The following is a 57,671-nucleotide window of genomic DNA, read 5'->3' as shown; positions in this document are numbered from 1 at the left end:
TGAACGATTCATATAAGACGCAATCATCTTAATCGGCATACCTTCGATTAAACCTTGTGAAGGCTCAACTGTTGACGTAACACCAAAATCATCCTGCCCTTGAGCAACTGCTTGCATCGTACTTGTTGAACCATTTCCTTCTAATACATCAACATGTAAGCCATACTTTTCAAAGAAACCTTTTTCCTGCGCCACAAAGAATGGCGAAAATTCTCCTTTAAAGCGCCAATTCAACCGTAAGGTCACGTCTGTTACTTCCGGTTCACCAATTGTCATTCCATCTTCTGATTCCTCTTCATTCGTCCCCTCCCCTACTGTCTTGATTGCTTCCTCGAAATCATCCTGATTATTACCTTCTCCACAAGCTGCTAATATAACCATCATACATAACGACAGTAGTAAGAATTTTGCAAATTTTCTCATTATAAATTTCTCTCCTTTTTTAAGCTTCTGCTAGAATACCTTGAGATTGGAAGATCGAACGAATATCATGAACATGTTGATTAAAATGAACATTGGAACGTGATTCACTACTTCTAGGACGGTGTAGCTCAATCGGTATTTCCTTCAAAATCGTACCTGGTCTTCCTGACATGACAACGACTTTATCTGATAGAAAGACAGCCTCCTCAATACTATGAGTAATAAAGACCGTTGTAAATCCGTATTTATCTGAAAGCTTCAACAAATCATACATCATTTGCTCTCTCGTCAAGGCATCCAGTGCTCCAAATGGTTCATCCATTAATAGAAGCTTAGGGTCTTGAATAAGCGCACGGCAAATCGATACTCGCTGTCTCATCCCGCCTGATAACTCATGTGGATATTTATCTTCAAACCCTTTTAAACCAACAGATTCTAGTAATTCTAACGCTTTTGCTCGATTCGTTTGCTTGCTTGGCCGATCAAACCATGTTATTCCTTTCAATTCAAGAGGAAATAACACATTATCGATAATTGATCTCCATGCTAATAAGACATCCTTTTGAAAGACGACTGCGGCACCTTCAGCAATTTTTCCAAGTGGCTTCTCATTTAGAAGGACATGTCCTGAAGTAGGTCGATCCAACCCAGCAATAATTCTCATAATCGTACTTTTCCCACAGCCACTTGGACCTACAACCGCTAGAAATTCCCCTGACTCAACAGAGAGATAGATGTTTCTTAATGCTTCAACACTTCCTGTTCTCGTTTGAAACACTTTGCCAACATTCGTTAGCTCTAGTTTTGTAGCCATATTACTTCCCCCCTCCTGCTTTGTTATCGTGATACCAAGGCATTAATATCCGTTCAAATAAGTGTACGATACAGAATAACAATATCCCGATAATCGCAAGTGTCATAAGCGTCGCAAACACCAGTGTTGTATCTAACCGAGCATTCGCTGTTAATTGTAAATAGCCAAGACCGTGCTCTGATGCAACAAATTCTCCAACAATCGCCCCAACAACCGCTAACGTAATTCCAACTTTAAAGCCCCCAAATAAATGAGGTAAGGCGTTTGGCAAGCGAAGATAGAAAAAGATTTTCCATTCTGAAATTCCTATCGATTTACCTAAATCATGCATATCCTTATCCAAAGAACGAAATCCTACGACGGAATTGATGACAATTGGGAAAAATGAAATTAAGCAGGCAAGTAATATTTTTGTCGTTAACCCGTAGCCAAACCATATTACAAGTATTGGCGCAATCGATACCATTGGAATACATTGGATACCGATTAAAATCGGATATAACGAATTGGCTAAATAACGAGAGTACACAATCGAGATCGCTAACGGAATACCGATCGCTAAGCTTAACCCAAATCCAAGTAATACTTCTGTCAACGTCGTCAGTGAATGAGAAAACAATACTTGAAAGTCACTAACAAAGCGTGTTCCTATATCGATCGGTGACGGCAAAATATATCTAGGTATATCCAATAAAATCGTTAGTAATTGCCAAATGCTTGCCATACCTAATAAGGTTAGAGCCGCCCACACAAATTGTGGAATGACCAATACTCGCTTACCCTTCTTCTCTTGTTGTCTCATCATCGCCACTCCCGTTTTGGTTTCCATTTTTCATTTCCTCCTTTCATCGAACCATTTTCTCCATTAGCTTAGTAGGCGTAGGAGCCTCTGCTAATAATTCACTTGGCAGTTTCAGCTCATAGGCTGGTTGATAAGACAAGTGCTGTAGCTGTTCGTTCACTCTTGCTATTTCAGGAACAGTTGATAACCATTGAATGATTTTCTCCATTTCAGTTGGCTCATAGAAGCGTAAGATATAGGCTAGTAATTGACCATATTGCAGCATATTTCCACTTCCAAGTGGGTTAAAATAATCACGTAAATTGTCTGAACCAAGTTGAAGCTTCACACCAGCATTTGCTAGATCCTTCACTCTTGTTAATGCCCTTGTCGCAATAGCAGTCGGACAAGTAGTCACGGTCATACCAGAATGAGCGACCGCCTCTATCGTCTCCATCGCTATCTTTTCTTCAACATTTGCCAGAGAGCAGCAATGAATCGCTGTCACCTTTGATCCTAGCTCTTCATCGGTCGTCACTTTTGCTAAATATGGAAGATTAAAATCATCGATCCTACCCGTTTCATCTGTATGGAATTCAATCCAATCTAAATCAGAATTAGTCGCTAGTTTAATAATCTTATCAATATGCTGCTTTCCGTCTTGATCCATACTCGTATGACCACCAATTCCTTGAACTCCGAGATTTAACGCTTCCTTTAACAACACCTCTGTCTCCGGATAACGATCAAAACCTTCCTGATTAAAGGCAATCAAATCAATGACGATTCGATTCTTCCACTCCTCTTGAACTTCCTTCAACGCTTCAATAGCTCGTAATTCAAACAACGGATCAACGTCAACATGAGTGCGCACATAAACCGTTCCATATTGATGCATTTTCGTTAAAGCTTTCACGGCAGCTTCTTTTATTTCATTTTTCGTCATTAATACTTTAGCTTCTCGTGTCCACTCGGCACGAGTAGAAGCTGGAGCATCTTTATAACGAAAAGGTGGTGACAAAAACCCTTTATCAATATGCGCATGGTAATTCATCCAGCCGACAAAACTCATAACGCACCTCCCGTAACACGTACGACCGGAGCAATCAAGTTGGATCCTTGTGGACCTTGATGCTCAGAACCTGCAGAGCATAATATTCTAGTTTCACCAACATAGCTGCCAACAACTGCATTCGCTACTGCCTTCGCTAAAATGCCTGAGTGCATTGCTAATGCATCGGTGTGCATCGTATGTCGCCTTCCTCGTACAGTTGAAAGAGCATCTGCTCCAGCATTGACGAACACTTGAACAATGTTTTCCATTTCATCGTTCGACAATGTCGATCCAGCTTTTATTCCTGCGTTCTCAAACGACTTCCTAAGCCCGACAACATCAAGTGCATCCTCCATCACCCCTGACCCTATATACAGGTCACTAGAAGAAGCGGTCGAATTGCCCATCACAATAACTCGTGCAGATACTTGCTCCTGACCTGCTGATACCGATGTTTTAACTGAATAGAGAGAATGGTCTCGATTCAAGCTTTCTTGTGAAATACTTTCCCGTTCAACTTCCTCTAATGCTACGGCAGAGCCTAATGCCGAAGCTGCCTTCGATAAACTTCCTCCAACTCCCCAAGGACATTTCACCTCTACACATTTCACATCGTCAATGGATTTAATATCGGCCTGTTCCATCGCTTGTTTCACTGCTTCAGTCACATAATCAACTTGCTTTAACGTACCAATTTCATTCTCATCGAGAACCGGTGTTGATGCGACACCAAAGGCAAAACGCTTCTCATTAAATTGATGCACTTTGTCACCTTCTTCTTGAATAAACAATGTATAATGTGGTGTCATTAAACCTCCCGTCTTACCAATCATCATCATCGGAATTTGCTCAAATACCGCCTCATGACTCATCGATAAAAAGGAGGATAATAACCCTTGAAAAGCCAAAGTAGCATATCCCCTTGAATATCCATCTCCTTCTGTTTGTGCAATAATTGCCTTAATTGATTCTGCTTTGATTTTCTCTTCTTTTAATAGTGTCTGTAACGCGGAAACATCTCCTGGATGCTCCATATCACATCGAATTAATTCATAGTTCATCTGCTCCACCTCTGTTTTTGTGAGTTGTTTTTTGTTATGACATCATGTTAGCATTCCGAAACAGTAGAGTAATTGGTGTATCCTCACAGCAACAAATTTATATTTTGTGGATTATCGATAATTTTAAAGTTTTTCGTCAGATTATTTCTACTTTGTTGTTAGTTTATCTACCTGAACAAGTGATATTTGCTCTACATACTCTTAGCTTTAGATATAAAAAAGACTACTAAAATAACTTAGTAGTCTTTTTATATCGTGAAATTTAAATAAGCTTCAACATACTATCCCTTTTCCTCGCCTATAAATCAGTTAAAATACTCGGATACATTTTAGTAATTTAACAGGCTAAATGACTTTTTACTCCTCTTATCATGAGAAACCTTTTTCAAAAACGACCTGAACGAAAGATCGAATATAGCAACCAAACAAACATTAAACTCGCTACAAGAAATCCAATTTCCACTGCGGGTACATTCCATAACAGAGAAGCTTGGCCTCCCAATGCTGATCCAATAATAAGGCCAACCATAATAATACTAAAGGAAAGAAGAACAATACTAAATGAGAGACGATTACTAATTCGATCCATCTTCTTCAAGAACATATCCAACTTCGGCATCGTTACTTCGATCGGAATATGTCCTTTTTTTGTTATTGAAGTAAGCTGCTCGACATTGTGTGGAATGTTCAACATGGCTTTTCTTAAATCCTGCAACTGATCATACACTTGCTCTGCCATTTGCTTTGGATGGTAGCGTTGCTTTAACAACTCGCGACCAAATGGTTCGGCAATCTTTACAATACTTAGTTCAGGATCAAGCTTTTCAATCATTCCTTCTAACGTCAGCAACGCTTTACCGACAAGTGTTAAGTTTGTTGGTATTTGGATTCGGTGAGCATGTGCAATTTGAAAGAGCCTATGAACAGCTTCACCTAGATGAATCTGACTAAATGGAACATCGTAATACTCCTCACGTAATTCCTCAACATCCGCTCGTAATTCATCCATATCAATATCATCAGGAACAATCCCCATTTCATAGATCGCTTTAATGACCCCATCCGTTCGTTGTCTCATCATGCAATAATTAACGTAGCCAAGTGCTGTTTCATCTCCGACGTTAATCTCCCAACCATGCCAAAATCCATAAATGCAACAACCTCATCATGCAACGCATAAATATTACCTGGATGAGGATCACCATGAAAGAATCCTTCTAATAAGATTTGCTGTAAAATGGAACGTGTCACCCGTTCGGCTAATAGCTTTGTATCATAGTCATGCTCACGTAACGACTCTAAGTGATTAAGTTTGACACCTTCGACGAACTCCATCGTTAAAACCTTTTTCGTCGTGTAATCCCAATATACACATGGAATATGTACCGTATCATCATCATCAAACTGGCGTGCAATACGCTCTCCATTTCTCCCTTCACGTCGATAATCTAACTCAGCAATTAACGCTTGAGAAAATTCCTCCACTACCTCTTTTAATCGATATTTCGCCGCCCACTCCAAGCGATGATCAGCAATTTCAACTAGCTCGTGTAAGATTTCCAGATCCGTATGAATCAATTGATTAATATGAGGTCGTTGTACTTTAACGGCCACTCGTTCACCTGTATGTAAAAGCGCTTCGTGAACTTGACCGATTGACGCAGAACCTAACGGCTGAGAATGAAACTCTTTAAATAACTCTGACATCGAACTTCCTAACTCAGATTCAATAATATCAAATACTTCCTCTGATGTGAAAGGAGGCACCTCATCTTGAAGCTTCGTTAACTCGTGAATAATATCAGTTGGAATTAAGTCTGGTCTCGTACTAGCAAGCTGTCCCATCTTCACGAAAGTGGGACCAAGCTCTTCTAAGAATTTTCGAATTCGCTCTCCCGTTGAACGCGTACCTTCCTTTTTGTCCTTCATTGACAATCGCTTTGGCAATGAGACGAGATCATGAAGCCTAAATCTTTCACGATGAAGCCAAACCCATTTTTTGAAAAGGCTGCAACAATTTCTCGATAGCGCTTTAAATGCCTGACTCGTTTCTCAAAAATCGCACCCTCCTCCTTTCATCCATATTTCTATTATAATCAATCTTGTTTACTTAGCTTTGCTTCTAAGTCTCGAATACGCTGTTCAAGCACTTGTACTTCATCCTTTGTCGCCACATTCAAATCTGCCAAAACATGCTTAATCTTTTCCTGTAGCTTCGCATCTAACTCTCCTTTCGTCTCTTCCGCTTTCTTCCAAAGCTCATTCATATATTCCTTTGATTCCTGCTGACTTAATTCCCCTTTCTTCACTAATTCTTCAACCGTTTTTTCGATTTGCTCCTTACTAGCAACAGCCAATCCAATTCCTAGAGCTAACCCTTTCTTTAACCGATCTCTCATAATAGTCCCTCCTACAAAGTTAAGTGAATTTTTTCACAATATAAAAACTATATGTTTAATCCTTTTACCCAGTATCGCCTTCTGTCAAACCTTTTATTTACATTAATTAATTATATGAAGGAAAAGGCTACTAAATAAGTTATTTTCTCATTAGTAGCCTTTTTTCATTATTGTGCTTGAGCTATTTGCTCAAACCACATTTCATATTGTTCATCTTCTAACAGCCCCACTCGTCCTACCTCTTCTCCATTTTCAAAGTGAACAATCGTAGGTGTTGACGAAATGTCATACTCGGACCAGCCAGACTCAAATTCAACAAGGTTGTATAGTTGCATATCAATTCCCATTTCATCAGCCATTGGTACGATAACAGGAGATACCGCCACACATGCCGGACAAGTCGGTTGATAAAAATAAATCGTCATATTCTCCTCTGAATCTAATGACGCCTCAAGCTCTTCAGGAAGAATAATATTTTGATAGTTCGGATCATCCAATTGTTCAATCGTAGCCGGGTTCAAGCTTGATTTCCCAAATGGATTCCCTTCTACTTTTTGACTTGTTGAAAAATGGTTGACAATCGCTAATGCACCGAATAAAACGATGATGATGACAAAGAAAATAATTACTTTTTTCATTTTATTTTGATCTCCTTACTCGAATTAAAATCGTAATACTTATGATAAAAATTAAAATGAACGCAATAAGCGCTAAAAACGGAATCGTGACAAAACCAAACCAATTTATATACTGTGCTGAACAAGGCACTATACCACATGAATCTAACTCATTCATTGAAGGAACTTTTTGCAGCATATACTGATACAACGCCACAAACATCCCTATCCCTGAAAACAAAGCTGAATACAGTGCTTGGTTCAAGTCTCTCTTAATAACAGCTATACCTAAAATAATGACCATAGGATACATCAAGATTCGTTGATACCAGCACAGATCACAAGGGATGTAGCCGACAATTTCAGAGAAATATAAACTACCAGCTGTAGCGATCAGTGAAATCCCCCATGCGCAAAACAGAAGATTCTCACTACTTATCGATATCTTTTTCATCGTTCACCTCTTCTATTTCGTTAATCGTCTGTCTATAGATATTACTATATCAAAATGACATGAAAAAAGAAAAGAAGTTTACTGCCATTCACGAAATAAACATACTTGTGAAAAAATATTTTATCTAAGAACTCTTTTATTGAAACTGATTATCATTATTGATATAATGAGCAATAAGATGGTCACAATCAATGTAGCGAATTAGATTGTAGTAATCAGTCTAACTCATTTAAAACAATCTAGTTCGATCATCCAATAACCGCTGGGGGGCAATACATATGTTTGTACAAGTTCGAAAATTAACGATAGCAGAAGGACACTTTCAAACGATCGTTGAGCAATTTAGTCAACCAGGAATTATTGAACAACAAGAAGGCTTCATTGACCTTAAAGTCATGGTCAAGAAAGTAAGACGCGGCGAGGAAGAAGTGATGGTCCTCGTTCATTGGCAATCGGAAGAAGCATGGAAAAATTGGGAAAAGAGCGATGCTCACATTGCGGGCCATAAAGCAAAAAAAGAGCAATCAAAACCAGATTATATTTTAGATGTTGAAGTCGATAAATATGAAGTAAAAGCTGTAAAGACTGCGATTAGTTAAAATAAAACACTACTAGGCACTGAAACAGATTGGTTTCTTCTTCAGTGCCCTTCTTTTAATCTCTAGTAAACTTCCAATTATAGCTTATATGCTCTTATTAAATAAGTTGGCGTGCAGCTCCATGCATGACAGTAGCTATTAATCAAATGGCTACCATATGGCGAGAATGCTTTATCATTTGGATTATACAGCTCCCAAAACGTATCTGCCCCATCTTCTAACATACCTCCCCAATACGCTTTTAATGTTTTGATCGCTTCTGTTTTCATTCCGACTTTCAGAAGCGCTTCAACGAAATGATGGTACATGTAAGGAGTGTTCATCGAAACAGCTGGTTCTTCGGTGATGACTCGCTCCATTAATGCTTTGCCCTCATCCTGCTTCAATACTCCTGCCAGTACCATCCACACTTGAGCTGCCCATGAGACTTGCTTATCCTTCCCACTAACAAAAAGTTGCTTCGTATCATCCCACAAATGAGCCATTGTCGCTTTTTCGATGTCCACTAACTTATTTTCTAATAAAGTTTGTTCGCTTGCTTCGACTGCTCGAGCTAAGGCAATCCCCTTTCGTAAAGCATAAATTAAAACTGCTTGAGAAGGAGCTTGCTTATTCAACTTATTATTCCAATCGATAAACGACCACCACGTTTCGTCATCCTGAACGATAAAACGATCGTCGAGCCTCGCAAGTCCTAATTCTAGCTGACGATAAGCGGTTGGCCATAGCTCTATTAACGTCTTTTCGTCTTTCGTCGCTTCATAATAATCATACAGTGTTGTCGTAAAGAAAAGCGAATAGTCATACAAATACGTATCATCTGCGATTAATGATGGTTGAATAAAGACATTGGCTGAAACTTGGCCTTTGTCATTTGGAACAGCCGCAAATAAATATAAGCATCTTTTCACGAGATCATTTGTCGCAAATGTCTTGTAATTTGCTAATGCCTGCAAGCGTAGGTCACCTAACCAAAGGCGTCGATCTCTCTTCGGACCATCCTCAAAAATATCCTGCATACAATCCTTTAACGTTTTTATACTAACGTGATCTATATCGGCTAAAAGTTCATCTTGAGTTGTGTAATTTTGAACATCAGCTGATCGTGCAGAGCTTACAGCATCACAATATATATCGTCAATCACTACACGGTACTTTGGTGATGTATCAATGACATTGATTTTTACATATCGAAAGCTATATCGTCTCGATAATGATAGAGTGTGTGGAAGAACATCGACATATATGCTTTCCTCCTGTAACCATGAGCTACTTAACCAGCCATCATAGGATGAAAAGGGCTCTGCCACTTCAACAGGCATTTCACCAAAGGTTAGCTTCACATGAAGAGGAGCATCTGGTGGGCTGCCAACTGATTTCAATTTAAGTGTGACATAACCTACCTCATGATCTCCAAAATCAACGATGACAGAATCTCCTTTTCCAAACTCTATTTCTCCTAAATCCGACTCATCTCCGACTTTATCTGTACGCCAGCCATGGATCACATTTGAATCTTCTACTACCTCGACAAGTTGTTTCGGTCTTCTTCTCTCTTTATAAATAGTAGGTATAAGAGCATCTGCCCTTTTTGTAAAAGCGTCATTAAACGCAATTGTCTGTTTCTCTATCTTTTGGATATTCAATTCATTTACCTCCCTTTTTCCATTCGTTATTAGCCCTTCACCGCTCCACTAGTTAATCCCTTCATAATCTTCTGATTTAAGAACAAATAAATGAACAAAATCGGAATAACCGCAAGTGAAATCGATGCAAATGTCGGTCCCCATTGTCTTGAACCATACTGGCCAGTAAAGGCAAGTAAGCCCGTTTGAATCGTTCTAAGCTCAGAATCATTAATAAACGTCATTGCGAAAATTAAATCATTCCAAACGAAGAAAAATTGAACGAGTGCAACCGTTACGATTGCATTCATAAGCATAGGTGTCGCAATTTTGAAAAAGACTTGATAGATCGTTGCCCCATCAACAACCGCTGCTTCTATTAATTCATTAGGGATCGATTTAAAAAAGCCTGTAAATAGAAAGATCGTTAATGGTAATCCGAATGCAATATACGTAATAATTAACGACCAATGTGTATTTAACAGCCCGACATTAAAGTAAATCGAAAACAAAGGTAAGATGACAATTTGAACAGGAACCATTATTCCTGCCAAAAACAATAGCATGACTGTACTACTTAGCTTCCATTTCATCTTTTCAATCGCAAATGCTGTTGATGCACCTAACAAAATGATAAATGCTAACGCAGGAAATGTAACGAGTATACTATTTTGAAAATAGGTTCCCATATTTCCAACGGTCCATGCATCAATATAGTTTTGAAAATGCAATGTTTCTGGTAAAGCATACGTTGGATTTAGATTGAATTCGGTTGGCCCTTTCACAGATGACATTAACAACCAAGCAATGGGATAAACCTGTATTATAACTACGATAAAAAGAAGTATTTTCATCGTGTAAGAACTAAAAAATGCTTTCACATGTCCATTTTTCTCACTCACTATGAATCCCTCCCACACATTTTATGACTGACCTTCTTATACATCCTTACGTGCTAGTCGATACACTAATAGTGTCACTCCTAAACAGAACAGTAGAAGGAATACAGCAATCGTACTTCCATAGCCATATTGATTGTAACTAAAAGCTGTATTGTACATGTACAGCGTAAGCGTTTGTGTACTATTACCCGGACCTCCATTAGTCAAGGCAACGACACTTTCAAACACTTTCAAAGTACCATTCAAACTAAAAATGATTCCTGAAATTAAAATAGGACGAATTAATGGTAGAACGACTTTCCCGATAAGCGTGAAGCCTGTCGCACCATCAAGCTTTGCTGCTTCAAGAACGTCTTCTGGTACATCAATTAAGCCCGCATAGAAAATAACAGCGTAGAAGCCAACCGCTCGCCAAATATCCATTAGAACAATGACCCAAAAAGCCGTTTCCCCTTGGCCTAACCAAGCTTGTACGAGCATATCTAAATGCAACGCATCGAAAATACTATTCACTAATCCAAATTGCGGGGCAATTTCGAACAACTTCGTGAAAAGCTGCGCAACCGCTACAGCCGGAATAATCATCGGGAAGAAAATAAGCGTACGAAATAATGACGAAAAACGTTTAATATAAAAAACAAAAATTAATCCAAACAGTAATCCAAATACAATTTGTCCAGATGTGACAAAAAAAGCATAGCGAGCGCTTAACCATAAGCTATTCCAAAATGTTTGATCTCGAAAAATTTCTACATAATTCGTAATCCCTACGAACTCAAATCCACGAATTGGCGAGCTTCAAAAAAAGAATAGCCAATTGACCAAACAATTGGAACAAATAAAACAACTAAATAGATTAATAGTGCAGGACCAACAAAAGCCAATAGTGCTTTGCGATCTCGTAAAACCGTATTCATAGACTCACGTCCTTGTCTGAAAGTTGATAAATTCATTAAGCTGTTTTAAGGTATAACCATTAACTCAAGGTCACTGCAAAAAGATTCGCTTTTTCCTTTTGTAGTGACCTCCAGCTATTCGTTCATTTTACAGCCTACGAGGAACCGTGCGTTCAAAGTAGGCTGTAGGCAATCAAGGCTTCATTATAACTTCTACGACAATTTATTGAAGGGCTTCCATGTAATCTTGTGCTGACATGTCACCATTGATTAACAATTGAGCATTTTGCTCAGCAGCATCCTTCGTTCTCGTGTCCATATTTGCCTCAAACCAAAGGGCACCATCCTCAATTTCTTCAATAATTTCAAGCACCATTTGTGTTAAAGGTTCAACATCTGCCGGCATTTTCTCAACATTGAATCCAGTAATCATTCCATGATTTGCTAACGCACGATCACCAAAATTAGCGAAAGTATATTCTAGCCAATCAGCTACTTGCTCATCATACTTGTCTTTGGCAATTGAAATAGTCATACCTGAGTTCATCGAATATTCATCTAACGTACCTACGCCACCTTCAACAAGTGGAATATTAAAGAACCCTATATTATCTGTTCCAATTAAGTTCACATCTTCATTATTAAACTGGCCAAGCGCCCAGCTTCCCATATAATACATCGCCGCATTTCCTTGTAAGAAAATATCTGAAGCTGTATCATAGTCAATAGTGTTTACACCTTGACCGAAGTATCCACGATCACTCATTTCTTGAACGACTTCAGCCGCTTCAACAAAGCCATCATCGGTAATATCTAATTCTCCATTTGCTACTCTGTCCATCGCATCAACACCATACGTACGAATAACATAACCGTTAATAAAACGAGTAATTGGCCATCTTTCTTGACCTGCAACTGCAAATGGCTGAACACCATTTTCTAGCAATACATCACTAATCTCCATTAACTCATCCCATGTAGTCGGTATTTCTAAGCCATGCTCGTCAAAGATTTCTTGGTTGAACCAAAAACCTTCGATGTTCAATTCAACTGGAATCGCATACAATCCACGCTCTCCACTTAGACGGTTTAATAACTCTACTACACCTGTGTTCAACTGATCATAAATTCCGATATCAGTAAACGCTTCCTCGACATTTTGAACATAATCTTGATCAATTAAATCATGTAACGGTACACCTGATTCATATTTAAATAGTTCAGGTAAATCATTGCTTGATGTTAATAATTGAATACGTTGAATAATATCCGTTTGCCCAAGGATGGATACTTCTAGTTCGAGTTGAGCTTCATGATCCCCACGATATTCGTCGAATAATTCTCGGATAACTTGCGTATCTCTTTCTGTATCATGATTCTCTGTTAATAATTGAAAGGTCCGATCCTCTGCTACTTCTGTTGAACCGTTTTCATTTGTATCACCATAGTCTCCATCATTCGCATCATTGCCTCCACAAGCTGCAATGAAAACGAATACAACTAACAGCATCAAAACTAAACCAAACTTTTTCATTTTCATCATATTTCCCCCTACTTGTTTATAATTTGTGTGTCTTTAACTGCCACACTCTCATTGTAAGCAGTTACAATCTATTTCTTAAGTGCTACAAAATTATGATTAATGTCTTATTTTTTAGGCAACCTAAAAATAAGACATTCTCCAGTTCCTCTTTCTTGATTAGACTACTATGAAAGCTATACATTCTAAATGTGTTATAAAGCTTGCAACACCAGCCCTTTCCCTATCATCTTTCACTGAAATACGTTCTCTGATTCAAATAAAAAGATTGTGATTCATTCCCTTTCTATAGTAGACTAACTCATAATTCATTAATGATTACGTCTATACAAAAAGGAAGGAAACAACATGAATGCACGAGCATTTTTAAAAAGAATACACTTTAAAAAAATGAGAACACGACTACTAACAGCCTTTATCGTTTTGTCCATTGCTCCAATATCTGTATTAGGTATTATTTCCTATGGATTATCGAAAAATGCTTTATTAAACAACCATATTCAAAGTAACGAACAGCATTTAAGTACCGCAAGTTCTACTGCTGATTTACTATTTCAAAATATCATTAACCTTGAAAGAAGGATTCTTTCAAACGATGGACTACGTAGAGAATTAATTGAAAGCGGTTTAACCGATAACCAGACAATCACTCTTGGAACACAAACCTATTTACGCTTACGAAATATCCTTTCTGATATTTTAATCGACCAGCAATACATGGATTCCGTCTGTATAATGGACATTCATTTTCGAACAATTTGTTACGGGCGTTCTCCAGGAGAAACTTTTTATGGACAAAATCCTTTAGAACTGAACTGGTATCAAGAAGCTGTCGATGCACGTGGATACGAATTATTTTTAAATCATGATGTTTTATCGAACCGTCAAGATGTCTTTTCATCCGTTAAATTCTTACTTGATCCAGAAGATTTCAGCCTTGAGCCACTTGGTTTTCTTATTGTCAATGTGAAAAAAACGCTATTTGAAGGAGCCATTAATAACCAAGAATATGGTGGCTTTTTAGTCATTGATTCAACTAGTGAAGAAATCCAGACGGTCTATGATCCTAATGATCACCTTAGCGATATAGAGTTTGATGGTGATCTAACGAAAACGTTTAACGATTTACGTAATGATGGATATATTATGACAAGCTATCAAAACCGAACAACCGGTTGGACATTTGCTCAAATAATTGAGGAAAGCGACTTATTAAGAGAATCAAACCAAATTGGACTCATCACAATAGCGATAGCATCGTCCTTGAGTTTAACGGTATTTCTTATTTCTTTGCTCTATTCCTCACGCTTCATTCAGCCAATCCAGCAAATTCGGCATCGAATTAATGAATGGACAAAGCAATCCTCATCTGAAATCGTTGAAAAAGAAAGCAATGATGATTTTGAGATAATCGGGAAGTCCTTTGATCGGATTACGACGGAAAATGAGCAATTAAATGAACAATTGATCCACTCACAGCTAAAGGAACGTGAAAGTGAATTACGTGCGTTACAATCTCAAATTAAGCCACATTTTTTGTATAATACACTCGATTCGATTTATTGGATGGCCGTGTTAGAGAATCATGATAAAATCGCGAAAATTTCCGTTGCTCTTTCAGAAAGCTTTCGCCTTGTCTTAAATAATGGACGCGATTTAATTCCGTTAAAACAAGAGCTTGACCATATTAAGCATTATATGACCATTCAAAATTTGCGCTTTGATGACCGCTTTACGTATATTGATGATGTTGATGATGAGCTTCGTGAATTAGAAATATTAAAGCTCACTCTACAACCACTCGTGGAAAACGCGATTTATCACGGGCTAGAACCAAAGCAAGGCCCTGGATTAATTACAGTAAAGGGAAGAAAACTCCCTACTCATATTGAGCTCATTATCGAGGATAATGGTGTCGGAATCGCTAACCTAGCGGAAACAGAAAAAGGTTATGGCCTTATTAACGTACGTGAAAGACTACAACTTTTTTACGGTAAGAATGCATCTTTAACCATTACTAGTGAAGTCAATCAAGGTACAAAAATCACCATCAACATTCCAAACGAAAAGGAGAGTCATAAATGATGCTAAAAGCGGTCATATGTGATGATGAATACATTGTCTTAGAAGGATTAAAAAAGATGATTAAATGGGAGAAATACAACATCGAACTTGTTGGAATGGCACATGATGGCATAGAAGCTCTGTCTCTCATCGAAGAGACACAGCCTGATATCGTTTTTACTGACATTCGGATGCCCGGAATGGATGGCCTCCGCTTAATTGAGAGAATTACAGAGCAGTTTCCAATGGTCATATGTATTGTCTTTAGTGGATTTACTGAATTCACCTATTTGAAACAAGCGATCAAGCTTGGGGTGATAGATTATATTGAAAAACCAGTGACGATCGAAAAAATTGAGGATGCGATCACTCGCACGATGAAACGTTACAATGAGCAAAAAGAGCTGAAACAATTAAAGGTCGAGCAGTTCGAAACACATGAGGAAAGACTAAAAAAACAAACGCTTGACCTTCTTCATGGACAGCGACCAGCTACTGCTAACTGGACACGTTTGCTACCCTTTTCAATAGAAGATGTAAGAGGAATGCTCATACTAGCATACGATGGGACTAGTCAATCCTTTCTCGAGGATGATCATTGCAAATATCTCAGCTTAACGGAGGGGGCAAGACAAATACTTGTTGTTTTTCTATACAAAGAAATGAATGCAATGCTTTGGGACTCGCTCTTTTCCTGGGCTGAATCGATTGGTTTGACAGTCGGCTGTGGAAGTGTTGCCCCGACCCCAAGTGAACTATCAACAAGCTATGTACAAGCCATTAAGGCACTCAAACACGGTCGTTATTTTAAAGAAACGGGTTTTATTCGATCAGAGGACATTGGTCAATACGATACACTTCCTGCTGACTTTTCTAAACAGGAAAAAAAACTCATTGATTGTTTCCGACGCGAGCAATTTGATGTTTTCCTTCAAGAGCTTAACGAGTATTTCAACACTCATCATTCAACTATTCTTGACCCAGACGTATCAAAAGGGACATTTATCAAATTATATTACTATATTATTGATGAAACGAAAGCAATGCTAGGAGATCTGTCGACAGCCAACCTGCATTTGCCTCATATAGAAATACAACGTTTTGATAGTATGGATGAATTAATTACGTGGTTAACTAGCCAATTTCATGAATTAATTGCACAAGCTCAAAAAATGAAAAAGCAAACCCGGCACAGTGCTATCGACACTGCCATTGCTCATATTAAACAGCACTTCGACAAAGATTTAACTTTGCAGCAAGTTGCCGAAATGGTTGACATGAATCCAACTTATTTTAGCTTTTTATTTAAAGAGGAAACTGGGGAATCGTATATTAAATACGTGACCAAACACCGTATCGAACGAGCAAAGGAGAGGCTTATACAAGGGGAAACAGTTGCCGATGTGAGCGCAAGGGTAGGATATCATACACCGAGACATTTCTCATCCGTTTTCAAAAAACATACTGGCATTTCTCCAGGAAAATATAAAGACGGTGAATAGACAGACACAAGATGAAAGTCAAAGAGCATTGAAAGTCGGTAATAACCTTTTCAATGCTCTTCTTTGATCATTTGTTTGCATGAACAAATTCCATTAGCTTGTTACCGCTACTCAACTAATCGACTCGACTTTGACTTTTGCGACGTTTTTTCAATTCTTGTAGCAAGCACAGGCTTTAACACAAAGCCAATCACTAACGCTAACAGCCAGAATAAGAGTAATATCAAACTATTTTTCAAAACTAACAATGGAATGATTCCACCAATAGACTCTCTTAATAAATTGATCGCATAAGAAAAAGGCATATACGGATGAATCGCTTGAAAAAATGGTGGTGCTACTTCAATCGGGAAAGTTCCACCTCCGCTAGATAGCTGTAATACAAGTAACACGATCGCTAACGCCTTTCCTATATTACCAAGTATAGAAGCGAGCGTGTAGACGATCGTCATAAATACAAGTGCAATAAACACTGAAGAAATGATAAGCCATACTGGATGTGCTGCATATATGCCTAATAATAGCAAATTCCCTACACTAACGATGATCCCCTGTAAAACAGCCACTAGCAAAAAAAGAATCATCCTTCCCACATAAACGTCTCGTAACGAAAATTCATTTTTGCGATCTACACCTTGTAAGTTCGTCGTGATTAAATTGGATAATAATAAGGCTCCTACCCATAAACTTAATGTCGTGTAAAATGGTACATTTGCTGATCCATAGTTTGGAATCGAAAATAACTCCTCCTCTTCTAATAATGCAGGACTAGCAAAAAACTCGGTTTCTTCATCTAGATCATTACGAAGCATCATAATGAGTTCATTCACATAACCATTTTCATCAATCTCTCGAATCTGATTAGCAACATCTGTTAATAATTGCTCTGTCTCTGGTAGCTGTTCACGGCTAAATAAGGCTAGCTTCCTCATTGCTTCTTTTGCAGCTGGGACTTTCTCCTCTAGCGTTTTGGTAAACGATAAATAGCTTTCTTCTACTTTCGGGGCTTCATGACGAATCCAGTTGGCAACTGAAGTAACTTGTTGCTCGATATTCGGAAGCTCTTCCTGTCCAAAAGCACTTAATGCCTCAATCCGTTCGACAGCTATAGGGAGGCTGCGCTCAATTTGCTCGGTTAGATCATTCACTGCTGTCTCAATTGACGGTAGCCTTTTGAGCAATTGCTCAAACTTTTCCTCACTTGCTAGTGCCATATCTGAAGCAAGTTCAAATGCATCATAAATAGCATCGATTTGCTGTGAAGATAAATCTTGTTCTATTTTTTCGAATGCTTCAAATAACCCCTCTTCATCTATTCGTTCCTGTATATCAGATGTCATGCTTTCAATTTGACTGGACATATCTTGAATGCTTTGAATTTGCCCATTTGTCAGCCATTCTCCTTCTTTAACTTGAGCATTCGCTGATTCAACTAACTCATTCAATTGATGAAGAGTTTCTGTCATTTGTTCAAATAGCTCAATCATTTCTAAAAAACGTGCATCACCTGTCGTTTCGTATAAAATAGAATACATCTCCATTGTGCGATCAATCGTTTGCTGGTGATATGTTAATTCCTCTGAAAGAGAATCCAATATATCGATTACATTCTCATCATTCTCTTCTTCTAACCAACTAGCTGACTCACTAATAAACTTTGCCGTCTGATTAAGCAAGCGATTGTGCTGTTCAATCGTATCAACTAATGGACCTTCCAACTCTTTCCATGCATAATAAAAAGATTCAATCGACTCCTCTATTTCAACCGACTTAGGCAAGCGTCCTTCTATCTCAACTATGCTTACTTTTGCTTCCTGCACAGCTAATAATACTTCTTCCACATACGCTTCCACATTCGAAAATGATTGATTCACTTCAATGAGTCCGTCAACAGCTTTCTCAATTTCGGGAATGGCTGCTTCTAAATCAACAATACGATCGGCAAGTTCATTCACACGAGGAAACTGTTCCTCTAAAAATAAAATATGGTTTAATCCTTCATGAAATAATGGAAACGAATCTTCTATTGCTAATAATATTTCAACATTCTCCTCGATTTGATACCAATTCTCGTCTATTTCAACGATCCATTCACCTAGCTCATTCACTTCTGGAAAATGTTCCTCAAGCTCATAGACGATGTTTCTTAGTCGACGGAAAGTAGGTAGCTCCTCTTCCAAACGGATCCCAAGCTTATCCAACTCTTGAAACAACACCTTTGACGTCTCTTGAATGAACTGATCATTTATTTCATTGACAATCGTTGAAGCCCCTGTTGTCGTCATTTTAGGAGCAATCGCATTCACTTTTTCGTTCACTTGATAATGAACCTTCGCTTGACTCGGTTCACCTTCGACTATTGTGGCTAGATTTTCTGAAAAGGTATCAGGAATAAAAACACTTGCATAATACTCACCATATTTCACTCCTCGTTCAGCCTCTGTCCGAGAAACAAACACCCAACCTAAATTTTCATTTGACTTAAGCGAATCAACAAGTTCCTCTCCAACATTCACATCTGCATTATGAATCGTTGTTCCTTGATCTTCATTAACAACAGCCACCTGAACTCCCTCTGTATTAGCATAAGGATCCCAAGCCGCTCCTAGATTAAACCATGCATATAAGGACGGTAAAACCGCTAACCCAATTAGTAATATTCCGACTAATGGAACTCGTTTAATATTATGAATATCTTGTTTGAAAATGTGCCATGCATTTCTCATCGTTCTCCTCCAAAACATTTTGACTATATTAGTTTTTTGGTCATTTTTATACAAAAAAACCTAGCTACTCGCGTCTTACTTAAATACGTCGTTCGTAATATTAACCTCGCAACGTGCGAGGATATTGCACAATATGAACGCTCATTTATCTTTTTTCAGTCACCCGATATATTTCATTATTCGGAAAGCGGCGCTAGCCTTCCATAAAGTAAAAATTCATTAATTGAGCGACCTCTTCTTTTGATAATGGACCGTGACGCTCTTTCCAATCACTTACAAGGTTGATGTACATTTTAAACATTAAAAAAGCCGTCACTTTTGGATCACATTTACGTAACTGCCCTTGATCAATCGCTTTCTGAATCCGCCCTTCAATATATTGACAAATATCATCCTCCATAGTTTGAAGAGCGTCTCCAACAGCTGGAGTACCTAATTCTCTCATCTCCTGAGAGAGCTTAACCGTCAGCTCATGCTTCTCGCGAAATTCAACAATTCTACTCAATGCAGCATTGAAGTTGTCCACAAATGAGGCATCTGGATTAATGGACTTATTTGCGACCTCTCTCATTTCAAGAGCAAGGTGCTCAATAATCGCCTTCAATAATTCCTCCTTTGTTGAAAAATACGTATAAATCGTTCCTTTCCCAACCTTGGCTATTTTAGCTACTTGATCCATCGTCGTCGCTTTATAACCAAAAAGAGTAAAAGACTTTGTCGCACCGTCTAAGATTAATTGTTTTTTATTACGCTGCATCTCACTCGTCCTCCATTTTGACCAAAATACTATTTTAGTCAATTAATCTACTATGAAGTTATCATACATGTACAAACGATGCAAGTATACCCTTTACCATATATAAGTAATCATTTCTTTTTATTTACATATTGACATAAAATGCGTATTAGTGTACTATTCTAATAGTTCACTAATACATCTAATTTATATCATTAGTAGGAGGAATTTGAATGAGTGAAGTTCTCACATTGAACAACGTCGATAAGACGATAAAAGGAAAAGCCATTATTAATAACTTAAGCTTCTCTGTTCAAGAAGGTGAAGTATTTGGATTGCTCGGTCCAAACGGTGCTGGTAAAACAACAACGATTCGGATGATTGTCGGGTTAATTAAAATGACAAAGGGGGACATTGCAATATGTGGAAACAGCATAAAAACAGATTTTGAACGAGCCATTGAGCAAGTCGGGGCCATTGTCGAAAACCCTGAAATGTATAAACATTTAACAGGTTATGAAAATTTGAACCAGTATGCACGTATGCATAAAGACGTTGATAAAAAGAGAATTGATGACATGATTGAATTAATCGGATTAAAAGATCGCATTCATGACAAGGTCAAAACGTATTCATTAGGCATGCGTCAAAGGCTTGGATTGGCTCAATGCTTACTACATCAGCCAAAGCTGCTCATTTTAGACGAACCAACAAATGGACTTGACCCAGCAGGTATTCGGGAAATTCGTGACCATTTACAATACCTAACGAAAGAAAAAGGAATGAGTGTCATTGTTTCCAGTCACTTGCTTTCTGAAATGGAAATGATGTGTGATCGGATTGCCATCATTCAAAACGGAACATTAACCGATATTCAAGACGTTCGTAGCTTTGTTACTGATGAACAAATTGAATATATTTTTGAAACGAGCACGGTTGACAATATTCAATCTTGGCTAAGGCAAGATTGGAGTGTCAACATAACTGAAACAGGCTTCTCAGTTATGACGACAAAAGAACACATTCCAACAATAATCAAAAAGCTTGTCGAGGAAAACATATCAATTTATGAAGTGAAACAGGTTACGAAAACATTGGAAGATCGTTTTTTAGAAGTCACATCAGCTAAAGGAGGTCAATAATAAATGCTTAAATTAATATGGAATGAATGGATTAAGCTATTTAAAAAAACAGGTACCTATGTGATGATCGGATTACTCGTCTTAGGTGTAATCGCCATGGGTGGCATTTTAAAATATGAAGACAGCCATTCATCCTCATCTGCAAATGAGAATTGGCAAGAGGAGCTTGAAATGATGATCTCATCTGATCAAGAGGCTTTAGATAACACCGGCTCTAATAACGCCAATTTACGAATGTTTTATGAACGTCAAATTGCCTTAAATGAATATCGCCTACAACATGATCTTGCACCAACATCCGAAAAGCATATTTGGACATTTGTTTATGATGCCGTGGCTCTTACTAGTTTAGCTGGCTTATTTACAATCATTGTCTCAGCTGGTATTGTCGCTTCTGAATTTTCTTCTGGAACAATCAAATTCCTTTTAATTCGTCCTATTAGTCGAACAAAGCTGTTGCTTTCGAAATATTTGACCGTCATTCTTTTTAGTTTAAGCTTGTTAACTATTGTCTTTCTGTTGTCGAGCTTAGTCGGTACAATCTTATTCGGATTCCCAACTGAACAGAGCTTTCATTTAGCATATCGTGACGGAGAAGTCATTGAACGGAATATTATCATCCATTTGATTATGCAATATTTACTTTACTCGATCGATATTTTTATGATATCAACAATGGCTTTTATGATTTCTTCGGTATTCCGCAATAGTTCAATTAGCCATTGGATTCTCACTATTTTTATTGTTTATGGGTTCAACAGTCACATTGCTACTTGCATCAAGATTCGAATGGGCAAAATATATCCTCTTTTCCAATACCGATTTGAACGTCTACTTTGATGGTGTGCCACCAGTCGATAGTATGACATTAGGCTTCTCAGTCGTTATGTTGCTAGTTTATTTCTTGATTTTTCATGTATTAGCATTTACCGTATTTGCCAAACGAGACGTCGCAGCCTAGCTTATTCAATCATGAATATGATAGAACCTAGTGTATAACAATCCAAACACCTCCGTAGTCGCTTATTAATCGACTTTTGGAGGTGTTTGTTTATTCTCGATCTCTGTCTATATTGGTGATGCATAATCAAGACAAACGAATGGGACCGAAAATTTTCGGTCCCATTCGTTCCTTATACGTAATTAGGTTCTTTTGTACCAGCATGAATTTCATTCATATAATGACAAGCTGCTTGATGTCCTTCTTTCATATGATCAGTTGTACGCAGCTGCGGCGTATCCGTTTTACATTTCTCAGTAGCAAAAGGACAACGTGTATGGAAACGACACCCTGTTGGGGGATCTATTGGCGAAGGAACATCGCCTTTTAAAATTATTCGTTCTTTCTTTTTCTCTGGATCTGGTACTGGAATTGCTGATAATAATGCTTTTGTATAAGGGTGTTGCGGGTTTTCAAAAAGTGACTTTTTATCCGCAATTTCTACGATACGTCCTAAATACATCACAATGACCCTGTCAGAAATATGGCGAACTACACCCAGATCATGTGAGATAAATAAATACGTTAATTGAAACTCTTTTTGTAGACGTTTCAATAAGTTAATAACTTGTGCTTGAATTGATACGTCCAAAGCAGATACAGCTTCATCGCAAATAATCAGTTTCGGGTTAACTGACAAAGCACGAGCAATGCCAATTCGTTGACGTTGTCCTCCACTAAATTCATGAGGGTAACGATCCGCTTGATGTGCACCAAGTCCTACCGTTTCCATTAACTCACTGATTCTGGCAGAACGCTCATTTTTCGGTACAACATTCTGAATTTCTAACGCTTCTTCAAGTACTTGGCGAACTGTTTGACGCGGGTTTATTGAAGCATATGGATCTTGAAAAATAATCTGTAAGTCTTTTCTCATTTTACGCATTTTCTTTTTATTTAAGCTTTGTAAATTCACATCATCAAATGTAATGTTCCCATCAGTTGGTTCATCTAAGCGTAAAATGGCACGCCCTGTTGTTGATTTCCCACAGCCTGATTCCCCAACAATACTGACCGTTTCTCCCTCATAAACAGTGAAGGAAACATCGTCAACTGCTTTAACATGATTAACGGTGCGACCGAGTAAGCCTCCCTTAATAGGAAAGTATTGTTTTAAATTTTCTACTTTAAGTAGTTCTTTTTTCATAAACGTTCACCTCCGACTCGCCATCCCACTCTTCAGAGTAAATCCAACAACGGATTTGATTTCCATTGTCATCTTGCTCCAAATCAGGTAATTTCTCACGACAAATATCACTGGCAAATTGACATCTTGGGGCAAAACGACAACCTTTAGGCATTTCCGCTGGAGATGGCACGGAACCCTTTATTATTTCTAATTCACCTTCAACATCTTCATCATGACGTGGTAAAGAATTCAAGAGTCCGACAGTATACGGGTGTTTTGGGTTATTAAATAAGTCTTTTACGGTCGTGTATTCTACCACTTTCCCACAATACATCACAGCAACGTAATCACATGTTTCGGCTACGACACCAAGATCATGTGTAATCATAATAATCGACATACCAAGCCGCTCTTGTAAATCTTTCATTAGTTCTAAAATTTGTGCTTGAATCGTTACATCCAGTGCAGTAGTCGGTTCATCAGCGATTAATAATTGCGGATTACATGCTAAAGCCATCGCAATCATGACACGCTGCCTCATACCGCCTGATAATTCAAACGGATATTGGTGAACACGCTTTTCTGGTGAAGGTATACCAACTAATTTCAACATTTCTATCGAACGGTTAATCGCTTCTCTTTTTCCAAGCTTTTCATGAATTTGAAATGCTTCTCCTATTTGTTGACCTACCGTATAGACAGGGTTTAATGATGTCATCGGTTCTTGAAAAATCATCGATATTTCATTGCCACGAATTTTACGCATTTCAGCTTCTTTTTTTTCTAGTAAATCATCACCATTAAAAATGACTTTCCCACCAACAACCTTTCCCGGCTCTTGTATTAAACGCAAAATGGACAGTGACGTAATGCTTTTTCCCGATCCAGATTCACCAACAATTCCAAGCGTCTTTCCTTTTGGAACACTAAACGTCACTCCGTCAACAGCTTTCACTTCTATCTCACTTGTGAAGAAGGAGGTTTGGAGGTCTTTCACTTCAATGATCGCTTCATTCCCACTCATTGATCTCACTCCCTTTTTTCAAAATTAATCCAAATCAATCCGTTTATTTAAAAGTCGATACGTAATATCAACCATTAAGTTCACTAAAACAAACAACAAAGAAACGATTAATACAGTGCCTTGAACGATTGGGAAATCACGAGAACGAATAGCATCAACCATAAGACGCCCCATACCGTTAATCGCAAAAACTTGCTCTACGATAATCGTTCCACCTAATAATGTACCAAACGATAGTCCCACAACTGTAACTACTGGAATAAGTGCGTTTTTAAGAGCATGTCGATAGGTTACGACTCGTTCACGTACCCCTTTTGCTCTGGCTGTACGAATATAATCTTGTCCGATGACTTCTAGCATACTTGACCTAGTCATTCTTGCAACAATTGCGGCACCTGATGTACCGAGTGTAACAACTGGAAGAACCATTTGTTGAAACGTACCCCATCCTGAGGGGGAGAATAACCCGTAATCAACAGCTAACCATTTGATCAACATTAATCCGAGCCAAAAGTTTGGCATCGATAAACCAAATAAAGCAACAATCATTATTCCAACATCAGTTAAAGAGTTTTGCCTAGTTGCAGATATAACACCTGCAATCAAACCGATAAAGACACTGAGAATGGTACTATATATCGCAAGCTCAACCGTTGTCCAAAAACGAGCTCCAATTTCATTGATAACAGGGCGACCGCTACGAATGGAGCTTCCTAAATCACCTTGTACGGCATTACTAATAAAATTAAAATATTGAACTGGATAAGGGTCATTCAACCCTAAACGTTCACGCATTTGCTCAACTTGCTCTGGTGACGCGCTTTCTCCGGCAATGACTTGAGCGGCATCACCAGGAACTAAATGCATTAAGCTAAAAACAATAATTGATACTCCAATTAAAACAGGTATCGTTTGTAGTAGACGACGTATAATAAATTTAAACAAAGAAGGAACCTCCTCTCTAGTTTTTCATTTTCGGATCAAGAGCATCTCGTAATCCATCTCCAAATAAATTAAATGCTAGAACGACAATGACGATCATTAATCCTGGAAAAAAGGCAACATGTCCAGCATCAAACATGTAATTACGCCCATCACTAAGCATCGCTCCCCATTCTGGTGAAGGTGGTTGTGCTCCTAATCCAATAAAAGAAAGACCACTAGCTGTTAAAATAGCCGTTGCAATGCTTAATGTTAATTGAACGATTAATGGCGACGTAATATTTGGAAAAATATGCTTAAAAATAATTCTAAAATCACTTGCTCCCAATGCTTTTTGCGCGTCAATGTATTCCAATTTTTTTACTGATAATGTAGAGCCTCGAACAATCCGTGCGAAAACAGGGACAGAAAAAATCGCAACAGCAATAATGACATTTTGAATGTTAGGCCCTAACACACTAACGATCGCCAAAGCTAGTAAAATACCTGGGAATGCTAGTAGAACATCCATAATACGCATAATAATGGCATCCGTGCTTTTTCCATAGTATCCAGAAATGATTCCTAAAACAGTACCGACAATGGCACTTATAAAAGTGGATAAAAATCCAATATATAAGGTAATGCCCATTCCGTGAATAATTCTACTAAAAATATCACGACCGTGGTGATCTGTTCCAAACCAATGGTCTGCTGAAGGACCGATAAGTTTGACTGAGTAGTTTGTTTCGGTAGGAGTGTACGGAGTGAAGAATGGACCGATAATTGCGGTCATGATAAAAAATAAGATAAAAAAGCCGCCAATCATTGCACCACGGTTTTTTCGCATTTTTCTATAAAAGAGCTTCCAACGATCGAAACGAGGGTTAGGAGGCGGTGGAGAAGTTATTGGGGTGTTCGTAACTTCTTGACTCATAGCCAATTTCATTCCTTTCTCTACAAAATTATAATTTTGGAAATATTCTAATAGATTAAAGCGTATACCCGAATGATTATATCACGTCGACTCGTTTTTAAAAAGCAAAATATACTTTTTGAAAATAACAAAATATTATAAATAAATTAGATTTTTTAAAATAATCAATCTTTTCAACTTATCCTTTTAAAGCGTTGATCCGCTAAAATAAGAGGCGAAAATAGTACAATTTAGAAATAGTGTGAGATTTTTTCGCAAAAACCCTTGTCATTTCTTGTAAGATACGTTATATTACAATTGTTTTTTCCGATCTACCAATAAAAAATCAAGGGGGTATAACACGAATGAAAATGTCAAAAAATTCATTATTTTTCCTCATTCTAGCAATGATGCTAAGTCTTGTGCTTGTTGCGTGTGGAGGAGGAAATGATTCCGATGAATCAACGCCAGTAGATGAAGATTCTAATGGTGAAACAGCTACAGAAGGGACTGAAGGTGGGGACTTAATTGTCGCACAATTATCTGATGCAGTAGCACTTGATCCTCATGGTTCAAACGATCAACCTTCAGCTAATATTGCATACAATATTTACGAATCATTAGTTAAACAAGATGAAAACTTTGAATTAGAACCAGGTCTTGCAGAGAGTTGGGAACTCATTGAAGACAATGTATGGGAATTTAAACTTCGTGATGATGTCAAATTCCATGACGGTTCAGATTTTAATGCAGAAGTTGTAAAAGCGAATATGGAACGTATTTCCGATCCAGAAATTGCATCACAGCGTGCTTTTTTATATGAAATGGTGACAAACGTCGAAGTTGTGGATGAATCTACTGTTCGTTTTGAAACAGAATATCCATTCTCTTCATTACCTGCGCACCTTGCCCATGATGCTGGTGGAATGATTTCAAAAGAGCTAATTGAAGCTGATTACGCAGCGATGGCAGAAGGTTCTGAGCCAGGACGATAATTAACGAGCACCCTATCGGTACAGGCTACTTCCAGTTTGATTACTGGACGCCAGGAGAAGAAATTAAGTTAGTACGTAACGAAGATTATTGGGGTGACAAGGCCAACCTTGATTCAGTTACCTTTAAAGTCGTATCAGAAGATTTAACTCGTATTGCTGAGCTTGAAACAGGCGATGCTCATATCTCTGATCCATTAAGTCCATCAGATGTAAGCCGTGTTGAAGCAACAGATGGCATGTACGTAAACCGACAAGATAGTGCTTCATTATCTTACATTGGATTTAATCTTGAAAAAGAACCATTTGATGATGTTCGTGTTCGTCAAGCAGTTTCAATGGCTATTGACAAAGACCAAATCATTGAAGGGATTTACGATGGCGTTGGTATCCCAGCAATCGGCCCTTTAGCACCAAATGTATTTGGTTATGATGAAAATCAATCAGGTCTTGAATATAATCTAGAAGAAGCACAAGCATTATTAGCTGAAGCAGGTTATGAAGATGGCTTTAGTACAACGCTATGGACGAACGATAATCGTGAGCGTATTGATGCAGCAACAAACGTTCAAGAACAATTAAAGCACATCGGTATCGATGTCGATGTTCAAGTTCTTGAATGGGGTGCTTACTTAGAGCAAACAGCTAATGCTGAACACGATATGTTCATTTTAGGCTGGTCAGCTGTAACAGGTGATGCTGACTATGGTATGTACGCGTTATTCCATTCTTCACAGGTCGGCGAACCTGGGAATCGTTCATTTATTAGAAATGACGAGTTAGATGAACTACTTGATCAGGGACGTCGTAGCACAGATGAAACAGAACGTTTAGACTTTTATCGTCAAGCACAAGAACTTTTAGTTGAAGAAGCACCAATGCTTTATATTCATCATCAGCAATTTCTATTAGGTGTTCGTGATGAAGTGAAAGGATTAGAGCAAACGCCAAATCAAATTTTATTACTTCAAAACGTATCATTAGAGCAATAATTAAATGAAAGACATCGAAACAACTCATGGGTTTTCTCACTCATGGGTTTTTTCGATCTAAAAGGCAGGACTTAGACATTAGGTAACATTCCCCACTCCTTAATGGAGAGGTTTGTCGCCCGCATCCTTTAGATTCTCAAGTCCCTTCGTCATTCACATCAAATAGAACCCTGTGCAATAAAGGCACAGGGTTCTTCTTCCATTCTTATTTTACCAAATACGGCAATCGCTCTTTCAAATAGGTTATACTGATTCCAATACTTTCAAACGGTGTCTTTCGACTGACATCTTGCTCAACAACCCACCACTCAACATTTGCTTCTTCTCCTTTGGCAAGTACAGCTTCAATATCGACCCCACCTGTACCTAGCTCAGCAAAAAATTGCTCATCATCAGTTGTCATATCCTTCAAATGAACAAGAGGCGTTCTTCCTTTGTAACGATCAATCCATTCAGTTGGCGCCTCTCCTGCTTTTGTTAACCAGTAGACATCAAGCTCTGTCTGTACATGTTTTTCACTTGTATCATCGAAAATAGCCTCAAGTGCCATTCTTCCATCCTCTAGACGTTCCAGCTCAAAGTCGTGGTTATGATAACAAAGCGTTATTCCTTCCGCCCGACATTTCGCGCCTGCTTCCTCTAAAAACGGGATAAGCGCTTGGTAATGCTCCTCCGTACGTTGGTCCGGCATTAAAAACGGACAAACGACATATTTACTTCCAAGTGTTTTTTGATCCTCTATCACCTGATCAAGGTTATTTTGCAATTGATCAAGTGGAACATGGCTTGACGCTGCTTTTAACCCTAATTCATCTAATAGCGCTTTCACTTCTTGTGCAGACTTCCCACCATAGCCAGCAAATTCAACACCATTAAAACCAAGCTCGGCTACTTTTTTTAATGTTCCGGCAAAATCTTTTTCACACTCTTCACGTAATGTAAACAATTGTACTGCTACTGGTATCGTTCTCATATAGTCTCCTCTTTTCTATCATGAATTTCTAGTTGATGCCAAAGATCATCTATTTGCTTCATCTTAACGAATATTTGTTTTCTTGTATATATAGGATCTCCTTGAAACCTATACTATTTTACTCTTTTCTAAATAGAGATCATTCAAAAAGCGAGTGCCTTCCCATAATGAACCTTTACTTTAAAGGCCACTATAAATCAAACTTTTTCAATACTATTTAGTTTGCTACCTTCATATTGCTCGAAGGCTGATCATTCTCTAGTTTCTTTCGTTCCATCCCAATCCACACTAAACCAAACATAATAATAAATGCACCGATAATTTGAGTTAATTTAATCGCTTCACCAAAAAACATAGCTCCTGTAATAGCTGCGGCTGCAGGGACAACGTAACGAAAGAAATTCGATTTAGTTGCGCCGACACGCTTCATCGACATATTCCAAACAACAAAAGCAGCAATTGTACACAAAATAACATTATAAAAAATGGCACTATAAATCGGTAGCGTTAAGCCTGACCAATCGACGTCACTCCAACCACCAATCGTAAATGGAATGAGCAGTACAGAGCCAAATAACACATACCATGTCGTTACCCTCATCGCCGAGTATTTCTGCATAAGTGGCATACATGCTAAATTAAATAAGGCGCCTAATAAACTAACAAGCAACGCAAGTACATTACCTAGCATATATTGCGACGATAAGTCAAACCCCTCTCCTCCACCTAAAATAATAAGCGAAACTCCCACAAAAGCAATTGCCCCACCGACAACGATTCGTTTCGTTAACGTTTCCTTTGTGAAAAGTGGTGCAAACAACGCCACAAAGATCGGCCATGGTGCAACATTTAAAAGTGATGCGTTCGCTAGTGTCGTGAATTTAATTGAATACATAACTAGGATTTCTAAAATTGTCACACCGACAAACCCGATAATCGCAAGCTTGACTAAGTCGCGACGGTCAACCTTAATACTACCTTCCAGCTTATAAAGCAATAAAAATAAAAGTGGAACTGCAAGTCCAAATCGTAAAAAAACGAAGATTTCAGCCGAGAACACGTCCATCGCCCAGCGTGAAATACCAAAATTAGCCCCCCAGATTATCGAAACGAACATTAACCCGATATAAAAGAATGAATTTGATTTCATGGTGTACAGCTCCATTTCCTTTTTCCAGCCACATACAAGACTTTTCTATACGCATAAATAACCTATTTGATCATACATGTAAATGTTTTCGTCTGAACATCCATGATATAATGAAAACCTCAACTATTTTGCTATTATTAAAAGGTAGGTGAACAACTGTGCTAACGATTGGATTATGTGGTTTTTCATACCACACAAAACAGTTTTATTCATTTCATGACGCTGTTCTTAGTGATTATTTGTTTCGACTTCAAACAGAGGGTAGCTGTGAAGTGAAGGTGAACCAACAATCACTAACGGTCGAAAAAGGAGACCTACTCCTTATTAAGCCCGGTGATCATTATGAGCTCCGTATCGAAGAGGGACAAAATAGTGGAGATTACTATTTATTTTGTCAAGGGCAATGGATCGACCAGTGGTGGAATCGCTCAGAAAAGCCAACCATGACAAGAATTGAATTAGATGAAAAGCTTCTAAGCTTATGGCGCCATATTATCATCGAAGACAGACGCCCTCACTTAGAACAAAACCGTGAGCTGATGGATTATTTATTGCAGGCACTTTGTGTTTGTTTAGAACGTGCAGTGAACGAAACATCTGCTACATATAGTCGTCCTTATGCCGTTACAAAAATGATGCGTTATATTGAAGAACATGCTTTATCTACGTTTAAAATAGAAGAAGCTGCCACCCATGCTGGTCTTAGTGTGTCACGAGCCGTTCACCTTTTCAAGAGCAGTGTCGGCAAAACAATGATTGAATACGCACAGGATATCCGTCTTTCCGCTGCAGTCGATCAAATGAAATATACGCATATGACACTTGATCAGATTGCTGAGAACTGTGGTTTCAGTGGTTATCCGTACTTTCATAAAGTATTTAAAAAGAAGTTCGGGGTAGCCCCAGGATCTTACCGAAAGAATGAGTAAAACATTTTCAGAAAAAACTCTTGAGTTTCCTATGATGAGCAATTAATTAAACATTTTCACTATGTCCCACCCTCTATTTTCTCAAAATTAAAGAGGTGAAATTATGAAAGAAAAAGCATGCTGCTCAGCTAAACGAAATCTTTTCCCCCTGTCTGAAAAAGAGACAATTAATGTTCCCTTCATCCCAGTTCCTAATCATCCTAAACATAGAGATAACCTTATCAACCTACCAGGTGGAGAATTTTTAATGGGGACAGATGATAAGGACGGCTTTCCTACAGATGGTGAAGGTCCAGTAAGAAAAGTGTACATCCCTCCATTTGCTGTCGATCGGTATACTGTAACAAATGCCGAATATCAAGAATTCATTCAAGAAACTGGTTACCAAACAGATGCAGAGCGCTTCGGTTGGTCTTTCGTCTTTCATCTATTGGTTCCTGAACAAGAGAAGAAACATGTTGCAGGCTCCCCTCAAAACACGCCATGGTGGTTAGCTGTGAATGGAGCTTGTTGGAAGTATCCTGAGGGGAAAAGCACAAGTATCGAAGAGCGGTTAAATCACCCCGTTATTCACGTATCATGGAACGATGCGATTGCTTACTGTAATTGGTCCGGGAAGAGACTTTTATCCGAAGCTGAATGGGAATATGCTGCCCGTGGTGGTTTAATACAAAAGAAATATCCTTGGGGTAATAAGCTAACATATAAGAACAAACACTTATGTAACATATGGCAAGGTGAATTCCCTATAAAGAATACGGTAAAGGATGGTTATTTCTCAACCGCACCCGTTGACACTTTTGAGCCAAATGGCTTTGGCTTATACAACGTAGCCGGTAACGTTTGGGAGTGGTGTCAAGATTGGTTTTCGGCCGATCACCCAAACGCAGACTTACTCCAAAATCCAATTGGTCCTTCTAAAGGGACAGAGAAAGTTATGAAAGGTGGCTCTTACTTATGCCACCAATCTTATTGTAACCGTTACAGAGTTGCCGCAAGAACGAAAAACACCCCCGACAGTTCGACTGGGAATATGGGATTTAGATGTGCGGTTGATTTGTAGACTGCTACCTATAAGAGACCACTGAAAACGATCAACAGCTTCAGTGGTCTCATTCATGCCTTATTTTAGATTGCTTTTCTTATTCTATCAGCAATTACATACCAGACAGCTCCTAGTACAAACAACACATATACTGAAATTGATACAACTGGACCAAAATCAGGAATAAAGATAAAAGCTAGAATAAAAATACCAATTGAAAGAATACCAACTAACCAAGTTAGCATAAATTCTAAAATTTTATTAATCTTTTTAAAGCACGCCCAGCGGATATATTGTACAATTCCGACTAATAATAAAAATGCAATTGGAATAGAGATCGTTGTTTTCACTAGCACAGTCCCGATATAATAGTCTTTCGTAAGTCCGTCTATATTCAAGAAGAAATGCCCAATCAGCTGATAGATTCCAAAAAATAGTATGCTAGCTGTTAAAAAGTAAAGAAGTGCCATTACCCCAAAAAGGATTCGTTCTCTAGTCACCATTTTTGGCAGTTCACCAATAATCTCATTCGCATATTCTTTTGGGTTATGACCAAAAACATCCTCTGCTTCCCTCCCTTCATTTTGCGCCTCAAGAAGGTGATCTAATAACTCTGTTAATATCACTTCTGTTTCTTCCTCTGATTTATTATACGATAACCGTATATAGATCAGCATATCTTCATAATAATTACGATTCTCTTTCGTTAATTCCTTGCGTTTCTCATTATTTTGCTTCACTAACTCTTTTGTTTTCATCTTAAGTCCTCCTTACTCATTAGAAGATCAACTGGTTTTTTTAATGCTTCCCAGTTCACTCGAAAATCCGCCAATGCCTCTTGTCCCTCAGTTGTTAAAAGATAATACTTCCGATTCGGCCCACTCGGAGATTTTCTCATTTCTCCGGTAATTAACTTTTCCTTCTGCAAGCGCAGAAGAATCGGATAAATAGAGCCTTCGCTCACTTTGAGACCATAGTCCTGTAGTTTCATTGATAATTCATAACCGTACACCTCTTGTTGTGAAATAACAGCTAAAATACACCCCTCTAATATCCCTTTCAACAATTGACTACGAATGGACGACACCTCTCCACACCTACCTTGTCATACAATATAGATACTCAATAGAATAGTTGGCTTCATTTGAAACCAACCCACTCTCTTGCTATACAACATAGTGTATCAAAAGCGTAACTACATTGCAATACAATATAGTTACTTATTTTGGGCTATTTTCATGTCGATAATCGTGCATAAAAGGGATTTATTCACCATTTAGTGGTATCATTGAGTAAAGAAGTGAAGGAACAAAAATAATCCAAGGAGGGTTTTATGCACCCAACCGAAGTTATAGAGTTTATCGTTGTAGTGGGAATCATTGTAGTCATCATAATCATTTCATTTCTTTTAAAAGGTAATTGGAGAAAGTTAGGACAAGCATTAGCCTTAGTCGTCCTTGTAGCATACTGTCTATTTTTTATTGCTCGTCCTAATTGGATTGATTCACAAATCGAGAAAAAAGTTTACATGTTAGAGCCATATTTAGAGCAGAAGTATCCAAAAGATGATTGGATGATTACAACGGTTCCTCATCGAGAAAATGGTTACAAGCATCTTAACCCCTATTATATCGGAGTGATTTTCGAAAACGAGCCCGAGGTTACTTATCATTTTTGGGTAGATGAGAATAACATCTATCAAATTAGTTATTCAACAGACAAAAGTTTAGACGAATTAATGTATAAGGACAGTAAATAAGCACTCTCTCCAATGCACCTTTAACACTTTCAGAATAACGATTGCATCCTGCTATAAATATAGTACATACGAACAATTAACTGATAGCTTTTTTCACTTTAAATACCTCCTCAAAGATTAGAAGCAAGCCAATCATATGCATTCCTTCCACTCACTTCATGTTTCCCATCAAATAAATCAAACGTAAACTGCTCTTTTGCATCAAGACGATCATATATTTCTTTAAGTTCATCAATTGCCTTCTTTGTTGTTTCAATAGGAAAGATCGGATCTCTCAATCCGCTTTCCACAAATAAAGCCCGAGGGCAAATTAAACTTATATAATCTGGCAATTCCCCATACCTAAGTATTCCTGGAACATAGTTATCAATACAATGATTTGTATGTAAGATACTTCCCTTAAACGTATTTGTAAACCCTGTTAATACGGTTGCTTTTACTCTTCGATCAAGAGCGGCTGAATAAGCTGCAATAAGAGCTCCACCAGAAAAACCCATCAATCCAACCCGCTCATAATCAACATCTGAAAATTTTTTTAGTTGATCTAGCATGTGCCTCGTTTCTGCTACACGAAGCCCTGCGAGCGTTTTCCCACTCATTAACAGCAACGTGGCCAATGAATAACAGGAATTCGCCTTATTGTTGGCTAGATCCTTCGAATGACGTCGTTCGCCAAACCCAATCACTTCAGGAGCGAATACCTTCAGCCCTCTTTTCACCAATTCAACAGCAAAATGCTGATGAATACCAGGTTCATCTGTATCTTCAGTGCCGTCCTCACGTAACCCGACGATCTCTTTACTTCCATACCCATGACCGTGTAAAGCAATGACCGTTTCAAATGTTTTATTATTCGACTTTGGTGTTAAGATGTATGTTGGGATCATCAACCCCTTCAATGACGGTATAAGATATCGCTCACGTTTATATAAAGAAAATTCCTCCATTTCTATTCTTCTTGGGCTTGCAACTGTATGTGGAAACGTAAATTCTCCAAGAAGCTGTTGAAGCTTTCCCCTTAATTCCATATGATCTCGTTCCATCACGGTTACTTCTTGTTGATAGTACAAATCCATAAAAGCGTCTAATCGAATTGACATATTCTCACCTACTTTGTTAATTTTACGCCCTCTTGAAGGGATAGCATACCTTTCTTTAAATTAAGATTGCACAACTTTTAAAAAAAACGACTCATTATGACGTACCATCTCTGCCCATAGGCATATGATAACTGTGATTACCCTCTGAAAGGAATGAAGAACATGTACTATGACTCACAGCGGTACCCTTATCCCTATTTCACACCTGCTCATCAAATGGATTCATCATTACGTAACAATGAAAATAGTGATGAAACAAACATTCTATTAGTTAGTATACAGCAAGAAGCTTCAATGATGAATTTATATATGCAGCTAGCGGATAACGCCATTCACTCTGAAGAAAGACGTTCCTTGTTAGAAGTAGTAGAAAATAAACAACATCACGTCAACCAATTAACGAACCATTACATGACCCATACTGGAAAGAAACCTGAATATACGTTGGAGGATTTATCCTTTGAACGGTACGAAGATGGTTTAATCACTGCATACAATAAAGAAAAAGCAAACAAGGAGCATTATGAAAGAAACGTATCCGCTCTAACAAGTAGTGATCTAAAGCAAGCCTTGTTATCTGTCTCTAAAAGTAATGAAGAAGTAACGACTTATTTTCGAAATATTGAGCCGTCTACCTATGAACGCAGAACGGATTATGGACCCGAACCTTTCGTCATTGATATTGAAAAAGCAACAAAACGAAACAACTATTTCCGCACGGCGCTTTGGACAGGTGAGTACTTGCAACTTACGTTAATGAGCATTCAACCAGGTGACGATATCGGTCTTGAAATTCACCACGATCATGATCAATTTCTTAGAATTGAAGATGGACGAGGACGGGTGCAAATGGGTAGAAGACGTCAACAATTAGACTTCGAACGCAATGTGAAAGATGATGATGCGATTTTTGTTCCTGCTGGTACGTGGCATAATTTAACAAACACTGGCAGAAAACCACTTAAACTCTATTCAATATACGCTCCACCTGCACACCCTCGAGGAACCGTACATGAAACGAAGGCAATAGCTTTAGAAGCAGAACCAAACCACTCTTAAACGGTCAATGGGCGGACATTTACAGGTTAAAAAAGAGGAGTCATACTGTATGGGATACTCCTCTTTTTTCGATCATGATTGAATTGCTTATTCATTTTAAACAATCATTATATGGAGTTGGAGCGATAGTCTTCATTTAACATATACGTTTTGTAAAATGTCTGCTGAAAGTGAATCCTTTTCTTTCTAATTTCTTGTGCCATTTTCCTAACTTCTTGTACTTCTAAGTGACTACTTTCAGATGCACTAGCCATTTTATTTGATTTAACTAATAACGCATAGTAAATATGCTCCATTCCCATACCATCTAATTGTACTTGATTACCTTTTTTCATGACCTTTATGTAATCTGTAAGGATGATTCTAGCAGCTGTAATGGGGACACTTCCCATATAAATCCTTAATGCATCTTGAATTAGAGAGATTTCAGATTGATTATATGATTGCAGTGGCGTTGCTTTCATTTTGAACTCCTTTCATATATAAACAGCTTCTAATTTATAACTATTAAATTTAACTACTTTGATAAATGAAAACAAAAAGGGCAACCTATCATGTACATTAGATTCAAGCGGGAATGATCATTTTTAGAGGAGAGTATATATGTGAAAGTTAGTCAATTTCGATGTTGTTCTCAATCGTTATATCAAAAAGATCAGGGAATAAGCGTCTTTCGCTTACTTCGTAAAATTCAGCAAATTTCACCATCGTTTCACGTCCAGGGTTTCTTTCACCATTCTCAATTTTCCGAACATAAATGGTTGAAATACCTAAAGCCTTTCCAACTTCCTCTCTTGACAATTGTCGCTTGCTTCTTTCATTTATTAAATCTATCCGTTTCATTCGTCTCACCCCTTTTTACACTTTTTTGAAACTACTTTAACTATACATGATACAAAAAGTATCATCAATAGTAAATATGATACTTTTTGAAGAATATATGTTTATGGATACAATTTGTATCTATAATGAGAGAAGTTAACCATGTATGACTTGGAGGAATTGGTCGTGTTATCAAAAAGGTTAAAAATGTTACGTGGAAATAAGCGACAAGAGGATGTCGCTAAGGAAATCGGTGTTTCAAGAGCTACATATGGTCATTATGAAATAGGTCGAACAGAACCTGATAACGAAACGTTAAAAAAGCTAGCTGATTATTATCATGTAAGTACTGACTACCTTTTAGGTCGTACCAATGACGAAAAACCCATTCATGTAGCATTCTCTCATGGATCAGACCCACTTACAAAGGAAGAAGAGGAATTTTTAGAAAGGCAGCTTGAAGAGTTCCGCAGCTGGCGGAAAAAATTCGCTCAGAAAAGTAGTGAAACGGAAAATTAGGATACGGAAAGTAATTACAGCGACACATAAAAATGGGCATTCGGAGGTGATTCATGTGCCTTTACTTCGTTTCGTGAAGACCGAATAGTAAGTTTATATCAAAAACTTAATATTCGAACTGCATCTGACCTTACCATTTCTAACTTAAGCACCTCATTAAACTTTAACGTCACCTATTACGACTATAGAAGCAGGTGTATTTATGATGATCAATGCGCCTTTATTTATCTTGACAAAAATCAGCCAATTGAATGGATAAGATATGATTTTTTCCACGAAATGGCTCATTTTTTTGAGCATAGCAATGACCAGCGCTTCACCGATCCTCATTTTGTTCAATTCCAAGAAAGACAAGCTCACACTTTTGCCCTCTATGCTTCTATGCCCCGATTCATCTTAAATAATTATATCCCGTCTATTCAATCGATAACAGAATTAGTCGAAATTTTTCAACTTCCTGAACCTTTTGTAAGAAAACGAGTGAACTCCATTCTCCAACAAGAAGTGATGAAAAATAGCTTTTAAATCCTTCATTATACCGATTTTCAGGCACTATTTTGGACTTTTGATCATCATAAATGTTCCCCATTAATCATACTAACTTATTATTTAGAGCAAAGATTATTCGCTAACTCCCCAGCGTTACAATCACAATCCTCATTTATCACGAGATCATCACTATAAATTCATCATTAATTGATTCATGAGAAGCGGTGTTCATTCATAAAAAGTGTGTAACGTGTGGGAGCCTACGCTTTTCTTTGAATGGACCAAAAGCTTCATTGGTGTAACTCCAACATGGTTCTCTAGTACATCCTTTCTTATAACGAAAAATCCCTGCCTAAAGCATCTCAAGAAGTATGATTTCCTTCGCTACATGTCTTGTGGAAAGGGATACTTTACTTATGTCCCCAGTCTCTTTCAAATTACTGATTATTTTTAAATTGTGGTTCTTCTTGTAAGACCTGATCATAACGAATTTGTAACTGTTGAACAATCTGTTTTTGTTGTTGAGCCAGCTGTTGATACATTTGCTTTGCTTGTTCGTTTTCAGTCTCAAGACTAAATTGTGTTAAACTAGCTTCCACGCTTTGAGCAGAAGCTAACGCTTGCTGAATCTGCGTCTGAACAGTCATTTTGCAACCTCCTTTACGTTGAACACTAGTTAATATGGTTTTAAAAAATGGATCTATACATCACTATTCATTTTTTCACTGTAATATTATGTTATTGAAAACCGTATAAATGAATGATTAAGACAAGCAATTAAAAAAGGAGCGAAAATTAGTGACTTATTTCTATCAAAATGGATGGATTCTATTCCTTCTCTCAGAAGGAATAACTTGGTTATGTATCTTCGTTTTTCTCGTGTTTCGTTACATATATCAATTAAATCGACTAAGTCATCTTTTCTTACATACCATTCTTTTGTGTACATTTTTTCAAGCAATGCTAGCAGGAATCAACTACTACTACACAGGAAAAGTATCTTTTTTTCAAGTCCTTATTATTTTGTTTATTTTATATGGCTCCACATTAGGCACTTCTCATTTTAAGAATTTAGACAAATTCATCCAACAACGACTTTCGAAAAACCGTCACATAAGAACGAGTAGCGACAACGACCATCGCATTGATACAGACAATTATCCGACATTATTTTTCATGCATACGTTATTTTTTATCGCCATTCATTGGTTTTGGTTTTCATATGATTTTTACGGTCATGATCAACTAGCAAATATATCATTTCAACAAATACCGATGTGGATTGAATCTCCGCATAATGGTTTTTTCTCTAACCCACTTTTTAATATTATCAGCTATATTTGGTATATTATTTATCTTTTTGATTTGACTATATTTGTCTTGAACACCATTCTTCGTTCTATTATGATCGTGTCAAAAAAAAAGATTAACCCTTGATCGATAATCATCACTATTCCTTTAAATAACCACTCATATCATCTAGCAAGTGATCCATTTGCTTCGAATGTTTTTTATACATCTCTTTCGCTTCTTTATTTTCTGTTTGCAACGAAAAGTTAATTAAATTAGCTTGAAGCTGTTTAATATTCGCAGCCACTAATAATTTCTGTTTCACTTGGGCAATCGTCGCCGTTTCATTATATAAATCGACATATACATTTCCCATTGAATCAATTTGTGCAAGAAAAACATCGGAAAAGTTTTTTGCTCCCTGTTTCACCACTTCACCTAGGAGCCATTCTTTTGTGTATCCATACTCATACAAGCTTTTTTCTAACAAATTGCCATCTACAATAACAATGCGTGGTTCTTTTTCCTTTTCAACCACTTTCCCCATATCTTTTGGTGTTAAAGGTTGCAATTCAGTTTTCTTTAATATACTAACTTGTCCGTTTTTCTCCATTACTGCCATTTCAATATCGGAAAAATGAAAGATATCTTTCTGTCGCAAATGAATCATCAACTCGTCAATTGTTAAACTTTCTTTTTTTAAGTTTTTTTCAAGAATGCGACCATCTTTTATTAAAATCGTTGGCTTTCCTTCAATTAAATTGCGCAGTCGAAAAGACTTCATTTCTAGTTTAGATAATATGATTGGAATAATGGCCCAAATAAGCATCCCAAGTAAAAAATTCAGCATCCTTACTTCTGTACCGAACGTTAATTCAGCCGAAAGGCTACCAATTGAAATACCAACAATATATTCATAAATGGTCATATCGCGAATATGTTTTTTCCCCATTAATCGGGCAAGTAACAGCATAAAGAAAACACCAACAAGCCCTCGAATTAACACTATACTTAATTCATTCAACCATTCTCACCTACTTCTTCTATATCTTATGCAATTTTTAGTATTGGACAAAGTAAAAAGTTACATACTAAGAAAAACGCATCTCGTCTTTTTGTTGTGCAAATTCGTCACTGAGCTTTGTACTATCAAAAACGTCTGGCTCTTCATCAATAGCGGTAGTACGGGCGTAGCTAGCGCTCTTCCTTTAATTTACTTACACTTTCTCAGTCACAACCAAAAATTTTCGTACATGTATGCTTTACTTTATTTATAACGAGGATAAAAAGGGACCGAGAAGTTCGAGACAGAGCAGATTTGCGTATCGGAATGTATGCCATGAATACGTGAGAAGCGGAAAAACAAGCCAATTAAGAAAAATGCGGCAACGTCTTTTCTTTAAAGCGGAGTGCGAAGCCGTTAATAGGGTTTAGCTCATAAATACGTGTATCAAGCGTGGACGACAGCTTTTGCGAACCTACTTGCACAGAGCCAACCAACAAAGGTAATCCTTATTCCTCTAAATCAGAGAACAAACGCTTCCTGAGAAGAAAATGTCGTCCTCATTCCGCTATTTTGGCTTTTATGGCTCCTTTTGGACTCATTTAGCTTAAATAGCGGAATGAGGGAACCGTAACGACATGAAACAGGGAATGGGGGGAAATAGAGGAATGAGGAACCACATAGAGCGCGTGGCGAGTGGCACCATTGCCTTCTTGGATTATGCTTTCACTTTTCCACAATACAAAAACTAATCGTCCCGTAAAAAACGTAGAATTTCGATGTGTCATGTCTTAAACAACCTTTAAAACAATGCTTAGGAGTGTTAAACAAATGCTTATGAGGATAAAACAATTAATTGGAATAGCAATGCTCATCCTTCTTATTACAGGGTGTAATGTTGAACAAATCGTAAAAACAGAGAAAGATCATCTGCTTTTTCAACAGACCTCTATTTTAAAAGAACAAATCGAAAATGAAGAATGGGATGAGGTAAGTAAAAGTATTACTCACTTTGAAAAAAACTACTCTAAACGAAAATGGAAATTACAGCTTCTTGCAGCAATAGGTGATTATCAAGATATCGAATTACACATTGTCTCCCTTAAAGAATATGCAAAAGATGAAGACAAAGTCGAAAGTTTGACAAGCATCAGCCAAATTCGGCACCTTTTAACGATCATTTACAACCTTTAACATTAACACAAAATGGATAAACCTAAAATCATTAGCATCAGCCAAATGAAACGTAAATGCTAATTGTCAAAAGTCGTCTCTTCCTTTTTAATTTTTTTCATTCGTTCCTCTAAGCTGCTGATCACATTCTGAAGATCCTGTGCTGCTTGATCATATTTTTCTTTTGCCACTTCATCCTTTGTTTGTTGTGCAAACACTTCAAAATTAGCTTGAACACTCTTGGCATTAGCTAAAGCTTCTTGAATTTGTCTTTGAACCGTCATTTTCTTACTCTCCTTTTTTACAGTAAAACTATTTGTATGCTTTTAGAACATGTTCAAAGAAGCCTTCCAAAGCCGACCTTTTTGAACGATCTCTTATAAGAAAACACGAGGCGCCTTTTCTTACATACGTCGTGCGCAGCCGTTATAATAGGTTCAGCTTATATGTAAATAAGATTCTTTCATACAATGTATATAACGAGTGGAGTCGACGCTTTTCTTCGAATAGAATGAAAGCAACTTTGATATAGTCTTAAAAGGTTTCTCCGTTTTATACTTTCTTACTTTTGAACATAAACCCTCTATTCTAGATTAGGTAACCTGCTGATGCAAAGCTTTTTTCGCCATTAACTGAGTGAATGGCTTATTGGAAATAACAACTTCATTAACCGCAGCATAATAGGCGTTTTTCGAATGTTCTTCATCTAGTATTTCAATAACCGTATAAACCTCTACCTTCTTCTCTTCGGCAAACTGTTTAATCGCAGATGCAATTAATACATTTTTTCCATCTTCAGTCATCTTATTCAGACAGTTATCAGCTGCAAAAATACTAATCGACCTTGCTTGAAGAATATTCGCTCGATCCAATGTATTAAATTTAGTCGCATCCCCTTGGATAAAATGGACATTTTTATGAACAATTGGTGCTTCAGATAACTGATCAATTAACACTATATCTATGTTTTGCTTAAGCCCTATAATGGTTTGAATCGTATCACTTGTCTTTTGTGACCAATTAATCATTACGATATGATCTGTCCCTTTAAATCCCATAATCTCCTTCGTTTCTTCATACTTATTTAATAAATCGATCCATTTAGCAATCATAATCGCAAAGAAGCCTACACCAACTAAATACAAAACAACCGTATAGAGCCTACCTGCAATTGTTTTAGGTATATAATCTCCAAACCCGACTTGTGAAACTGTAGTCATAACAAACCAAAAACCATTTAAAGGATTTTTATACTCACCTGGCTCTAAAAAATAGACAATAAATGAACTCAAAAAAAGAAACACAACACCGAATATGATCAATTTCCATTGCTCAATCGTAATCGCCTTTTGTAAGACTTTGCTAATGAATGCAATTAACATATAATAGTGCTCCTTCATACAAGCATTTTTAAATTTTAGTTCTACTAAATAGGATTCCCCTTTTAATAAAAATCTCACAACAATATTTATGGTAATAACAGGATTTTTAAATGATCATAGCTACCCTACTGTACGTAGAGGTGGCTATGAAAAACATAGGTGATTTGAATACGGGCTTACTTTCCACAACATCATAATCGATCGCTTCCTAAAAAAAAAGCACCCCACAATGGAATGCTTTTCACTCAACTTATTCTTCTAGCGCATCAGGGAACGTAATCGTATCAAAAACCTCACCTGATTGCTCATCTTCTAATTGCACTGTTACTGCATATTGTTCAGGGTCTACACCATCAAACAATTGATAGTATAATCCACCAATCGCTAAACCTAAAATTGCGAAACCATCAAAGCTATTTTCATACATTTCCTGATCAACGACTACCGTAAATTCAGAAAAAGCACTATTAGCTGAAACATCTGAGATCGAAACAAAATCTTCACTCGTCTTCATCTCTTCGATGCTCTCTTGTAAAGATGCTTCAATCTCCTCCATTAACTCATCATGAGTCGATTTTGACATGATGTACGTTAATGAACCATCTTCATTTTCCTCAACCTCTTCGATCCCTTCAGCCTTCGCTTCTTCAATCGCACTCTCTACATCTTCGCCTTCTAGAAACGATGCTGGGATGGTGATTTCTACGTTTGAAGCTCCTTGGCTACATGCCGCAATGATACTCACTAGCATAGCCACCATAAACAAACTTACATATTTCTTCATTTTCTCTCCCCCTTTTTTTGGCACAGAAAATGATTATACTATGATTAGTCATTAGAAACAATAGGATATTTTTATATCGATTACCTACTTAAGGTAATACACTTGGTGTTAACGTATATGAATTTGCTCCTCCAGGCGATACCGCGTTGAAAATGGTGTACTTTCTTTCAGGGAATTTAACAGCATAATTAGCCTGATCGATCCCTCGTATGATGACAACGCTTGGTACTGGAACACTATATGCTGCCACATTAGACGTTAGAATATGGCTTTCTCTAATAATTTGACCATCGACAATAATTTGAATTTGGTCTTCACTATCTCCCGTAAAATCCCAAATAAGCATACGTGCCGTACCACCATCAAAATCTCCAATCGCAAAGTCTTGTTCACTAAGAGCTAGCTCGCTCGTCTCCTCAAGTACAAAACCAGACTCAATAATGGAGGAAGTACGATTCACAACCTCCTCAGCAGCTCGCTCCTGTGAAACAGAAGAAGAAGAGAAGAACATTCCAATAATCATTAAAGTCAAAGTTACGAGTCCTAAATTTCTTCTCATTAATTTGGCTGATGGTGTCAGCTCTGTTTCTTTCGCAGATGGTGTCCGTTCTGTTTTTTTCGTTGATGGCATCAGTTTTGTTTCTTTCGGTGCTTTCTTTCTTTTACCCAATTTTTGTAGCGGTGGTAGATTCTTGTGTCTAGCATCTTGGTGAGAAAGCTGATCTTGCATGGATTGTTTAGTATTATTGGGATTGTGCATATATGGTCGTTTATTCATTTATACATACCTCCTATTGACGAAGGGTGAGGAGGCCGGATGGCGCGCAAACCACCAGGACATCATAATTCTCACAACGACAAAGCTAACAATCGCAAGCGTTATTGCTACCCCTTTTGATGGGAAATTGTGTTCAGCCCAATGTTGTAAAAATGTAGCTCCTAATCCCGTAGCTATTAACATAAATAAACACATTTGTAGCACTGGCCATAAAATCGGTAACTTATAGTAAATCCACTGTAGCGTTTCAATCCGAATCGAGAGATAAAGAAAAAAGCTACAAAATCCGATCATAAACAAATAATACGCTCCATGAGGTGTTCCATATTGCAGTGTCGCTCGAATATCATCTATTGCCATAAATGGACCCATTACTAAACAAATCACCGCAAAGAAAAAAAGTGGATAAAATCCTACTCTACCTACAATTCTCATCATGCGATCTCCTCCCTTTTTGCTACATCCTCAGCCGTTATTGTAATAAGATCATCCATCGTAGCATCATGAAAATCATTTAGTCTAACGGCATGCTTACGAATAGATGCCTCAATTAAGTTACGAACGAATCGTCCATTTCCACTTTGAACGCTTGCAGCTTCAATCTCACATTGCTCTAATAAAACAACCTTAGCAGCTTCTTCTATTTGATATCCTTTGTGAGTTAGCATCACCTTACTAATTTGTAGCATCTCTTCACTCGTGTAGTTAGGAAAAGAGATATGATGTGGAAAACGAGAACGCAAGCCTGAATTCGCACTCCAAAAATCATTCATTTCTTTTTCATAGCCAGCGACTATGACAACGAGGTCTTCTTTTAGATCTTCCATCGCTTTCACAATCGTATCAATCGCTTCCTGGCCAAATTGATCACCTGCAAGACTATACGCTTCATCGACGAACAAAACGCCTCCCCTTGCCTTATCAATGATCTCCTTAGTTTTCAATGCCGTTTGACCGACATAGCCTGCTACAAGTCCACTCCGGTCTGTTTCGACAATTCGATCTGTATGAATCACACCTAGCTCATGCAAACGTTTCGCAACAATTCGCGCAATCGTCGTTTTTCCTGTTCCAGGACTTCCTGTGAAAGACATGTGTAGACTTTGTCCACTAATTTCAGGTAAGCCCATCGCTTTCCGTCTTTCGTTCATTGAAACTTGTGCAAAGAGGTTATTCATAAACTCCTTCACACTATTCAAACCAATAATTTCGTTTAATTGTTCCTGTGCTTTGTCAACCTTTTCAACATCTGGGTGAATGTCAAAATCCTCCGCTATCAATTCAATGAGCATTTCATTATCTTCCACGTCAGATTCCGCAACTCGAACAGATTGCTTTCTAATGGCTGCTTCTAGGACATTTCGTACCATACGTCCATTTCCTGTAGCCTCACGATTAGCTGCCTGTTTATTTCTAAATAATTCCTCAAGCGTGTGATCTAATTCTTGTGACAATAAAAACCCTCTCTGCTTCGTTGTTAAATGGAGCATTTGTACAAGCTCATGCGCCGTGTAATCTGGAAAATGAACATGTAAAGGAAAACGCGAGAATAACCCTGCGTTCGTTTCAAGTAATTTCTCCATATCCTCTTCATATCCAGCTAAAATAACAATAACATTATCCTTATGAATTTCCATTAAGCGGACTAGCTCATTAATCGCTTCTTTGCCAAAACCACCTTTACCATCAGCTAACGCGTAAGCCTCATCAATGAATAAAATTCCACCTAAAGCAGATTCTACAACCTGCTTCGTCTTATCTGCCGTTTGTCCAGCATAGCCTGAGACAAGCTCACTCCGTCCTACCTCCACAAGATGCCCCTTCTTTAGTACACCTAGCTCCTTCATCATTTTAGCTAAAGTCCGGGCAATTGTCGTCTTCCCTGTTCCAGGATTACCGGAGAATACCATATTTAACACTTGCTCTGTTCGAATATGTAAGCCTGCTTCTTTTCTTCTTTTATTCGCTAGTAGCTGCTTTTCCAACGTACGTATAATATCTTTCACAGACTCTAAGCCTATATAGGATGAAAGCTCTTCCTCCAAGTCAAATGTATCGGTATGAGTAAGGCCGAAATCATCCGCTGTTAATAATTGATAATTGCTATCTTCTTGCTCATTTACACGTACCGCTTGTTTTCTAATTGCTTCTTCCAATACATTCCGTACAAGACGACCATTTCCACTATCATTTCGACCTGGAATTTGTTTACGTTCAAATAATTCAATAAACAATTTCTTCTCTTCAACCTGAAGCTGGTACTCTCTCTGCTGAGTCATTAATTGAAGCATTGTATAAAGTTCTTCTGGCGAATAATCCGCAAATTCTACTTGGAATGGAAATCGTGATCGTAAGCCCGGGTTCGTCTTTAAAAAGCCTTCCATTTCTTGTGTATATCCTGCTAATATAACGACTAAATCTTCACGATAATCCTCCATACCTTTTACTAAAGTATCGATCGCTTCCTGACCATACGTATCATGTTTGCTTCTAGATAGTGCATACGCTTCGTCGATAAAAAGAACACCACCTAGAGCTTCTTGAATTTTCGTCATGGTCTTTGGCCCCGTTTGACCAACATACTCTCCAACGAGATCTTGCCGAGCCACTTCTACTAGCTGGCCTTTTGAAAGTATACCTAATCCTTTTAAAATATAGGAAATTAACCTTGCTACCGTTGTCTTACCTGTTCCAGGGTTCCCCGAAAAGATCATATGTAAGGTAAGTGGAGCAGTAGACAGACCTTGTTCTTTCCTTTTCATTTGCAGTTCAACGGTTTTCGTTAATTCATGCACAAACGCTTTAACCTCTGTTAATCCAATTAAGCTATTAAGCTCCTCAAACGCTTGATCAATCGATTGTCCTATTTCATACGAAAGAGAGAAAAGAGGTTGCTGATGCCCAGCTAAATATAGTTGATCATTATCTACATTAAGCTGTTCTATCTCACCTAATTCTCCGCGAGCTCGAACCGCGACAAGGCTCTCGATAAGTTGTATTGAAATCCATTTTTTTAATAGCCTTCCGTTCATTTCTGCTTCTAACGATCTTTGTGCTAAACGTTCGACTACTGTTAAATCCCATGTGACCTGTTTATTCGTTAATTGAATAACCTGAGATTGAGCTCGCTCTAGCATATTAACAGCCATTTTCATTAAATGCTCAAGCTCCAAAGCAATCGTTTCAAGCTCCTCTGAAAGGTGATGACGAATCCGTTCGGGAACTTCAGCTTTTTTCTCCGTAATAAAGATCAAAACATGATCAGCTGAATCGATAACAATTCCTGCTTCTGTACGGAAATAGCCGTTTTTCACTAGATTTTCTAAATTTGTTACGATCTGTTCGTTAGCCCGTTCAATACCTCTTAAGACAATAGGTGTTCCCCCATATGAAAAAGCACTGGAAAAATCGCGAACAAAATTAGAATGAACATCTTTGTCTGTATAAATACTGACATCTAACGTGATGACCTGATTATATCGAACGAGTTTATGCTGATGGAGAGTTTGAACAACTTCTGTTATCCCTAACTCCTTCCCACTTCCTTTTGGTCCTGTAACAGAAAGAGACGGTGCTTTCCCATCAAGCCCATCGCCTAATAAATATTGCTTCTTAAAAAACAATACAAGATTAGCTATATATTCATCCTGACCATAGACTCTAGAACGAACAGACTTCTCTACACGATTAAAGACTTCATCCATTTCCCCTTTATGACTATTTGTATGAGCAGAATCCGTTGAATGGATAGCCGAATTTTCACCAATTGGTGCCATTTGTCTTTGAGCTGCTTCTTGTCCCCCAATAGGTTGGGACGAATAGCTAACACTTTGATTTCCTACTTGGTGACTATTTCCCTCCCTCTGTTTAAAATCTAATAACTGTAATTCTGGAATAATAATTCGAGACCATTTCTTCCACATCTGCCAAACCTCCCTAATTTCACATTTATTTACACGTCAGGATATACTCGTGAAATTCCATTTTTGAACAACATTGTTAATGCTTCTATTTTATCATAAAACTAGTTAATTAGTATGAGAATAATAGAATGAGAAAATAAGCAAGTATTCGTCTTCAATGCTTACTCAGTAAATCGATAATGAAACAAATCTACCTATCTATAACGCAAATGGACTTTACAATCCATAATGACTACTATCTTAACTCTAACAAAAAACACCACTTCAAAAAGTGATGTTATCGTAGAAATCGTTATTCCTGAAGGCTTTCACGTCTTTAACTGTCCATGACCTCTTAGACTTGTAATCAAATAATGACAGTACCTATCAACGCAAATCATAGACTAAACGCCTTTGAGAAATGGCTCTCAAACGTTTAAGATTTAGAGTGGTATTCACATACATGTTAAAAGTAGGACACCTTCAATACACTTTTAATGACCTTATTTAAATAACACTATCATTTTGTTATTTAAACTAATCTTGCATACTCGCTTCAATAGTCTCTTGAGCGTTTCTCAATGCCTCTTCTGCAGTTTGAGTCTGCTGTCTTAACACATCATTAAAAACATTTGTATTCATTTCATTAGCTACAGTAGGTGTGTCTGAAGTTACATTTATCGCATTAATCTCATCGCGAATATCTAATAGTACATCAAAAATACCATCGCCAAAAAATTGATAGAAGCTGTTGTCTTCTTTAAAAACTTCATTATCCCATACATCCCAACGAGGGGGGTCAAATCCAAGTACAGTCCAAAGTTTTTCATTTGCTCTTTCAGTAAGCTTTGCGTATGCTAAAAAGTCTTTAGCTAGCTCTTCATGTTCTGTTTGATTTGTAACAACAGTCCCAGTTCCCCCCATACCAGCTGAACGAAATCCACCTTCTTCCCATGCAGGCAATGGCTGAATAGCGATTTTCCCTTCTAGGTCAGGCATATTTTCAAGAAAACGTCCCATATACCAAATTGGCATTGCTAACGAGGCTACTTCTCCTTCATTCATATACGCATAAAACTCTTCTGCATGCGGCTCTCCACCTGGGGTAAGCTCAGCAATTTCATGAACATAAATGAGGTCATGTAAAAATTGTAGTACCTCAATATTTTCTGGAGCATCTAAAGTTGGATTTCCATTCTCATCAAACCAATCTGAGCCACGTTGACTAACTAGTTGAAACATAGGTAAATAATCATCCGTATGAACGGTCGCCATAACCTTACCTGTATTTTCAACAACCTGTTTTCCAGCTTCGACATAATCGTCCCATGTTTGAATTGATTCAATGTCTACGCCTGCTTCTTCCATTATTTCTGTATTGTAATACATAACAGATGCACCAACATGAGTAGGCATTCCATAATATTGACCATCTTTAGCATAAATATCAAAACGAGCTTCAATAAATTGATCGATAACTGGTTCAACATGTTCGTTCATCGGTAACATTTGTGGTACCCCTTGAAGGTAATTAGGGAAACGAGAAATTTCAATGTCTACGATATCAGGTGCTCCTGAACCTGATTGCAGAGCTAATAATAGATTGTTGTGCATTTGGTCAAATGGATATGTTTCAGCAACAAGTGTAACTGGTCTATCAGGGAACTCTTCATTCCAAGCAATTGCTGCATCCTCAAATAAATCAACATGCTGTCCTGCGAAAGTCCAAAACGTTAACTCGGTAGCACCTTCAATATCGGAACCAATGATCGTTGTTTCTTCAGCATCATCTGAAGAAGACCCTCCACAAGCTACTAATACGAGTGATACAATAACCACCATTACATATAACAGGCTTTTCCTTTTCATTACAATTCCCCCTTACTTTTTGGCCAATCAAACTACCTACTATCAATAAACTACCTCGTTTTACCCATCACCTCCTTACATGTTTACTTTTTTTATGAGGTCCGCTGATCTAACTGTCCAAAAATTTGCATAGCAATCCACATACAACCAATTGCTGTTAAACCTATCGAGAAAAATGGTATAATCCCAGGATAATCTAATGAAAAATACACAACTAGAAAGATGACCAAACCACTTGCCATCGTATAATGAATTTTGGTTAACCCGATAATCACTGCATTGCGAATATACCCAAACCAGTTAGTTTGATAGTGAGCTAACAACGGGAAAATCCAGATCACAACAATCATATAGAAAAATAAAATAAAGTAGAAAGAAAATGGAATAACAAATAGTAGCTCCTCACTTGAATTTAGAATAGTGACGTAGTTTAAGTATAGCCCTACCCCAATTACAGTTAGAAACCACCCCATTAAGTTAGCACGAAAGAACTCTTCTCTGTAAATTCGTTTAAACGTCTCTCTTTTTTCACATCATCCTGTTCCATTATTAATTTTCTAGATAGTCCAAATGCTGCTAACGTGGCTGGAAATACCCCTACAATGAACAAACCTAGCATTGAGTAAAAAAGCCACAATAGGTTAATTGCCACTAGTTGTAAGATCCAGCGAAGAATACGGTCAAGGGATGATACAATCTGGTTTCCGTTCATATTCTACACCACCTTTTATCATCCTTTTCTTATAGCCTTAGCATTCATTATCCTTTTACTCCTCCAACCGTTAATCCTGCTACAAAGTAACGTTGAAATAAAATAAACAAAATCACGATCGGAACAATCGTCATAACAGAACCAGCAAGTAAAATATCATAATTGTTACCATAAGGTGTTAATAATGTTGCTAATCCTATTGGGAGTGTAAACATATCATTCGATCTCAATACGACTAATGGCCACAAAAAGTTATTCCAGCTATTTAATCCTTGTAAAATAGCCATGGCTGCTAACGAAGGTCCCATAAGCGGGAGCATAATTTTGAAAAATATCCCGTATTCCGTACTGCCATCCACTCTTGCAGCATCCATTAGCTCCCTAGGAAGTCCTAATGCATATTGTCTAAAGAAAAAGACAGCAATTGGGGCTACTATCGCAGGTATGATAACAGCTGTATAAGTATTAACTAAGCGCAGGTCAATCATTAGTTGAAAAAGAGGTAACATTAATATTTCAAAAGGAATCATTAAAATAATTAAAACTAATAGAAAGAAAAAGTTTTTACCTTTAAAATCGTAAACTGCCAAAGCGTAGCCTACCATTGAAGAAAATAATAAAGATAAGACTACAATGATCATCGATATCCAAACACTGTTCCCGAACCATCTCCAATAAATCCCAGCCTCAGTAAAGATATAGATGAAATTATCAAGAGTTAATGTGTTAGGATCAAATATTAGACTAATCCCGTTCCTCATTAAATCAGTAGATGGTCTAAACGAGGCAAGTATTAAATTCCAAAGTGGAAACAGGGCTACAATAGCTACAGCAACAAAACCAATTGTAAGTAACCATGTTAGTAAAGGATTATTTGTTTGCTTCATTACTCATCCCCCCTCTTAAAGGCACCAGTTAGAAATAGTTGAGTCAAGCTGATGGCAAAGATAATTAACATTAATATCACACCAATCGCTGCCCCAAATCCCATATCATTTTGCTGGATACCCTCTTGATACAAGTAACCAACTATCGTTAAACCAATATTCCCTGGCGAACCGGATGTCCAAAACACGAAGCTTTCTTCAAACATTCTGAAACCACCGATAATTGAAATAGTTGCTACGAAAATAGTAACAGGTTTTAGAAATGGCAATGTAACAAAAAAGAACTTTTTAAAAGTACCGGCACCATCAATTTCTGCAGCTTCATATAAATCATTCGGCACGTTTTGTAATGCAGCTAAAAAGTACAAGATATTAATTCCCATCCAACGCCATGATGCAAGAACAACCATTAGAAACATTCCTGACCAAGCATTGTACCTCCAATCAACAGAATCAAATCCAAGCCAAATGACAATTTGATTAGCTACTGCCGTATCACTTTCAGAGAACATTAAACGAAAAACCATCCCCGCAACAATAACGGATGTTAAGGCAGGTAAAAACAGTGATGTTCTAAACAAGATTTTAAATTTCACTACTTTGGAATTTAACAAAACAGCTAACAACATTGGCACTGAGATAGAATAACAACTGTTAAAATCATATAAATAGTAGTATTTTGTAATGCTGTGAAAAATGTTGGGTTCATAATTCTTGTATAATTCCTCAACCCAATAAATGTAATCTCACCTGGTAACACTCTTTGAAAGCTCATAATAATAGCTTGAATAGCTGGATATAGCGACAGCACTAGAAAAGAAATGATAAATGGTGAAATCAGGACATACGGCACAACTTTTTGAGAGTTTAAGAAATTAAAAATACCGCCATTCTTATTATTCACTTGGATGATCTCTTGTTTGCTACCATTTTTAGGTTGTATCATAAGAACCTCCTCTATCATGATTCCTTCTATTCAAAGAATTTCTTTTTTCGACAAATACCGAAAACGCTTATAACACAAAGGATCAACATTCTACACATAAAAATCTCGCTTACGATTCATAGCCTACTATTTTTCACATTCCTATTCCAAAGCTTTCATGCTCGTATGATAAATTCCGATAAGATGTCCATTCTCTGTACGTACACGAAAAAAATGAAAAATTAGTTTAGTCATCTTGATTTTGTTTTTGTTACCTATCTCTTTTTATTTTTTATAGTAAGATCATAAACATTCCGTTTCGTGTACGTACACGCAAAACATTACGTCTATTTAATTGATCTTAGAAAAGGTCAATTAAATAGACATATATCTACATCCATCACCCCATTTATAAGTTTTTCAAAACTATAGGAAGCGCTTACAAAACTTCCTAACTAAATAAAGCGGCTTCACTGTAACCTATTAAAACAACCACTAAAATTAATTCAAATTCCATTCCTTTTTACACATTCATAGTAACACCCTAATCAAACTTCAGTCAACTTAAATTGGTCTAGATTGACTCACCTTTAATAATTTCATAATCTAGCAAAGGTGTTGATACATATTCTCCATATTCAATTTTATTAACTATACTTTCTATAGCCCTATGTCCAATTTCGTCAATTGGGTATTTAACAGTCGTTAAACGTGGTGTAATGTATTTTAGCATATCAATATCATCAAAACCCATTATTCCAACCTCTCCTGGTATGCTTACACCTTTTTTCTTTAAATAATTCATTACTTCTAGCGCATAGAGATCAGTTGAACAAACAATAGCTGTCTTTTCAACTTTACTAAAGGTTATATTCTCCATCTCTTTTATATATTCACTTTTTTTTATTATAGACGGCTCATATTTAATTTTGTTATTATTTAGCCCTTCTAAAAAGCCTTTAAATCGCTCTTCCTGTGTGTAAATATTTTTCTTTTCCAAATATGTTAAAGGTGGACTAATATAAATGAAATGTTTGTAGCCTTCACCTACAATATAGTCTATGGCCTCCTTCATAGCATGACGCTCTTGAATTCCAATATACTCCCATTTTTCAGAAACATAATTGAAGATTGTAATAATTGGAATATCAAACTTACTTAAATATGAATCGAATTTTTCCCCTTTGTTTACAGCAAATAGGATAATCCCATCAACCTTTCGATTCACTAGATATTCAATACAATTAAGCTCACTTTCTTCTTGCTTATCTGATAAAGTAATATAAACAAAATAGCCTAACTCTCTAGCCTTGAATTCAATGGCATTTAATAGTTGAGCAAATGACCTATTATATAAATCAAACAAAACAACACCGATCGTCATTGTTTTCCCAATTACTAGACTTCTTGCCGTAAAATCAGGTTGATATTTCATCTCCTTTGCTACTTTCAAAATTCTTTTTTTTGTTTTTTCACTAATTCCTGTTCGATTATTTAGTGCCCGATCCACTGTCCCAGCTGAAACCCCACAAATATTAGCTATATCTTTAATCGTTACCCTCATATCATTCACCTATAGTTTTTTTGTATAAAATTTATTCTATGTTTCTTTTACTTCAATTCAATTAAAAAGAAACTTGCTGTGAGAAGTCCCTTTCTCACATGATATAAATTATAAAATTTTTCAAATAATTTTGTAAATAATCAAGTGACGGTTGTATATTTCATCATGAGATATGTCCTACAATACAGGCGCTGAAAATGATCTACCTTCTAATATGAAGCACTTTACCATTTACAAAGAATAACTCTCTTGGACAAGATTACACGAAAAATGTTATTTGGACAATGGCCTTTAATTGAGTATTTACTTTTTTCTCTCTTAATAGGCTAAATCGCTAAACTAAAAGCTCTAGTAGTGCTCGGTAGCAACACCGAACCTGAAATACCGAAATCATTGATCTATGCATCCACTTCAGCCTTTACTAGTTACATTTTTGTGATAACATTCAAATATACAAATATCTTTGGAGGCGATCATATGTCATTTGCAAATACCCCTCCCCCACCTTATTATGCTGTTATTTTTACTTCTCAAAGAACTGAAAAAGATTCTAAAGGGTACAAACGTACAGCTGAATTAATGGTTGAACTCGCTTCAAAACAAACTGGATTCTTAGGTGTTGAAAGTTCAAGAGATCACGATGGGTTAGGAATAACGGTTTCTTATTGGGATTCTCTAGAATCTATTAAGCAATGGAAAGAACATATGGCACATCAAAAGGCTAAAGAAAAAGGTAAAAAAGATTGGTACTCTGCATATATAACTCGAATTTGTAAAGTAGACCGCGATTACCACTCCATTTAATACAAAGGAGAGGATGCAGATAATGTTCTAATGGTACATTAGACTAATGATTAAACTTCATAGCGCATCTTATCACCTCTAATATTCGTGATTGGTCTGACTGTGGTTGGTTTTGTTAAAGGAATTAGTAGCGGGAAATTAGTAGTAATCGATGCTTTCTACTTTCAATTTATTATTGGACTTCGATGTTAATATCCACTTATACGATTACCTAAAGGCTTTTCACCTGTTCACCAAGTAATTTAAGGTTTATTGGTGAAAACCATTGGTCGACCATCCCATGTTGTTATATAGATATTATGCGAGTGTTCAGAAGCAGCCTCAACCATACATAAATCCTGTTACTGGAACATTAAACATTTATCAAACACCCTTTCAATTTGCTCTGGCTCTGGTATAACTTGAGCAAAAGTTGAAAAAGAGTGAGCTTTTGTACCTAGAAACTCTGTTAAATCCCGCCTCCTTTATACATAGTTAATTCAAAAAGGCATAAAAGAGGCATTTCCCTATTTTCAATATGCGTTACTCCTGCTTTACCTAGCTAAGTAAACTCCCCCTTAACCAGGCACGTGAACGATATGGCCCGACGGGAACTTGGATCAAGCTAGTTTTTCCTTTCGAATCGATCCTATAAAGTTCATCACATTGGTTTGCATCAAATCCTAGCAATGGATGCCCCCCCATTCCTAAAGCACATGACACCAAGAGCAGTCGTTGCACGAGAATACCCGCTTCCATCTGTTGAATACGGTATCCTCTATACCCGAATATTTCTTTGAGGTGCCCCTTGTCTCCAACCACATGCATACAGAGTGGAACTTGATACAAATTCACATTGGGCATCGTTAATCCGTATTGTAAAAACTCTCGGTAATCGCCCTTGTTTATTCTCCGAAGTGCATGAGTGCCACTGTCATAAGAATAAGCACCATTACAAATCCCCTCTACATTATAAAAACTACCATATAAAGAAACACGAGTCTCAACCTGTCCCTCTGTGTCGTCGATGTCATTTTGATATGGGAAAGAAAATGTCTCTTTTAATAAAGAAGATAATTGTGTTTGGCTAACTTTTCCTAACATAAAATCACTATCAGGTGAATACCGCTTCCTGCAAACAGATGCGAGATCGAACGATAAGCATGTTGAAAATGGCAGCAAGACTATCTCCGTATCTAAAGGCAGTTTCTCACAATTATTTTTCTTTATTTTGACAAATGACTTCGTTGTTTCAAGCATCGATACTTCATTAAGTTTTCTCAGCATCGGATAATCAATGACTCCCTTTGAACGATTATAGGAAATATGATTCAATACTGGAACTTCCCGACACAATTCAGTTGCTGAAATCACTTCTTCCCTTTTTTGAACGTTGTCAGCACAAGTAATTGATGGTTTCATACTTAATGGGATAACGGCATATACACTTTCCTCCTGTGCGGGTAACCCAAGCAAATGATTAATAGACTGATCAAGAAATTGATAACATACCCGTGTAGAGAACCCCATTCGCTTGGCTACTTCTAATGATTGCCCAATTAACACACCTGCATCTAAGCCTTGGAGTCTATAGGAAAAGTTATTGTATTTATAAAAATTTTTCCAAAAAACGGTCGATACAAAAGCGATGCAAAAACAATCCGAAATAGGAAGACCGTCAAGACTTCTACTTAAGTAGAAATCGTAATTTCCTTCTCGTAACAAAATAAGACGGTGATGCGCTACATCATAATGGTAAATTCCTTCGGGAGTGTTATCCAGTTTTAAATACACGTATAATTCGTTAGGATACAGCGCCCCCCCAGAGGGAGCAAATCTCCGTAAAGACTGAGTAAATCTTGCATGTTTTTCTTTGGTTTCGTCTATTAAAGTAGATTGAGAGTATTGAGTAAGTCCGTATACGTACCATAAAAAGTGGCCAACCTCTTCAAGACTAGGATTTTGATCATCTTCTTTCTTCTTGAGTGCTAAAGGTACTTCTGCAGAGAGAGGGATCATTGGTAACCCACGGTACAATTTATAGGGAAGTGGCGCATCCTCCCAATCTACCTCCCAATCTTTGGGGAAGATTTTATCCGTTTCAAAATGCAGTTGATGTAGAAATGTTTCTAGCTCCAACTCGTTTACCCTCCTACTCTTCCATTACGGGAATGGATGGGGAAATGGATTAAGATGTTCATACAATAACGGTTTCTTCTCATATCCTAGTTGCATAGGTACCGTGAGTACCCTCTCCAACCCTTTCACACGGGTGAGGTGGTGCCCAAATGTCATTGGTAACATTCCTGGAATTAATACCTTTACACAGTGTAATCCATTCCGTTTAGTGATCGTTGTTGTTTGGTCAACGACAATAACATCTAGGTTTAAACCGCGGAACCTCTGAAGGATATCCTGAAGATCATCTTTTAAATCAGTATTAGCCGACGGTCCTTAAATTCCTC

General features: G+C 37.5%; 55 protein-coding genes and 4 pseudogenes (1 of these 59 running past the window's edge). 16 read left to right on the top strand and 43 right to left on the bottom strand.

The window, feature by feature from the left end; all coding sequences use genetic code 11:
* The 9 genes and pseudogenes from JCM9152_RS05480 to JCM9152_RS05440 form a co-directional block, all read right to left on the bottom strand.
* Positions 1-423, bottom strand: partial view of an ABC transporter substrate-binding protein gene (locus JCM9152_RS05480; RefSeq protein ID WP_035341825.1) — the beginning only. The gene continues 648 nt to the left of window position 1, outside the view; only the first 423 of its 1,071 coding nucleotides appear in the window; the start codon lies at positions 421-423; its stop codon lies beyond the left edge, outside the window.
* 19 nt (positions 424-442) lie between these two features.
* A complete protein-coding gene (locus JCM9152_RS05475) occupies positions 443-1,237 on the bottom strand; it encodes an ABC transporter ATP-binding protein (RefSeq protein WP_035341822.1) in 795 nt (264 codons plus the stop codon).
* A 1-nt stretch (position 1,238) separates the two neighbouring features.
* The gene (locus JCM9152_RS05470) at positions 1,239-2,066 is read right to left on the bottom strand and encodes an ABC transporter permease (RefSeq protein WP_035341819.1); all 828 of its coding nucleotides are present in this window, start codon (positions 2,064-2,066) and stop codon (positions 1,239-1,241) included.
* A 16-nt stretch (positions 2,067-2,082) separates the two neighbouring features.
* Complete coding sequence (locus tag JCM9152_RS05465) at positions 2,083-3,090, bottom strand: amidohydrolase family protein (protein ID WP_035341816.1); 1,008 nt, start codon at positions 3,088-3,090, stop codon at positions 2,083-2,085.
* The gene (locus JCM9152_RS05460) at positions 3,087-4,133 is read right to left on the bottom strand and encodes a ring-opening amidohydrolase (protein ID WP_035341813.1); all 1,047 of its coding nucleotides are present in this window, start codon (positions 4,131-4,133) and stop codon (positions 3,087-3,089) included. The genes JCM9152_RS05465 and JCM9152_RS05460 overlap by 4 nt, the downstream gene beginning before the upstream one ends.
* A gap of 385 nt (positions 4,134-4,518) precedes the next feature.
* A pseudogene (locus JCM9152_RS05455) lies at positions 4,519-6,193 on the bottom strand (ABC1 kinase family protein).
* A 36-nt stretch (positions 6,194-6,229) separates the two neighbouring features.
* Positions 6,230-6,532: a phasin family protein gene (locus tag JCM9152_RS05450; protein WP_035341810.1), complete on the bottom strand. Its 303-nt coding sequence runs from the start codon at positions 6,530-6,532 to the stop codon at positions 6,230-6,232.
* A gap of 167 nt (positions 6,533-6,699) precedes the next feature.
* A complete protein-coding gene (locus JCM9152_RS05445; protein WP_035341808.1) occupies positions 6,700-7,170 on the bottom strand; it encodes a thioredoxin family protein in 471 nt (156 codons plus the stop codon).
* A gap of 1 nt (position 7,171) precedes the next feature.
* Positions 7,172-7,603 (bottom strand): disulfide oxidoreductase, encoded by a 432-nt coding sequence (locus JCM9152_RS05440; RefSeq protein WP_035341805.1) that lies wholly within the window; start codon positions 7,601-7,603, stop codon positions 7,172-7,174.
* A 278-nt stretch (positions 7,604-7,881) separates the two neighbouring features.
* On the opposite strand from JCM9152_RS05440, the gene JCM9152_RS05435 reads away from it, so the two are divergent.
* Entirely contained in the window at positions 7,882-8,202 is a 321-nt protein-coding gene (locus JCM9152_RS05435; RefSeq protein ID WP_035341803.1) for an antibiotic biosynthesis monooxygenase, read from the top strand.
* Between the two features lie 77 nt (positions 8,203-8,279).
* Here the strand turns inward: JCM9152_RS05435 and JCM9152_RS05430 are convergent, their stop codons facing one another.
* From JCM9152_RS05430 to JCM9152_RS05415, 5 genes are all read right to left on the bottom strand, one after another.
* Positions 8,280-9,848 (bottom strand): alpha-L-rhamnosidase-related protein, encoded by a 1,569-nt coding sequence (locus JCM9152_RS05430; protein ID WP_052015629.1) that lies wholly within the window; start codon positions 9,846-9,848, stop codon positions 8,280-8,282.
* A gap of 29 nt (positions 9,849-9,877) precedes the next feature.
* Positions 9,878-10,729, bottom strand: a complete 852-nt coding sequence (locus tag JCM9152_RS05425) for a carbohydrate ABC transporter permease (protein ID WP_201768786.1) — start codon at positions 10,727-10,729, stop codon at positions 9,878-9,880.
* Positions 10,730-10,765: 36 nt separating this feature from the next.
* On the bottom strand, positions 10,766-11,401 hold the full coding sequence (locus tag JCM9152_RS05420; protein WP_268870713.1) for a carbohydrate ABC transporter permease: 636 nt from the start codon (positions 11,399-11,401) through the stop codon (positions 10,766-10,768).
* Between the two features lie 95 nt (positions 11,402-11,496).
* Positions 11,497-11,646 carry a hypothetical protein gene (locus JCM9152_RS22945; RefSeq protein WP_201768785.1) on the bottom strand — a complete coding sequence of 50 codons (150 nt, stop codon included), beginning with the start codon at positions 11,644-11,646 and terminating at the stop codon, positions 11,497-11,499.
* A 202-nt stretch (positions 11,647-11,848) separates the two neighbouring features.
* On the bottom strand, positions 11,849-13,165 hold the full coding sequence (locus JCM9152_RS05415) for an ABC transporter substrate-binding protein (RefSeq protein WP_158318425.1): 1,317 nt from the start codon (positions 13,163-13,165) through the stop codon (positions 11,849-11,851).
* 348 nt (positions 13,166-13,513) lie between these two features.
* Between JCM9152_RS05415 and JCM9152_RS05410 the strand changes: the two genes are divergently transcribed.
* Both JCM9152_RS05410 and JCM9152_RS05405 read left to right on the top strand, forming a co-directional pair.
* Entirely contained in the window at positions 13,514-15,250 is a 1,737-nt protein-coding gene (locus tag JCM9152_RS05410; protein WP_035341801.1) for a cache domain-containing sensor histidine kinase, read from the top strand.
* Positions 15,247-16,731: a response regulator gene (locus JCM9152_RS05405; protein ID WP_052015627.1), complete on the top strand. Its 1,485-nt coding sequence runs from the start codon at positions 15,247-15,249 to the stop codon at positions 16,729-16,731. Before JCM9152_RS05410 ends, JCM9152_RS05405 begins: the two co-directional genes overlap by 4 nt.
* 107 nt (positions 16,732-16,838) lie before the next feature.
* Here the strand turns inward: JCM9152_RS05405 and JCM9152_RS05400 are convergent, their stop codons facing one another.
* Both JCM9152_RS05400 and JCM9152_RS05395 read right to left on the bottom strand, forming a co-directional pair.
* Complete coding sequence (locus JCM9152_RS05400) at positions 16,839-19,457, bottom strand: YhgE/Pip domain-containing protein (protein WP_035341798.1); 2,619 nt, start codon at positions 19,455-19,457, stop codon at positions 16,839-16,841.
* A 193-nt stretch (positions 19,458-19,650) separates the two neighbouring features.
* Positions 19,651-20,214: a TetR/AcrR family transcriptional regulator gene (locus tag JCM9152_RS05395; protein WP_035341796.1), complete on the bottom strand. Its 564-nt coding sequence runs from the start codon at positions 20,212-20,214 to the stop codon at positions 19,651-19,653.
* 212 nt (positions 20,215-20,426) lie between these two features.
* Here JCM9152_RS05395 and JCM9152_RS05390 point away from each other — a divergent pair, with 212 nt between their 5' ends.
* On the top strand, positions 20,427-21,335 hold the full coding sequence (locus JCM9152_RS05390; RefSeq protein ID WP_035341793.1) for an ABC transporter ATP-binding protein: 909 nt from the start codon (positions 20,427-20,429) through the stop codon (positions 21,333-21,335).
* 3 nt (positions 21,336-21,338) lie between these two features.
* Positions 21,339-22,296: pseudogene (locus JCM9152_RS05385) on the top strand (ABC transporter permease).
* 172 nt (positions 22,297-22,468) lie between these two features.
* Here the strand turns inward: JCM9152_RS05385 and JCM9152_RS05380 are convergent.
* Genes JCM9152_RS05380 through JCM9152_RS05365 form a run of 4 tightly spaced genes read right to left on the bottom strand, consistent with a single transcriptional unit; the run spans position 22,469 to position 26,346 of the window.
* Positions 22,469-23,482 (bottom strand): ABC transporter ATP-binding protein, encoded by a 1,014-nt coding sequence (locus JCM9152_RS05380; RefSeq protein ID WP_035341790.1) that lies wholly within the window; start codon positions 23,480-23,482, stop codon positions 22,469-22,471.
* Positions 23,463-24,488, bottom strand: coding sequence for an ABC transporter ATP-binding protein (locus tag JCM9152_RS05375; protein ID WP_035341788.1), 1,026 nt, complete (start codon positions 24,486-24,488; stop codon positions 23,463-23,465). Before JCM9152_RS05375 ends, JCM9152_RS05380 begins: the two co-directional genes overlap by 20 nt.
* Positions 24,489-24,512: 24 nt before the next feature.
* The gene (locus JCM9152_RS05370; RefSeq protein WP_035341785.1) at positions 24,513-25,433 is read right to left on the bottom strand and encodes an ABC transporter permease; all 921 of its coding nucleotides are present in this window, start codon (positions 25,431-25,433) and stop codon (positions 24,513-24,515) included.
* A 16-nt stretch (positions 25,434-25,449) separates the two neighbouring features.
* Complete coding sequence (locus JCM9152_RS05365; RefSeq protein ID WP_035341998.1) at positions 25,450-26,346, bottom strand: ABC transporter permease; 897 nt, start codon at positions 26,344-26,346, stop codon at positions 25,450-25,452.
* Positions 26,347-26,690: 344 nt separating this feature from the next.
* On the opposite strand from JCM9152_RS05365, the gene JCM9152_RS23955 reads away from it, so the two are divergent.
* Together JCM9152_RS23955 and JCM9152_RS23950 are read left to right on the top strand one after the other, a co-directional pair.
* On the top strand, positions 26,691-27,320 hold the full coding sequence (locus JCM9152_RS23955) for an ABC transporter substrate-binding protein (RefSeq protein ID WP_369384525.1): 630 nt from the start codon (positions 26,691-26,693) through the stop codon (positions 27,318-27,320).
* Positions 27,317-28,309, top strand: coding sequence for an ABC transporter substrate-binding protein (locus JCM9152_RS23950; protein ID WP_369384530.1), 993 nt, complete (start codon positions 27,317-27,319; stop codon positions 28,307-28,309). Before JCM9152_RS23955 ends, JCM9152_RS23950 begins: the two co-directional genes overlap by 4 nt.
* Positions 28,310-28,514: 205 nt before the next feature.
* On the opposite strand, the gene JCM9152_RS05355 is transcribed toward JCM9152_RS23950, so the two are convergent.
* Complete coding sequence (locus JCM9152_RS05355; protein ID WP_035341783.1) at positions 28,515-29,282, bottom strand: sugar phosphate isomerase/epimerase family protein; 768 nt, start codon at positions 29,280-29,282, stop codon at positions 28,515-28,517.
* Positions 29,283-29,499: 217 nt separating this feature from the next.
* Complete coding sequence (locus JCM9152_RS05350; protein WP_035341781.1) at positions 29,500-30,432, bottom strand: DMT family transporter; 933 nt, start codon at positions 30,430-30,432, stop codon at positions 29,500-29,502.
* 158 nt (positions 30,433-30,590) lie between these two features.
* Between JCM9152_RS05350 and JCM9152_RS05345 the strand changes: the two genes are divergently transcribed.
* On the top strand, positions 30,591-31,361 hold the full coding sequence (locus JCM9152_RS05345) for an AraC family transcriptional regulator (RefSeq protein ID WP_035341778.1): 771 nt from the start codon (positions 30,591-30,593) through the stop codon (positions 31,359-31,361).
* A gap of 103 nt (positions 31,362-31,464) precedes the next feature.
* Positions 31,465-32,424, top strand: a complete 960-nt coding sequence (locus JCM9152_RS05340; protein WP_035341776.1) for a formylglycine-generating enzyme family protein — start codon at positions 31,465-31,467, stop codon at positions 32,422-32,424.
* 65 nt (positions 32,425-32,489) lie between these two features.
* Here JCM9152_RS05340 and JCM9152_RS05335 read toward each other — a convergent pair whose 3' ends face one another.
* Positions 32,490-33,164 (bottom strand): DUF1129 family protein, encoded by a 675-nt coding sequence (locus tag JCM9152_RS05335; RefSeq protein ID WP_035341775.1) that lies wholly within the window; start codon positions 33,162-33,164, stop codon positions 32,490-32,492.
* Positions 33,161-33,493, bottom strand: a complete 333-nt coding sequence (locus tag JCM9152_RS05330; RefSeq protein WP_035341773.1) for a PadR family transcriptional regulator — start codon at positions 33,491-33,493, stop codon at positions 33,161-33,163. Before JCM9152_RS05330 ends, JCM9152_RS05335 begins: the two co-directional genes overlap by 4 nt.
* A 246-nt stretch (positions 33,494-33,739) precedes the next feature.
* Between JCM9152_RS05330 and JCM9152_RS05325 the strand changes: the two genes are divergently transcribed.
* A complete protein-coding gene (locus JCM9152_RS05325) occupies positions 33,740-34,165 on the top strand; it encodes a hypothetical protein (protein ID WP_035341771.1) in 426 nt (141 codons plus the stop codon).
* Between the two features lie 110 nt (positions 34,166-34,275).
* Here the strand turns inward: JCM9152_RS05325 and JCM9152_RS05320 are convergent, their stop codons facing one another.
* The gene (locus JCM9152_RS05320; protein WP_052015626.1) at positions 34,276-35,265 is read right to left on the bottom strand and encodes a dienelactone hydrolase family protein; all 990 of its coding nucleotides are present in this window, start codon (positions 35,263-35,265) and stop codon (positions 34,276-34,278) included.
* A 162-nt stretch (positions 35,266-35,427) separates the two neighbouring features.
* On the opposite strand from JCM9152_RS05320, the gene JCM9152_RS05315 reads away from it, so the two are divergent.
* Positions 35,428-36,324, top strand: coding sequence for a cupin domain-containing protein (locus JCM9152_RS05315; RefSeq protein WP_035341769.1), 897 nt, complete (start codon positions 35,428-35,430; stop codon positions 36,322-36,324).
* 107 nt (positions 36,325-36,431) lie between these two features.
* Here JCM9152_RS05315 and JCM9152_RS05310 read toward each other — a convergent pair whose 3' ends face one another.
* Together JCM9152_RS05310 and JCM9152_RS05305 are read right to left on the bottom strand one after the other, a co-directional pair.
* The gene (locus JCM9152_RS05310; protein ID WP_035341766.1) at positions 36,432-36,788 is read right to left on the bottom strand and encodes a hypothetical protein; all 357 of its coding nucleotides are present in this window, start codon (positions 36,786-36,788) and stop codon (positions 36,432-36,434) included.
* Between the two features lie 148 nt (positions 36,789-36,936).
* Positions 36,937-37,167 carry a helix-turn-helix domain-containing protein gene (locus JCM9152_RS05305; protein WP_035341764.1) on the bottom strand — a complete coding sequence of 77 codons (231 nt, stop codon included), beginning with the start codon at positions 37,165-37,167 and terminating at the stop codon, positions 36,937-36,939.
* Positions 37,168-37,332: 165 nt separating this feature from the next.
* Between JCM9152_RS05305 and JCM9152_RS05300 the strand changes: the two genes are divergently transcribed.
* Both JCM9152_RS05300 and JCM9152_RS23945 read left to right on the top strand, forming a co-directional pair.
* A complete protein-coding gene (locus JCM9152_RS05300) occupies positions 37,333-37,665 on the top strand; it encodes a helix-turn-helix domain-containing protein (RefSeq protein ID WP_035341762.1) in 333 nt (110 codons plus the stop codon).
* Between the two features lie 84 nt (positions 37,666-37,749).
* Positions 37,750-38,190, top strand: a complete 441-nt coding sequence (locus JCM9152_RS23945) for an ImmA/IrrE family metallo-endopeptidase (protein WP_081727905.1) — start codon at positions 37,750-37,752, stop codon at positions 38,188-38,190.
* Positions 38,191-38,591: 401 nt separating this feature from the next.
* Here JCM9152_RS23945 and JCM9152_RS05290 read toward each other — a convergent pair whose 3' ends face one another.
* Positions 38,592-38,801, bottom strand: coding sequence for a DUF1657 domain-containing protein (locus JCM9152_RS05290; RefSeq protein WP_035341758.1), 210 nt, complete (start codon positions 38,799-38,801; stop codon positions 38,592-38,594).
* A 151-nt stretch (positions 38,802-38,952) separates the two neighbouring features.
* Between JCM9152_RS05290 and JCM9152_RS05285 the strand changes: the two genes are divergently transcribed.
* On the top strand, positions 38,953-39,591 hold the full coding sequence (locus JCM9152_RS05285) for a hypothetical protein (protein ID WP_035341755.1): 639 nt from the start codon (positions 38,953-38,955) through the stop codon (positions 39,589-39,591).
* A 13-nt stretch (positions 39,592-39,604) separates the two neighbouring features.
* Here JCM9152_RS05285 and JCM9152_RS05280 read toward each other — a convergent pair whose 3' ends face one another.
* Positions 39,605-40,468: a DUF421 domain-containing protein gene (locus tag JCM9152_RS05280; protein WP_035341753.1), complete on the bottom strand. Its 864-nt coding sequence runs from the start codon at positions 40,466-40,468 to the stop codon at positions 39,605-39,607.
* 810 nt (positions 40,469-41,278) lie between these two features.
* On the opposite strand from JCM9152_RS05280, the gene JCM9152_RS05275 reads away from it, so the two are divergent.
* On the top strand, positions 41,279-41,641 hold the full coding sequence (locus JCM9152_RS05275; RefSeq protein WP_035341751.1) for a DUF4363 family protein: 363 nt from the start codon (positions 41,279-41,281) through the stop codon (positions 41,639-41,641).
* A gap of 59 nt (positions 41,642-41,700) precedes the next feature.
* Here JCM9152_RS05275 and JCM9152_RS05270 read toward each other — a convergent pair whose 3' ends face one another.
* From JCM9152_RS05270 to JCM9152_RS05220, 12 genes and pseudogenes are all read right to left on the bottom strand, one after another.
* Positions 41,701-41,904, bottom strand: coding sequence for a DUF1657 domain-containing protein (locus JCM9152_RS05270; protein ID WP_035341749.1), 204 nt, complete (start codon positions 41,902-41,904; stop codon positions 41,701-41,703).
* A 309-nt stretch (positions 41,905-42,213) separates the two neighbouring features.
* Entirely contained in the window at positions 42,214-43,002 is a 789-nt protein-coding gene (locus JCM9152_RS05265) for a potassium channel family protein (RefSeq protein ID WP_035341747.1), read from the bottom strand.
* Positions 43,003-43,252: 250 nt separating this feature from the next.
* Positions 43,253-43,786: a hypothetical protein gene (locus JCM9152_RS05260; RefSeq protein ID WP_035341745.1), complete on the bottom strand. Its 534-nt coding sequence runs from the start codon at positions 43,784-43,786 to the stop codon at positions 43,253-43,255.
* A gap of 88 nt (positions 43,787-43,874) precedes the next feature.
* A complete protein-coding gene (locus JCM9152_RS05255; protein ID WP_035341743.1) occupies positions 43,875-44,564 on the bottom strand; it encodes a hypothetical protein in 690 nt (229 codons plus the stop codon).
* The gene (locus JCM9152_RS05250; protein ID WP_035341741.1) at positions 44,565-45,002 is read right to left on the bottom strand and encodes a hypothetical protein; all 438 of its coding nucleotides are present in this window, start codon (positions 45,000-45,002) and stop codon (positions 44,565-44,567) included.
* Positions 44,999-48,487 (bottom strand): AAA family ATPase, encoded by a 3,489-nt coding sequence (locus JCM9152_RS05245; protein WP_052015623.1) that lies wholly within the window; start codon positions 48,485-48,487, stop codon positions 44,999-45,001. Before JCM9152_RS05245 ends, JCM9152_RS05250 begins: the two co-directional genes overlap by 4 nt.
* A gap of 516 nt (positions 48,488-49,003) precedes the next feature.
* Positions 49,004-50,335: an ABC transporter substrate-binding protein gene (locus JCM9152_RS05240; protein ID WP_035341739.1), complete on the bottom strand. Its 1,332-nt coding sequence runs from the start codon at positions 50,333-50,335 to the stop codon at positions 49,004-49,006.
* Between the two features lie 92 nt (positions 50,336-50,427).
* Complete coding sequence (locus tag JCM9152_RS21290; RefSeq protein ID WP_158318426.1) at positions 50,428-50,841, bottom strand: YesL family protein; 414 nt, start codon at positions 50,839-50,841, stop codon at positions 50,428-50,430.
* Positions 50,808-51,047, bottom strand: a complete 240-nt coding sequence (locus JCM9152_RS21285; RefSeq protein WP_052015619.1) for a DUF624 domain-containing protein — start codon at positions 51,045-51,047, stop codon at positions 50,808-50,810. Before JCM9152_RS21285 ends, JCM9152_RS21290 begins: the two co-directional genes overlap by 34 nt.
* Before the next feature lie 47 nt (positions 51,048-51,094).
* On the bottom strand, positions 51,095-51,934 hold the full coding sequence (locus tag JCM9152_RS05230) for a carbohydrate ABC transporter permease (RefSeq protein ID WP_035341737.1): 840 nt from the start codon (positions 51,932-51,934) through the stop codon (positions 51,095-51,097).
* Positions 51,934-52,880, bottom strand: a pseudogene (locus tag JCM9152_RS05225) (carbohydrate ABC transporter permease). The gene JCM9152_RS05230 and the pseudogene JCM9152_RS05225 overlap by 1 nt, the downstream one beginning before the upstream one ends.
* A 553-nt stretch (positions 52,881-53,433) precedes the next feature.
* Positions 53,434-54,423: a LacI family DNA-binding transcriptional regulator gene (locus tag JCM9152_RS05220; RefSeq protein WP_035341735.1), complete on the bottom strand. Its 990-nt coding sequence runs from the start codon at positions 54,421-54,423 to the stop codon at positions 53,434-53,436.
* Positions 54,424-54,900: 477 nt separating this feature from the next.
* On the opposite strand from JCM9152_RS05220, the gene JCM9152_RS05215 reads away from it, so the two are divergent.
* Entirely contained in the window at positions 54,901-55,227 is a 327-nt protein-coding gene (locus JCM9152_RS05215) for an antibiotic biosynthesis monooxygenase family protein (RefSeq protein WP_035341733.1), read from the top strand.
* Between the two features lie 537 nt (positions 55,228-55,764).
* Here the strand turns inward: JCM9152_RS05215 and JCM9152_RS05210 are convergent.
* Positions 55,765-57,345 carry a SagB family peptide dehydrogenase gene (locus JCM9152_RS05210; RefSeq protein WP_035341731.1) on the bottom strand — a complete coding sequence of 527 codons (1,581 nt, stop codon included), beginning with the start codon at positions 57,343-57,345 and terminating at the stop codon, positions 55,765-55,767.
* A 24-nt stretch (positions 57,346-57,369) separates the two neighbouring features.
* Positions 57,370-57,648, bottom strand: a pseudogene (locus JCM9152_RS21765) (YcaO-like family protein); the annotation flags it as partial.
* Positions 57,649-57,671: the final 23 nt, after the last annotated feature.

Source organism: Halalkalibacter hemicellulosilyticusJCM 9152 (assembly GCF_000513115.1).
GTDB classification, from domain to species: Bacteria; Bacillota; Bacilli; order Bacillales; family Bacillaceae_D; genus Halalkalibacter; species Halalkalibacter hemicellulosilyticus.
Note: the sequence above shows the minus strand (reverse complement) of the source record. Positions and strands in the feature narration are given on the sequence as shown.

Excerpts from the sequence above, each read along its gene's own strand:
- JCM9152_RS05475 (WP_035341822.1), bottom strand. The coding sequence starts at position 1,237 with ATGGCTACAAAACTAGAGCTAACGAATGTTGGCAAAGTGTTTCAAACG.
- JCM9152_RS05470 (WP_035341819.1), bottom strand. The coding sequence starts at position 2,066 with ATGGAAACCAAAACGGGAGTGGCGATGATGAGACAACAAGAGAAGAAG.
- JCM9152_RS05465 (WP_035341816.1), bottom strand. The coding sequence starts at position 3,090 with ATGAGTTTTGTCGGCTGGATGAATTACCATGCGCATATTGATAAAGGG.
- JCM9152_RS05460 (WP_035341813.1), bottom strand. The coding sequence starts at position 4,133 with ATGAACTATGAATTAATTCGATGTGATATGGAGCATCCAGGAGATGTT.
- JCM9152_RS05450 (WP_035341810.1), bottom strand. The coding sequence starts at position 6,532 with ATGAGAGATCGGTTAAAGAAAGGGTTAGCTCTAGGAATTGGATTGGCT.
- JCM9152_RS05445 (WP_035341808.1), bottom strand. The coding sequence starts at position 7,170 with ATGAAAAAAGTAATTATTTTCTTTGTCATCATCATCGTTTTATTCGGT.
- JCM9152_RS05440 (WP_035341805.1), bottom strand. The coding sequence starts at position 7,603 with ATGAAAAAGATATCGATAAGTAGTGAGAATCTTCTGTTTTGCGCATGG.
- JCM9152_RS05435 (WP_035341803.1), top strand. The coding sequence starts at position 7,882 with ATGTTTGTACAAGTTCGAAAATTAACGATAGCAGAAGGACACTTTCAA.
- JCM9152_RS22945 (WP_201768785.1), bottom strand. The coding sequence starts at position 11,646 with ATGAATACGGTTTTACGAGATCGCAAAGCACTATTGGCTTTTGTTGGT.
- JCM9152_RS05415 (WP_158318425.1), bottom strand. The coding sequence starts at position 13,165 with ATGAAAATGAAAAAGTTTGGTTTAGTTTTGATGCTGTTAGTTGTATTC.
- JCM9152_RS05410 (WP_035341801.1), top strand. The coding sequence starts at position 13,514 with ATGAATGCACGAGCATTTTTAAAAAGAATACACTTTAAAAAAATGAGA.
- JCM9152_RS05405 (WP_052015627.1), top strand. The coding sequence starts at position 15,247 with ATGATGCTAAAAGCGGTCATATGTGATGATGAATACATTGTCTTAGAA.
- JCM9152_RS05400 (WP_035341798.1), bottom strand. The coding sequence starts at position 19,457 with ATGAGAAATGCATGGCACATTTTCAAACAAGATATTCATAATATTAAA.
- JCM9152_RS05395 (WP_035341796.1), bottom strand. The coding sequence starts at position 20,214 with ATGCAGCGTAATAAAAAACAATTAATCTTAGACGGTGCGACAAAGTCT.
- JCM9152_RS05390 (WP_035341793.1), top strand. The coding sequence starts at position 20,427 with ATGAGTGAAGTTCTCACATTGAACAACGTCGATAAGACGATAAAAGGA.
- JCM9152_RS05380 (WP_035341790.1), bottom strand. The coding sequence starts at position 23,482 with ATGAAAAAAGAACTACTTAAAGTAGAAAATTTAAAACAATACTTTCCT.
- JCM9152_RS05375 (WP_035341788.1), bottom strand. The coding sequence starts at position 24,488 with ATGAGTGGGAATGAAGCGATCATTGAAGTGAAAGACCTCCAAACCTCC.
- JCM9152_RS05365 (WP_035341998.1), bottom strand. The coding sequence starts at position 26,346 with ATGAGTCAAGAAGTTACGAACACCCCAATAACTTCTCCACCGCCTCCT.
- JCM9152_RS23955 (WP_369384525.1), top strand. The coding sequence starts at position 26,691 with ATGAAAATGTCAAAAAATTCATTATTTTTCCTCATTCTAGCAATGATG.
- JCM9152_RS05355 (WP_035341783.1), bottom strand. The coding sequence starts at position 29,282 with ATGAGAACGATACCAGTAGCAGTACAATTGTTTACATTACGTGAAGAG.
- JCM9152_RS05350 (WP_035341781.1), bottom strand. The coding sequence starts at position 30,432 with ATGAAATCAAATTCATTCTTTTATATCGGGTTAATGTTCGTTTCGATA.
- JCM9152_RS05340 (WP_035341776.1), top strand. The coding sequence starts at position 31,465 with ATGAAAGAAAAAGCATGCTGCTCAGCTAAACGAAATCTTTTCCCCCTG.
- JCM9152_RS05335 (WP_035341775.1), bottom strand. The coding sequence starts at position 33,164 with ATGAAAACAAAAGAGTTAGTGAAGCAAAATAATGAGAAACGCAAGGAA.
- JCM9152_RS05325 (WP_035341771.1), top strand. The coding sequence starts at position 33,740 with ATGCACCCAACCGAAGTTATAGAGTTTATCGTTGTAGTGGGAATCATT.
- JCM9152_RS05320 (WP_052015626.1), bottom strand. The coding sequence starts at position 35,265 with ATGTCAATTCGATTAGACGCTTTTATGGATTTGTACTATCAACAAGAA.
- JCM9152_RS05315 (WP_035341769.1), top strand. The coding sequence starts at position 35,428 with ATGTACTATGACTCACAGCGGTACCCTTATCCCTATTTCACACCTGCT.
- JCM9152_RS05310 (WP_035341766.1), bottom strand. The coding sequence starts at position 36,788 with ATGAAAGCAACGCCACTGCAATCATATAATCAATCTGAAATCTCTCTA.
- JCM9152_RS05305 (WP_035341764.1), bottom strand. The coding sequence starts at position 37,167 with ATGAAACGGATAGATTTAATAAATGAAAGAAGCAAGCGACAATTGTCA.
- JCM9152_RS05290 (WP_035341758.1), bottom strand. The coding sequence starts at position 38,801 with ATGACTGTTCAGACGCAGATTCAGCAAGCGTTAGCTTCTGCTCAAAGC.
- JCM9152_RS05275 (WP_035341751.1), top strand. The coding sequence starts at position 41,279 with ATGCTTATGAGGATAAAACAATTAATTGGAATAGCAATGCTCATCCTT.
- JCM9152_RS05270 (WP_035341749.1), bottom strand. The coding sequence starts at position 41,904 with ATGACGGTTCAAAGACAAATTCAAGAAGCTTTAGCTAATGCCAAGAGT.
- JCM9152_RS05265 (WP_035341747.1), bottom strand. The coding sequence starts at position 43,002 with ATGTTAATTGCATTCATTAGCAAAGTCTTACAAAAGGCGATTACGATT.
- JCM9152_RS05260 (WP_035341745.1), bottom strand. The coding sequence starts at position 43,786 with ATGAAGAAATATGTAAGTTTGTTTATGGTGGCTATGCTAGTGAGTATC.
- JCM9152_RS05255 (WP_035341743.1), bottom strand. The coding sequence starts at position 44,564 with ATGAATAAACGACCATATATGCACAATCCCAATAATACTAAACAATCC.
- JCM9152_RS05250 (WP_035341741.1), bottom strand. The coding sequence starts at position 45,002 with ATGATGAGAATTGTAGGTAGAGTAGGATTTTATCCACTTTTTTTCTTT.
- JCM9152_RS05245 (WP_052015623.1), bottom strand. The coding sequence starts at position 48,487 with ATGTGGAAGAAATGGTCTCGAATTATTATTCCAGAATTACAGTTATTA.
- JCM9152_RS05240 (WP_035341739.1), bottom strand. The coding sequence starts at position 50,335 with ATGAAAAGGAAAAGCCTGTTATATGTAATGGTGGTTATTGTATCACTC.
- JCM9152_RS21285 (WP_052015619.1), bottom strand. The coding sequence starts at position 51,047 with ATGAACGGAAACCAGATTGTATCATCCCTTGACCGTATTCTTCGCTGG.
- JCM9152_RS05230 (WP_035341737.1), bottom strand. The coding sequence starts at position 51,934 with ATGAAGCAAACAAATAATCCTTTACTAACATGGTTACTTACAATTGGT.
- JCM9152_RS05220 (WP_035341735.1), bottom strand. The coding sequence starts at position 54,423 with ATGAGGGTAACGATTAAAGATATAGCTAATATTTGTGGGGTTTCAGCT.
- JCM9152_RS05215 (WP_035341733.1), top strand. The coding sequence starts at position 54,901 with ATGTCATTTGCAAATACCCCTCCCCCACCTTATTATGCTGTTATTTTT.